Genomic DNA, 57,671 nt, shown 5'->3' with positions numbered 1-57,671 from the left:
CTCAGCGTTTAAAGATGGCTGCCGCCGCCGAGTCCGCATTATTCGTTTCCAGCTGCGGCACGAGACTGGGCCCGCGCAGCATTCAGTTAAGACTGGCGCAGTGGTGCCGGAAAAAAGGCATCGCCGAACACCTGCATCCGCATATGCTCCGGCATTCTTTTGCCAGCCATCTGCTCGAATCCAGCCAGGACCTGAGAGCCGTGCAGGAACTGCTCGGACACAGCAATATCAGTACGACACAGATCTATACGCATCTGGATTTCCAACATCTGGCTGAAGTCTACGATAAAGCCCATCCGAGAGCCAAAAAAAAATCATAACGGGCCATTGCTTGGTCAGCAAATATTTAAAAAATCTGCTACCATGTGGGCTAATTTTAGTAGACAAAGTAATCTGTTTTATCACGCAGACACTCTATCTTTACGGGACACCTGAAAAATGGCGGCAAGCGATACACTGCAAGATGTAAAATCTAAAGGAATACTCTGGGGCTTCGGCGTATTAGTCCTGGTGGTACTAGTTGTTCTATTCATCCTGGGTGCCTGGTGGGGAAGTGAACCGGATCAGTTCAATGTACAGGAAGAAGCGCTGGAAAGGGCAAAAGAAACCAATACTACTGAAATGCCTTTAGGCTATACCTATGCCAACACGTTGGCTCACATCGCTGATGTCCTGCTGCATAAATCCGGCGGCTATATCACCAATGACGTTGCGCCTCCCGGCGTATTGCTGGATAACATTTCCAGCTGGGAATTTGGCGCCCTGGTCATGCTGCGCGATGCCACATCGGCATTAAGAAACCATTTTGCCCGAGATCAATCGCAATCGGCCGAAGATGCCGATCTGGCGGTCGCGGAGCCTTACTTCTACTACGAACACAATTCGTGGGCTTTGCCGTCAACGGAAGCGGAATATGAAAAAGGCATCGAGGCGCTGCATAAGTATATGTTGCGCCTGCAAAAATACGGCGGCCCCGTGAAGCGTGGGCAGTTCTATGCCCGAGCCGACAACTTGGCGCAATACGTGGAAGTGGTGATCAAGCGTCTGGGTGGTTTGTCCACGCGCCTGAGCGCCAGCGTGGCTGGTGCGGAAATCATACCCGGCTTGGCAGTGCTTGAACCGGGCACTGCTGAAACCGGCGTTACAGGCGAGGCCCGTGAAACCAAAACTGTGCCGATAGTAGCCCAGACCCCATGGCTGGAGATCGATAACGTTTTCTACGAAGCCCGCGGCGCCAGCTGGGCCCTGCTGCATATCCTCCGGGCCATCAAGCATGATTTCCATGACATCCTGCTGGATAAACGCGCCATGAATACGGTCGACATCATGATCAAATCCTTTGAAAACGCACTGGCTCCAATCCTGAGCCCCATGGTTTTGAATGGCAGCGGCTATGGCCTGTTCGCGAACTATTCATTGTCCCTGGCAACCTATATCGCGCGCGCCAATGCGGCAGCATTGGACTTGCGTGACATCATGAACCGGGGGTAATGCCGATCATGCAAGAGCAAATCAACGAAAACCTGAAAAAGCTCGGCACTTGGAAACGGATTTTCTTTATACTGATTTTTGCAGCCATCATCACCCTGGTCAGAATGCTGCTGTGGGCGATTATCGCGCTGCAAGTCGCCTCCATGCTGTTGACCGGCAAAGTCAACAGCAACGTCCTCAATTTCGGACGCAGCCTTTCGGCTTACACCTACCATATCCTGCTGTTTCTGACTTTCAATACCGATACACTGCCTTTCCCTTTCTCGGACTGGCAGATGACTGAAGAGATGAACCTGCCCGAGCCGAGGGATTCAAAAAAATAACCCGCCATGGATCGTATCCGCAAAATCATTCATATCGATATGGATGCTTTTTTTGCGGCCATCGAGCAACGGGATTTTCCCAAATACCGGAACAAGCCGCTGATTGTCGGCGGCCCCCCCGACACACGAGGCGTCGTTGCCACCTGCAGCTATGAGGCCAGACAGTACGGCATCCATTCGGCCATGCCTTCATCGCAGGCTTACCGTTTGTGCCCGCAGGCTATTTTTGTCAAACCCCGCTTCGAAGCCTATCGGGAAGCGTCGCAAACCATTCGAAAAATATTTGCCGGCTATACCGAACTGGTCGAACCGCTGTCGCTTGACGAAGCTTATCTGGATGTCAGCGATACTCAATTGCACCAGGGGTCGGCCACGCTCATAGCCAAAGCCATCAAGGCCGCAATTAAACAGGAAACCGGCCTGATTGCCTCGGCCGGCATTTCTTACAATAAGTTTCTGGCCAAAATTGCTTCGGATATGGACAAGCCGGACGGGCTTTATCTGATCACGCCGGAACAGGGCGCGCGCTTCGTCGAACAGCTCACTATCGATAAATTCCACGGCATCGGCAAAGCGACAGCGCAGAAAATGCAGGCGTTGGGCATACAGACCGGCAAGGATTTAAGAAACTTGCCGCTGGCAGCGTTACAGCAGCATTTCGGCAAATCGGCCCGCCATTATTACAACATCTGCCGAGGCATTGACAACCGCCCCGTTAACAGCCATAGGATCAGTAAATCGGTGGGTGTAGAGACGACTTTTCAGCGGGACATTACCGCCAGACAGGAGGTCATCGCGCAACTGCATGGACTGCTGGAAAAAGCCCTGGTAAGAGCCGCCGAGAAACAGCTGGTCGCCTATACTTTAACCGTCAAAATCAAATACCACGACTTTGTCCAGATCACGCGCAGTCGAACCCTGCCCCACGCGGTGACAACCACATCGGGCACGCTTGCGATCCTGGAAGATTTATTGCGCAATACTGACATTGGCGCACGCAGAGTACGGCTGCTTGGCGTTACGCTGTCATCGCTGGAAAACCGGTCCAGGCTGACGCATTTCCAGCAAACGGACTTGTTTAACTGAGCCGCTACAAATCTGAATCCGGTTCATCGTCAACCGATTCGTCATCAGCTGATTTATAGTCTTCGAACTCAAACACTTCTTTCAGATAGCGGTACAGTAGGCGCGAAGATCTGGGAGGCTTGCCCGCTGCGGCTTCCTTCTGGGCATTGCGCAACAGCTGCCTTAACTGCTGCCGGTCCGCCTGCGGCTGCTCATCAAGCAGTTCGGCCAGCGCCTCGTTGCCTTCTGCAATCAATCTGTCCCGCCAGCGCTCGATGATATGATGCTCCCTGACCGCATGCGCACTTTTGCTCTTGATGCGGGCCAGTCCTTCCTGAATGGGTTCTATATCGATTTTATGCAGCTGGCCGGCAATAAATTTCAGCTGCCGTTTTCTCGCACCTTTTGGCGGCATGCCTGCAACCTGGACGATAGCTTTATGGAGATTTTCAGGCAGCTCAAAAGTTTTTAATTGCGCCTCAGGCAAACCCGACAATTCTTCACCCAAAGCGAAAAGAGCGGCCATATCGCGCTTTTGCTGCGACTTGTTGGGGCGGACCGCATAATACTCCACCTCCTCGTCTTCATCGTATTCGTACCCGTATTCTTCCTCGTATTCGTATTCTTCTTCACTCATCTGATCTAAACCACTACCATTAAAAAAACCACAAACAGCACGACAAAGCCCAAAGGCACCAGCACTGCCTTCCAGTCTGCCGGCGCTTTTCTGCTTTGCTCGAGTGATGCCTTAATCCCGGGCCGCATCCAGAAAATAATCAGCAGCGCCAGAATGCCCAACAATAGATTTTCCCAGCTTGAAAATGCTTCCATCTCTGCCTCGCCGTATAAATAACGCCTACTTTACCACAGGCTGCTTAATCACTTTCCATGCTTCTATTTTTTGTGCCAAATTCAAAGACGCATGGGCTGGACTTGTTGAAGGCAAACGCTGATATTCAAGATAGGTAAAACGTTGATCCAGGCTTGGCAGAATATATTTTTTATAGACCTTTTCGGCCATGCCGCCATTGAAGAATACGTGCCTGATAAACTTATGCTCGCTAAAAAAGCCGACAAAGTCATTGGTTTTTATCGATGCCCACGCTATATTCGAATCCAGGCTGCCCTGCCGCTGACAGCTTTGCAGCACATCCCAGACCGCTACCTTGTTCTCCATCAGAATAACCTTACGCCGCTCATAATCAAGATCAGGAGAAGCGCCGAACAATGCGCCCATGATCGGCCAGAATGCATTACTGGGATGGCCGTAATACTGTTGCTTAAGCAGTGAGATTTCGCTGGGCATGGACCCCAGAATCAACACCTGCGCACCCCTGGAAACAATCGGAGCGAATCCTCTAATATCAGTCATACTCATTCTATAAATTTTAATTTTAGCCCGGCAATTTTGCGCGATAATACGCTCTCGTCAATTTTATAGAGTATCTGTTACGCATGTGGTTTAAAAATCTTAGCATTTTTCGTCTCACCGAAGATTTCACCTTATCTCCAGCTGAACTGGAGCAAAAACTTGAGCAAATGGCATTTCGTCCTTGTGGCAATCATGAGGAATTCTCCTTTGGCTGGACCGCTCCTTTGGGCAATGCTTCAGCACAACTGGTGCACACTGCGAACGGTTTTATGATGCTGTGCGGGAAAAAAGAAGAAAAAGTGCTGCCGGCTGCCGTAGTCAATGACATGCTGCAGGAAAAAATCCTGGAAGCGGAGGACCAGCAGGGCCGAAAATTAGCCAAAAAGGAACGTACCGCCATCAAAGACGAATTGATCTTTGAGCTGTTGCCCAGGGCATTCAGCTTTTCGCGCAAAACCTACGCCTATATCGATCCCAAAGGCGGCTGGCTGATCATTGACGCCGCCTCGGCCAAAAAGGCAGAGGACCTGCTCAGCAACCTGCGTAAATGCCTGGGTTCATTGCCGGCCGTGCCGCCCAATACGGTGGAAAAACCGGTTTTTACCATGACTCAGTGGCTGATCAATCATCAAACACCGGCCGATATTACGATTGAAGACGAATGTGAGCTGCGCTCACCCGAAGAGGAAGGCGGCATCATCCGCTGCAAGCGCCATGATCTGACGCTTCCGGAGATCAAAAACCATCTCGATACCGGCAAGGAAGCGATTAAATTGGCCATTACTTGGGATGACCGGCTTTCCTTTGTTATTGATGAGCATCTGTCCATCAAGCGCCTGCGCTTTCTTGATTTGATCCAGGATCAGGTTGCCGATATCGAAGCCCACGACGAAGCCGAACAATTCGATGTGGACTTTTCGATTATGTCATTGGAACTGGCGAACTTTTTGCCCCGTCTTATGGAATTATTCGGCGGAGAAAATAAAGCATGACCCATCTAACGACCGTCCTGATTCCTAAAAGATATCTTATGCCGTCTTTTATCCGCAGGCTGGTCGTATTATTACTGCTGATATCCAGCTTCCCTGCTTCAGCCACAACGTATGAACTGCCCGATAGCCCGGGCGACAGCCTGATCGGCGATCCATCAGCCGGCGAACTTTACACCACGGCCAACCATGAAGATACACTGCTCGATATCGCCCGGCATTATGATATGGGACAGCTCGAAATCCTGCTGCTTAACCCGGACGTGGACAGATGGCTGCCGGGCCAGGACACCCGGGTGCAATTGTCCAATCAGCGCTTATTGCCCGACACGCCCAGGAAAGGCCTGACGCTGAACCTTCCTGAATACCGCATGTATTATTTTCCCAGAAACGCGGAAGGTGAGAGCGGAATCGTCAAAACCTTTCCGCACAGCATCGGCCGCGTGGATTGGCGAACACCGTTAGGCCGAACAACAATTGTCCGTAAAACTGAAAACCCGACCTGGACACCGCCGGCATCGATCAGAGCGGAACATGCCGCCAAGGGAGATATTCTGCCGGCATTCATACCGGCCGGGCCCGACAATCCTCTAGGACTGTTCGCGATGTATCTCGGCGTAAAGGGCTATTTAATCCACGGCACCAATAAACCTTTCGGCGTCGGCATGAGGGTCAGCCATGGCTGCATTCGCATGTATCCGGAAGATATTGAAGAACTGTACCCGGAAATAGAGATAGGCACGCCAATCTATATTGTCAACCAACCGGTTAAGGTCGGCTGGCATCAGGATACGCTGTATATAGAAGTTCATCCGACTTTGGCTGAAACTGAAGCGGAAGACGAAAATGGAACCACTCCCAAACAGACGGAAAAAAAATACCTGGCACGCCTGGAGCTGGCGCTAAAATTGATTGAACGCGCCAACAACAATCAAATGCCGGTCCTTGATGGTGCGACACTGAAAAAGGCTCTGCAAATGCATAATGGCATCCCTGTCGCCATTTATAAGCGTCCTTCCATGACGGAAGCCGGCCCCGCACCTTCTTTAATCCCATAAAAAAAGCCCGCTGGGAAAAAATCCCAGTGGGCTCTCTCTATGCATCAAAAAATGATGAATTATTTCATCATTGATTTTTTGAACATACGATCCAGTTTGCTGTTAGTGTCTTGAGCGTATTGAGCAGCGCGGTTAGCAGCTTGTTCTGCATCAGCAGCTTTTGCAGCCGCATCAGCAGCAGCACGTTGTGCGCTGGCAGCATCAGCTGAAGCTTGAGAAACTTTAGAATTCAAACCATCAATTTGTGATTGCAGGTTATCGATATCTGAGTTAGTGGCGCAACCAACAACCAGAGTAGCAGCCATAGCGATCATTGATAATTTAATTACTTTTTTCATATTATTTTTCCTTATTTCAAAGTTGTTACTACGTAAAGAGTACTTCCAAATTAGATTCTACACTATTTTCAAGCTTTTTTCCAGCTTTAAGTTAGTTTCTCCCATTATTCCCTTATCTATCCATTGACTATTTTATCCTGACCATTGTCCCTTTATCTATCCAATGACTCAAATGATCAATCTGACTGTTGGTCAAGGCGATGCAGCCATGTGTCCAATTCATCATTTTATGGATTTTTTCATCGGCCCGACCTAAGCCATGAATGCCTATCCGTCCGCCTAATGGGGTATTTTGCGGAGGCACTTGATTGTGCTTGTGAGCGTATACGATACTGTTATAGGTGACGCGATTTATCAATCCCTGCTCCAGCGCTTTCCCAGCATCTTCTACGGAAGGATAGGTTAAACCAAAAAATTTTTTAAAGGCGCTCTGCTCACCGACCCAGCCGATCCTGTAATCACCAAAAGGCGTGATATTATCGCCTCGATGATGCTTAAAGCCCGCGCCGCCCTGGCCGATCGCAATACCGTCGAGGGTTTCAAGCGTCTTCTCGCCTTTTTTGACTTCAATCTTTAGCGCGCTCGTATCCACCAGCAGCCATATATCCTCAGCGGCAGATACAACCGTAGCACAACAACTACAATAGAGTAATAAATAAATTCGCCACATAAATAATCTACACTAGAATAAAGGTTTCCATACTTAAGCTCATCAGGATAATTGTCGCACTAAGGCAAAAATATGCAAATAGAAACGATCACTACCCACCCCTATAACGATCAGAACCCGGGCACATCCGGACTTCGAAAAAAAGTTAAAGTATTTCAGCAGCCGGGCTATCTGGAAAATTTCATCCAGTCCATCTTCGATTCTTTGGACGACTTTGCCGGCAAAAAACTCGTGCTCGGCGGTGATGGTCGGTATTTTAATCGAACCGCCATACAAATCATCATTAAAATGGCGGCAGCCAATGGATTCGGCGAATTGATCATCGGCCAGGGCGGATTACTGTCCACACCTGCGGCATCGCATCTGATCAGAAAAAACAAGGCCTTCGGCGGCCTGATCCTTTCCGCCAGCCATAACCCGGGCGGTCCTGACGAAGATTTCGGCATTAAATACAATGCCGATAACGGCGGCCCCGCACCGGCAAAATATACACAGGCCTTTTTTCAGCGCAGCCAGTCTATCGACGATTACAGAATCGCAACCATGGCCGATGTAGACCTGGACAGCATCGGCACACAGCAGATCGGCGACATTAAAATCACGATTGTTGATCCGGTAAGCGATTATGCCGAACTGATGCAGTCGATTTTCGATTTTCCGCTGCTGAAGCAAAGCATCAGCTCCGGCTATATCAGCTTGTGCTTCGACGCCATGCACGCCATTACCGGCCCATATGCCCAAAGAATACTGGAAGACATGCTGAGCGCGCAACCCGGTTCGGTCATCAACGCCGAGCCGCTGGAGGATTTCGGCGGCCATCATCCCGATCCTAATCTGGCGCACGCGCAGGAACTGGCCGAGAAAATGTTCAGCCCTGCCGCGCCGACTTTTGGCGCCGCTTCCGACGGCGATGGCGACCGCAATATGATCATGGGCGACCATTTCTTTGTCACGCCCAGCGACAGCCTCGCCATTATGGCTGCCAATGCGCATCTGATTCCGGCCTATGCCAAAGGCCTGAGCGGCGTTGCGCGCTCGATGCCGACCAGCCAGGCCGTCGACCGTGTCGCGGCCAAATATGGCATTCCCTGCTATGAAACGCCGACCGGCTGGAAGTTCTTCGGCAATCTGCTCGATGCGGGCAAAATCACGATCTGCGGCGAAGAGAGCTTCGGCACCGGCTCCAATCATGTGCGAGAAAAAGACGGGGTATGGGCCGTGCTGTTCTGGCTGAACCTGATCGCCAGGAGACGCCAGCCGGTTGCCGATATTGTGCATGAGCACTGGCAGAAATTCGGCCGCGACATCTACAGCCGCCACGACTATGAAACCGTAGCCAGCGACATCGCCAACGATATTATTGAGCATCTCAGGTCTCTGTTGCCGACACTGGCAGGCCGGTCATTTGGCGAATATGTCGTCAAGTATGCGGATGAATTCAGCTACCAGGACCCGATAGATGACAGCATTACCGAGAACCAGGGTGTCCGCATCGGCTTTGAAAACGGTTCCCGCATTGTATTCCGCCTGTCGGGCACCGGCACGGTCGGCGCCACGTTGAGAATCTACCTGGAACGCTTCGAGGTCAATCCTGACAGGCACGATCAGGATGCGCAAGTCGCGCTGGCCGATTTGATCGATCTCGCCGAACAGCTTTGCGAGGTTAAAAAACGCACCGGCCGGACCGGACCGACGGTTATCACTTGAGCCAGTTCAAGGTGCAGGGTTCAGCCCCTGCGCCTACATCTCAATATCATGGGCAATGCCGTGCATGAGGCAAACCAGCAGCACGCCCGCCAGGATCAGGGCAATCTGCTGCAAGGATGCCTTCATGTCGGTTTTCCTGTGCAGCGACGGTATCAGGTCGGCAACGGCGATATAAATAAAACTTGAAGCCGCCAACGCCAGAAAATACGGCAGACTGTCATGCAGATCCTCCAGGCTGAAATAAGCCAGCACACCGCCCACAACCGTCGTCAAACTGGCCAGAATGTTATAGAACAGCGCCTTGCCTTTACCATAGCCGCTCTGCAATAAAATCGCGAAATCGCCGACTTCCTGCGGAATCTCGTGCGCAGCCACCGCCAGACTGGTCACGATGCCCAGTTTCACATCAGTTAAAAACGCGGCCGCGATCAACACGCCGTCGACAAAGTTGTGGATGCTATCGCCCAGAATGATCAAGGCTCCGGCGGACTTGCCGTGCCCATGGCTGTGCACATGCACATGCGCATGATCGTGAGCGTCTTCATCGCCGTGCGCTTCACAACCGCCACCGTAATGGCAATGGCGCCAGATCAGCAGTTTTTCCAGGACGAAAAAACCGAGTATGCCGGCCAGGATAGTTCCGGACAAGGGTTGGATCTGCTCCGGCCTGACGTCTTCGAACGCATGGGGAATCAAGCCCCAGAAAGCGACGGCCAGCAGCGCGCCGATCGCAAAACTGATCCCGTGCGGCAAAACCGCTTCCCTGTGATGATCCGGCATTAATAGAAAGACTGCGGCAGCCATAACGCTTAAAAGCCCGCCTACGGCAGTAAAAATAACAATAAATACCAATAAACTCACTACTTCAGTCTCTCCAGATTAATGTCGCCATGCGTCCTGTCTCTTTATCCCGGCGATAGGAATAAAAACGTTCATGATCCGTAACGGTGCATAAATTACCGCCATAAATTCTGTCTATGCCAAGAGCGGCCAAGTCCGACCGAGCCAGCTGATAAATATCGGCCAGCCATTTGCCATTGCCGCACTCTTTGAAAGCCGCAGCAAACCCTGCTGATTTTTCAATGAAAGCTTCGCGCACTTCGGCACCGACCTCAAAACACGCGGATCCGATCGCAGGCCCCAGCCAGACCAGCAGATCCTGATTGCCCATCGCCGTAACCGTATTGCCTATCACGCCGGACAACAAGCCCCGCCAGCCGGCATGAATAGCCGCTATCCGCGAACCTTCGGCATTGCAGACCAGCAGCGGCAAACAATCGGCCGTCAGCACCGCGCAGACAACCCCGGCCTCATCGGTAAAGCTGGCATCGGCCTGGACCAGTGATTGCGTTTTTCCTGCATCGACGGCTTTGTTGCTATGAACTTGCTCCAGCCAGACAGGCTCGGCGGGCAGCGCCAGCATCGCTTTGATGATCTGCCGATTCTGCCTGACCGTTTCGGCATCATCGCCGACATGCGTGGCCGGGTTTAAGCTGGCAAACGCACCTTTACTGACGCCGCCAGAACGCAATGTCGTCGCGGCATGTATGTGGCCGGGCGCGGGCCAGTCCGGCTCAAGCCAATGTTTGTTGCTGTTCATTTTCAGCTAATGCTTCAAGCAGATTGACCATGTCTTCAGGCAAGGGTTGTTCCCACTCCAAATATTCATCAGTGACCGGATGCCGCAGTCCCAATTTTGCCGCATGCAGCGCCTGCCGTTTGAAGTTGCGCAATGCCTGCTCCAGATGCTCGCTGCAATGAGGCGGCATTTGGAAACGCCCGCCGTACACTTGGTCGCCAACCAGAGGATAGCGGATATGCGCCATGTGCACGCGGATCTGGTGCGTACGTCCGGTTTCGAGCTTGACCCGAATCAATGTGTGCCCGGCAAAGCGCTGGATGACGCGGTAATGGGTCACGGCAAACTTGCCGGAGTTTTTGACCGCATAGCGTTTACGATCGGTAGGATGCCTGCCGATCGGCTCATCGACAGTGCCGCCGGCAGTCATGCGGCCGCGCGCGATAGCCAGATATTCCCGGGTAATCTCACGGTCCTGCAATTGCTGAGCCAGACTATTATGCGCCTGCAGCGTCTTGGCGATCATCAGCAGTCCGCTGGTATCCTTGTCGATGCGATGAATAATGCCGGCCCGCGGCAAGGTCTCCAGATTCGGCGCATGATGCAGCAAAGCATTCAGCAAGGTGCCGCTCCAGTTTCCGACAGCCGGATGCACGACCAGTCCGGCCGGCTTGTTGACGATCAGCAGGCTGTCGTCTTCGTAAATGATATCCAGAGGGATCTCTTCGGGCTCACAGGTAATCACCACCTCCGGCTCGGCATCCAGCGTGATTTCCTCGCCGCCTTCCAGCTTGTCTTTCGGCTTGAGCATTGAACCGTTGACTAGCACGCGACCTGACTTGATCCAGGTTTGCAACTTGCTGCGCGAATAATCGCCAAACAGCTCCGCAAGCGCCTGATCCAAACGCATACCGGCCAATTCTAAAGGCACTTCTGCCGTTAATCTCGTCATAACAAATTCTTCTGATTAACTCGATGTTAAGTTATACTCGCTGGCTATATAGCCATTTCAAGCGCCGCGGCTATATCCTGCGAGAAAACCTCTAATATTACAACGTGTCGTTAGCACTATGCGATTAATTTTAATAAAATTTTTATTCATCTGCTTTTTAAGCCTGTCGATTGGGGGGTGCGAAACGCTTAAAGAGCTCACGGCCGGCGACACCTCCGATACAACAGACGAATACGCGGACTGGAATGCCGATAAATTTCGCAAAGAAGCAAAAGCGGCCTCGGATTCCGGCAATTACGAAAAAGCGATTAAACTCTATGAAGCGCTGGAGGCGCGTTATCCGTTCGGTGAAGAAGCGGCGCAAACTCAATTGGATGTGGCTTATGCTTATTTCAAAAATGACGACCCTGAAGCCGCAATCGCCGCTGCCGACCGCTTTATCAAAATCAACCCAAGAAGCCCCGCCGTTGATTATGCTTATTATTTAAAAGGATTGGTCAATTACAATCGCGGCATTGGCTTTATTGATCGCTACCTGCCGACCGACACCTCTCAGCGCGATACCAGCAGTGCGCGTGAGGCTTATGATAATTTCGCCGAACTGTTGCGCAGATTTCCGGAAAGCAAATACGTGCCTGATGCCAAACAGCGCATGATTGCGCTTAACAACAACCTGGCCATGCATGAAGTCCACATTGCGCGCTTTTACATGAAGCGCAAGGCTTACATTGCCGCCGTCAACAGAGCGAACCATGTCGTCGAGAAATATCAGCGCACCCCTGCCGTTCCCTATGCGCTGCAAATTTTGCAGGAAGCCTATACAGAGCTTCAGATGCCGGATCTTGCCGCGGATGCGGCCAGAATTTACGAATTGAACTTCCCAGAGGGCCCGACTGTGCCCGAACATAAGGACTCTACCTTATCGCATAAAATCTGGGATTTTATCGGTCTGGAAGAGTAACGCCAAACTGGCGGTCCATGCATCAACCAGTTTTTCTGAAAAGGCGGGTATCTTGAGATACCCGCCTTTTCAGCATCTAGCCTTTGATCTTTTTCTCAAGTTCGGCCTGGGTCATATGGCGCACATCCTCGCCTTTGACCATGTAGATGATGTTTTCGCAGATGTTGACCGAATGGTCGCCGATTCTCTCGAGCGCTCTGGCTGTCCACAGCACATCCAGCGTACGCGTGATATTTCTCGGGTCCTCCATCATGCGCGTGATCAGTTGCCGGATGATGCTGCCGTATTCACGGTCAACATCTTCATCGCGCCCGGTAATGGTCGTCACATCCTCTATGCTCATCCTGGCGAATGCATCCAGGGCGCCATGCAGCATGTCCCGGACCAAATTGGCCATATGTTGCAGTTCATAATATTGATCATGCTTATTGGTGTCAGTATCCGTTAAACGCATCGCCATTTCAGCAATGCGTTCAGCCATGTCGCCGACTCTTTCAAGCTCGTTAATGGTTTTAATGACGGTGATCAGCAACCGCAGATCGAACGCGGCCGGCTGTCTCAGTGCCAGAATCTGCATGCATTCCTGGTCAATGAGCATTTCCAGCGCATCGACCTGATTATCCTGCTTGATAACCAGCTCGGCCATTTCTATATCGCCGGTCATGAAGGCTTCTACGGCCTGCTCTATCTGCTGCTCAACCAGCCCGCCCATCGTCAAGACATTATTGCGGATATCTTCCAGTTCCTTGTTGAACTGTCCCGAAATATGCTGCCCAATTTTGCTCTTATCCATTGTTCTCTCCCGATTTAACCATACCGTCCGGTAATGTAATCTTCTGTCTGTTTCTTTTTGGGATTGGTAAACAACTCGCTGGTATGACCCATCTCGATCAATTCGCCCATGTACATGAAGGCAGTATAGTCCGAAACGCGCGCCGCCTGTTGCATATTGTGCGTCACGATGACAATGGTGTATTTTTCCTTCAGCTCATTGATCAACTCTTCAATTTTCAAGGTTGAAATAGGGTCCAGCGCCGATGCGGGCTCATCCAGCAACAACACTTCCGGCTCAATGGCGATCGCTCTGGCGATGACCAACCGTTGCTGCTGCCCGCCCGACAACCCTAGGGCATTGTCATTCAGGCGGTCTTTTACCTCATCCCAGATGGCCGCACCGCGCAAGGCGTTCTCGACCGTTTCATCCAGGGTGCGCTTGTCGTTGATGCCCTGAATCCTGAGCCCATACGCGACATTTTCAAAGATGGACTTGGGGAAAGGATTGGGCTTTTGAAACACCATGCCCACGCGCCTGCGCAAAGCGGCCACATTCACCGATTTATTATAGATGTCTTCATTATCGAGCAGGATTTTGCCTTCAATTCGGACATTGTCGACCAGATCGTTCATGCGGTTGATACAGCGCAGCAGCGTTGATTTGCCGCAGCCGCTGGGGCCGATATAGGCCGTGACCTTTTTCTTGGGCATTTCCATATTGATGCCGTGCAGGGCCTGCTTCTCACCATAGAACAGTTTCAAGTCCTCTATTTTGATGCAGGTTTCCTGCGGGCCCCGCGGTTTTGTCTGTCCCCTTAAAATGGAGTCCATATCGATTGCGTGAGTTCGTACGTTTTCTGTTGCCATTCTTTGTTAACCTTCTAATGCTCGGTATTTTTCGCGCAGGTGATTTCTGATTTTAACCGCCGCCAAATTAAGCCCGACGATGACTATGACCAGCAGCAATGATGTAGCGTAAACCAAAGGTCTTGCCGCTTCTACGTTCGGGCTTTGAAAACCGACATCATAAATATGAAACCCCAAATGCATAAATTTTCTGTCCAAATGCAAAAACGGGAAATTGCCGTCCAACGGCAATGACGGCGCCAGCTTGACGACCCCGACCAGCATCAGCGGCGCCACTTCCCCGGCCGCCCGCGCGACCGCCAGAATCAGGCCGGTCATCATGGCCGGGCTCGCCATCGGCAGCACCGTGCGCCACAACGTTTCCAGTTTGGTAGCGCCCAACGCCAGACTGCCTTCGCGTATCGACTTGGGGATACGTGCCAAGCCTTCCTCGGTAGAAACGATGACCACCGGCAAGGTCAGCAGGGCCAGCGTGATTGAGGCCCACAGCAATCCCGGCGTGCCGAAAACCGGCGCAGGCGCCGCTTCCGGATAAAACAGCCGATCGATGTTGCCGCCCACGATATAGACAAAAAAGCCCAAACCGAATACGCCATAAACGACCGAAGGCACACCGGCCAAGTTATTTACCGCGATCCTGATCAACCGTGTCATAAAGCCCTGCCTGGCGTATTCGCGCAAATACACGGCGGCAATCACGCCGAACGGCGTTACTATAATCGACATAATGATCACCATCATGATGGTTCCGAAAATCGCCGGAAAAATACCGCCTTCAGTATTGGCTTCGCGCGGGCTGTCCGTTAAAAACTCCGCAAGCTTGCTGCCATAGTGAATGATTTTATCGCCTACGCTCATGGCATTCGGCTGGTATAACCTGACCACTTTAGCCAAAGGCACCTCAAGCTCGCTGCCTCCTGAAGTCTTTACCACCAGGCTATCACGCCGTATCTGCTGATACAGCTCGCCCAATTGATCCTGGTAGCGCTTGTAGTCGGCCTCATATTCGGCTTTTTCAGCCGCGATCTGCTGCTGCGCCTCCTGATTCCATTGGCCGTCCATCTGCAGGCGTTTCTGCTTCAGTCTTAAGCGTTCCAGACCATAGTTGACCGCGCCGATTTCTTTTTTCTCAATTCGCGTTATCTCGTCGAAAATAGCCGAAGCCGCCTCTATTCTTTCCCGCGCGACCGGCAAAGCCTGATCGCCTGTAGCAACAACGTTGCCGCTTTCTTTAACCGCGGCCAGATTACCATAAAGATTGCCCCATTCCCGACGTTCCAAAACGCTGATATCGACTGGAAACTGTCGGCTCTGGATATTGCGTTCCTGGATCCAGCGGAAATCGGCGCCAAGCACATCGCGATTGCCGGTCTTGATCAGATCTTGCACCAGTGTGTCTTCATTATCGGCCATTTTATAGCCGGCCGCCTTTGCCATGGCGGCGCCTGTGATACTGGTATCGACGATCTCGCCAATCACCGTCTCGGGCTGTCCGCCTTCTTCCTGGTAAACCATTTCCGCTACATCGGACGGCCAGAAATGCCCGGCCCCTTTTACAGTCACGAGGCCCAGCAGGCCGAGTACAAAAATAAGACAGATACTGACCGCCGCGGCATTGAGCCATACCCACGGCGAACCGCTTTTAAACCATTGTTTGATCATAATGAACTGTATTTTTCGCGTAGGCGCTGACGGATGACTTCGGCCAGCGTGTTAACAATAAAGGTGAACAAAAACAATACCAGTGCGGCTAAAAACAGAACCCGATAGTGCGTACCATCAACTTCCGATTCCGGCATTTCGACGGCGATATTGGCCGATAAGGTGCGCATGCCTTGGAAAATGCTTAAATCCATGACCGGCGTATTGCCTGTCGCCATCAATACAATCATGGTTTCGCCGACGGCGCGTCCCAGACCGATCATGATCGCCGAGAAAATCCCCGGACTGGCCGTCAACAGCACGACCCTGGTCATGGTCTGCCAAGGCGTAGCGCCCAATGCCAGCGAGCCGACCGTCAAATGTTTCGGCACACTGAAAATGGCATCCTCGGCAATCGAAAAAATCGTCGGAATCACGGCAAAGCCCATCGCTACGCCAACCACCAGCGCGTTGCGCTGGTCATAGCCAATACCCAGTTCGGCTTTAAACCATTCGCGCAGGCTGCCATTGAATAATGCGGCTTCCAGAGGCACGCTGACGGCAAAAGCAAACCAGCCGCTTAATAAAATGACCGGTATCAACAATGCCGCATCCCAGCCTTCCGGCACTTTTTGCCGCAGGTCTTCGGGTAGGTTTTGCCAGAGAAAGGCAAACAGCATCACGGCCAGCGGCACAATCATCAACAAGGCAAACAAACCCGCCAGATGCGCTTCTATAAACGGCGCCAGCCAGAGGCCGGCCAGAAAGCCCAGAATAACAGTCGGCAACGCGCCCATCATTTCAATGCTCGGTTTTACATAACGGCGCATGGCCGGCGTCATGAAGTAGGCTGTATAAATAGCGCCCATCAATGACAAAGGAACGGCAAACAACATCGAATAAAATGCCGCCTTCAAGGTGCCGAATACCAGAGGCACCAGGCTGTATTTAGGCTCAAAATCATTGCTTGCCGAAGACGATTGCCAGATATAGCTGGGCTTTGGATAGCTTTCATACCAGACTTCCTGCCAAAGCACCTTCATCGAGACTTCAGGATGCTCATTTTCAACATGCCAGAAATGCAGGGTGTTGTCGCCGGACTGCACCAGGAATGCATTGGCTTTGGGCGATAGCGTTCCGGCAATAGAGCCCGCATCGCCGACAGGCTTTTTAACCAGCTCTCTTTCAGCAGTTGAATGGTAAATGCCAACGACACCATTGGCGTCCAGTGTCATAAAACCTTTGCGGCGCTGCTCGGCGTATATGCCAATGACAGGGCTGTCAGAAACCTTGAACGATCTGATCTTCCGCAGTGCCGGCTGTCTCATATCGTCTCTGCCCAAATTCCATTGCGATACCAATCCGCTGGAATCGCCGACCAGCAGCGACAGATCGCCATTCAGAAATGCAATGCTGGCAATCTTCTCGCCCGCCGCCACCACATTCTGCTGTTGACGGATAGCCGGGCTGCTTTTATTGCTGATATCAAAAAAACTCAAACGTCCATCACTGCTGATCAGATACAGGCTGCGCTGTTCTCTGTCGATGATGATATCCGTGAGATTAAATGCTGCCGGCATGTTCAGAACGGCATCGGTGCGATTTAGTCCTGCTTCCTCATCAAATAAAGACTCCTTTTTCTCAAAGCTGACCAATCGGACCTTATCCGCAGCTTTGGCTACAATCGTGGTTGTATCATTGGTCTTAACAGCAACTTTTTCCAAAGCCGCGCCAGTGTCGTCCACCATCAGCGGCGCCTCGCCCAATGGATAACTCAGGGATGGCGTAATAACCCGTCTGTCGTCCGCATAAGATTCCTGGTATTGAGATTTTGCAACGATAGCTCGGCCATCGGACAATCCATAAATGACCTCGCCCTCGGCTGGACTGCCTTGGGCAAAACTGCTGATATGCGCGCCTGCCGGTATCGGAAGCGATTTTACGTCCACCGTTTTGCCTGTCGCGACTTCAAAAAACACGACCTGACCGCTATCGGTGAAACGAGAGGCCATCTGATTTTGCTCATCCATCGTCAGCAACAGCGTATGGCCCAGTGTTTTTTCGGGCACGTCGTAATGTGCAGCAGATTCCGCTGCTGCGGGTATAAACAAGGGAAAAACCGAATACAGCAGAAAGAAGAAAATCAGTGCGATAGCAACGATGATGCCCAGACCGCCTATCACGACGCCATAACGGGCCAACTGGTCTTTTATCAATCGCCACTGATGATAATGCCTGCCGGTATCGGTTTTCATACCCGCAGATTGGTAATTTAAATTGCTTTCAGACATGCCGACATTTTGTAAATTGTTAGGACAATGAAATACAAACGAAAAAAGGCCGAGATTCATACAAATCTCAGCCGCCTTTTGTCCGGATTAATCTCTGTTTATCATGAGAAGGGGAAGAGAGCGTTAATCCAGCTCAACATCCTTGTTTATGCATCCCTGCACAACAATCAAAGTCCTTTCATAGCTAATCCATAATCTGTACTGTTATTTAATGGAAGCCAATGCTTTTTCAACCACTTTGGCAGGCAGTGGAATATAGCCGTCTTTTATGACAGCCTGCTGACCTTCTTTCGATAATACCATTTTAAGGAACTCATTTTCTAAGGGTGCCAATGGCTGGTTAGGCTTTTTATTGACGTAAACGTACAGGTAACGCGCTAAAGGATACTTGCCAGCCAGTGTATTTTCAGGCGTGGGATCAACAAAAGCTTCGCCTGCCGCTTTTGCCAACGGCACTGCTCTGACGCCTGATGTCGTATAACCCATACCGGAATAACCGATACCGTTTACTGATGTCGTCACCGCCTGAACCACTGAGGCAGAGCCAGGCTGTTCATTGACGTTATCTTTGAAGTCGCCCTTGCATAAAGCTTCTTCCTTAAAAAACCCGTATGTGCCGGAAACTGAGTTACGTCCGTATAGCTGAACGCTTTTGCCTTGCCAGGCCCCGGTAATGCCTGTTTCACCCCAGGTAGTAATGTCTTTGTCGTATCCACACTTGCGTGTCGCCGAAAAAATCGCATCGACTTGAGGCAGCGTCAGACCTTTAATCGGATTGTCTTTATTGACGAAAACCGCCAAGGCATCGATGGCTACAGGCACGGCAGTAGGCTTGTAATTGAATTTGCTTTCAAACGCATCGATTTCGTCATCTTTCATTTTACGGCTCATGGGGCCGATATTGGCCGTGCCTTCGGTTAAGGCAGGAGGTGCGGTAGAAGAACCGGCCGCTTGAATCTGGATGTTGACGTTCGGATAGTTGCGGTTGAATTCTTCTGCCCACAGCGTCATCAGATTTGCCAATGAATCTGAACCTACGCTGGATAAATTACCCGATACGCCGCTGGCTTTTTGATAGCTGGGAATAGCCGCATCAACAGTCTGTGCAGCCATCGCATGACTGCTTGCTAATGAGACGGAAGCCATCCCGATTGCTGTAACCAACTGTTTCACATTGAAAAATAATTTCATAACCTGCCTTTACTGAAATAACTAACTTGAAACTATTATGCAAGCAATAGATGACAGTAATATGACAACCCTCATTTTTTGTAATATTACCTATTAACGATCTTTGGGTAAATTCCTGGCATAAGTAATGGACAATAGTTCTGCGCACCCTGTGTTCAGGCGACTCCAGTCACTAGATATGATCAATCTTGCCAGAGCCGCTGTCGGTAATAACTTATCTTTATCGGGCACGGCTGCTTTGCCTGCCAAGTCAATCAGCAGCGCTTCCAGTTCCGGATTATGACCAATCAATAAAACCCGCTCCGCCCGAACCGGACAATCGGCAAGCGTGTCTTTCAATCCCTCCAGATCCTGCTCATACAAGCGCTTGTCCCGATGGATGACCTGAGCCGGCAGTCCTAATGCAGCGCAGACTATCTCCGCCGTTGCCACGGCTCTTAATGCGGGCGAACTGACCACGAAATCTGGCAGCAACTGATGCTGCTTCATCCAGATCCCCATCTGTCGGGCTGCGCGTTTTCCTCTCCTGCTTAACGGTCGATCGAAATCATCGGCATCGACATGCCAATCCGATTTTGCGTGCCGCAGCAACCATAATTCTCTATTCATACCCAACCTTTGGTAGTTGAACGCCGGCCTGTCATTAAACGTTAATACTCTGTTGATAGGCTTGACAGTGTTTATATCAGACGCCCCCGAACCTATTACTATCCTGGCAAATATGCTCCTAGATTTTGAATTTCCCATCAATTTAACAACGGAAAAATTTATTGCTCAATTAAGCGACAAAGTGGATTTGCAACCGGTTAGCCGACAATACACGCTCAAGACTTATTACGACAGCTTTGACTGGCGGCTTTATGCTCACAGCATCACTTGCGAACTTAATCAATCCCTCTCTTCATCCACACTGGTATTAAGGCATCTTGAAACAGGACGAATCATCGCCAAGGAAGAGCTTGATAGCGTTCCTGCTTTCAGCAGACAATTCAGGCCGGGAGAGATACGCAGTCTGATCGAGCCGGTGCTGGAGATGCGCGCCTTATTGTCTGTCTGCAAGCTCAATTATCAATGCCATCGGCTCAACATAATCAATCAGCGCGGAGAAACCATGCTCAATCTCTTTATTGAAGAGCATGATTTGTACAATAATCGCGCTTCAATGCAGCTAATCGATGGCCATGAGCATGCAGTCTCGGAAATCAGCGAATTATTAACTGCAGAACTTAACCTGAAATTTTCAGACGAACCACTGCTGCTGACAGCCCTGAAACTGCAAGGCATCAAGCCTAAAACCTACACCTCGCGGCCGGCCATTAACCTGGACCCGGCCATGCGAGCCGATATTGCCGGCAAATTCATTTACAGCCACCTGCTGAAAACCATCAAGGATAATGAACAGGGAACCATTGCCCATACAGACAGCGAATTTCTGCATGATTTTCGCATCGCGGTCCGTAAAACCAGGACCGGCCTCAACCAAATCAAAGGCATACTGCCTGAGCCTATCAATTCATATTACGCCGAATTCTTCTCCTGGCTCGGACAGATTACCAGCCAGCCTCGTGATCTGGACGTTTTTCTATTGGATTTTGAACGCTACAAAGAGAGCCAGCCGGCTTCCACACAGGAGGACCTAAGTCCCTTGCATGAATTGATCCAGGCCAAACAAGAAAAAGCACATAAGGAACTGGTCAGGAAACTGAAGTCCGAAAAATACCTTTTTACATTATCCGAATGGGAGCAGTACCTGAAAGAACCGGCGTTAAGAAATCCGTTGGAGCCCAATGCCAAGCTGCCCATTAAAGAGCTGGCCGAGCGCAGACTCTGCAAGATTTATGGCCGGCTTATGCAGAAAGGCGAAGCCATCACCGAACAATCTCCGGCCGAAGCGCTGCATGAGGTAAGAAAAACCTGTAAGAAGCTGCATTATTTGCTGGAGTTTTTTCAATCTCTTTATCCTGAAGACCAGATCAAGCCTCTTGTTAAATCCCTGAAAGCCTTCCAGATCGTGTTGGGCGAATTTCAGGACGGTGAAGTACAGATGCACGCATTAAAACTATTCCGCGAGGAAATACTGGCCAACCCTATGCCGGCCAATACGGTTTCAGCGATGGACCGATTGATTCAGGAACTGGACGCCCGCCGGCACCGGGCGCGCCATGATTTCATCAAGCAATTCACCGTTTTTAGCCAATCTGAAAGTCACTCCGTGTTTAACTCGCTGCTCGCTCTTAAAGCTTAAGCGACTTTATCATCATGATGCCTGACCGAGCCTATTCCGCATCGCCGACCGGCGCGGCAAAAGCATCCGAAACCAGCTCCCGGACATTATCGCCGGTCAGTGTATTCAGAAAAGCCTCCAAATCATCCATGTCCTGGCTCGTCAAATTCAGCGGCTTGATCAAAGGGTCCAGGTTTTCATTAACAACGCCGCCTTTGTTATAGAACTCGATGACCTGCCTCAGTGTCCCAAGAGAGCCGTTGTGCATATACGGCGCAGTCAGGCTGATATTGCGCAGGGACGGGGTCTTGTATTTCCAGCGGTCATCCGGATTTTGGGTTATTTCATACCGGCCCAAGTCATTGGGTTTGATTTCGGAAACCGAATCGATCAACTGCGCCGCCACATCGACATAGACGCCCGGAGCGACCTGCACGCGTTGAGCGTCTTCCGTTTTACCCATCGCGGCCGCGTAGCCGATGCCGGTATTATGCAAACTATTATCCGTGAACAAGGCGTGTTCTGCAGTGACGACATGACAGCTTGAACAATTGGCCTTGCCGGTAAAAAGCTTGAAGCCGCGCTGCGCTTTAGCATCGAGCGCCTGCGGGTCTTTGGCGTAATACCAGCGGTCGAAAGCCGAATTGGCCGAATTCAAGGTCCGTTCATAACTGGCGATCGCCATCCCCAAGCTTTCCATGTCAGGTCCCTTGCCGAAGATTTTCTTGAACAGTTCGTTATAGCCGGCGCTGCTTTTTACTTTGTCGAGCACATAGCCGATGGAGGGATTGCCCATTTCATTATGCGCCAGCAGCGGCAGCCAGACCTGCTGCTCCAGTGCGTTTTCGCGGCCATCATGGAACAGTCTCTGCGCATAAGCGGCATTGTAGATCGTCGGCGTATTGCGCCTGACCGTCCGGCCTTCGATGCCGACGGCCGTGGCCATCTCGTTGCTGGTAAAACCCTGCTCCGGAACATGACACATGGCGCAGGAAAACGTGTTGTTGAGCGACAGGCGGCGGTCATAGAACAGTTTTCGGCCCAGGCTGACTTTGTCAGCAGTCAGCGGATTGTTGTCCGGCACAGGCACGGCAGGCAAGCCCAACGGCGGCTGCCTGATCGTTTTAAGCAGATCGGCCGGCTGGCCGGTGCGGTCGGTCAGGGCCATCGAGTGCGTTTCATAATCGCTGCGTTCGTAGTGGTTTTTATTGTCGCCGGCGGCATACAGCGCAGCGGTATCGGTTTTGGCCGCCTGGGTTTCAGATTTTTTCCCGGCCAGCAGCACAGTCTTGATGTCGTTGATCAGCGCCTCCGGCTGCAGGAATGAGACGCTGTAAATATTGCGCAGCTGTTTGTCTTTATCGATCAGGTAAACGCGCAGGATATGCGAGAACGTGCCGGTAAAGCGGCCCTGGTCGTCGTAAACTTTTTCCAGGGTTTGCTTGTAGCTGTCCAGTATCGGCTGCAACTGCCGCTCCGAGCGCGTGGTCAGGAACCGCCATTCGACGCCCGGCTCCTGAAATGACTGACCGTACTGCTTCATCATGGCCGGCGTGTCATGCTCAGGATTGAAGCTTAAAGTCAACAGCCGCAATTGCTTGGCCAGATCCGGCTCTTTTTTCAGGCGGTTCTTGATTTTGTGCAGCACCGAGGTCGCCAGCGGACAGCCGTTGACATCACTGCAGGTAGCATAAATAAAGCTCAGCAGGACGACTTTGTCGCCCATCAAGTCATGCAGCGTTGCCTCTTTGCCTTCCGTATTCAGCACGGCGCCATCGGCGGCAGTCCCCAAGGCCGGCAGGTGATAAGTGCCCGGTTCCGGAGCGATAAATTCAAGGCGTTCGGAGGAAGGCAAAGCGGCGGGGCTAGGGTCGGCATAGCCGTTAGCCGTGATTAAACTGATCGCGAGCAATGCTGTAGTCAAGAGGACGCTGTTCATGGAGAGACTTACTCCGGTAAAACTGGAAAAAGGGCGGCCGAAGCCGCCCCTGTCATGGATCACTTGGATGATGAGGTTTTGTAAAGCGAGTAAGCGCCGAACTTCATCTGGTGGGCGCGGCCCAGTTTTTCCTTGATGAAATCGATCGCGAATTGCTCTTTCAACTCCTTGCCGTCCCAGTGGTAGGCTTTAAAGAACTGCTCGTTATCGGCGCCTTTCTTGTCCCAATTGGCCAGCAATGAAGACGTGTAATACAGGCGCTTGCCGTCCCAGCTTGAAGACACCATGTTGACCTGGGCGCCGATTTTCTTCTCATAAACCTGTTTCGGCTTGAACGGGTCGCTTATGTCAAACAGACGGGTTTTGCCGTCCATGAAAGTATTGACCCAGAGCCGCTTGTCATCGCTGGAGATCGAAATGTCCACCGGCAGCGGCACTTTGGACGGCTCGCCGATATCGGCGACCTCTTTAGCGTGCCATTCGCCGGCTTTGTCTTCATGAATCAGCCAGATCTTTGAAGTCAGGGCGGTCGTGCTGAAGCAATAGTTGTGGGTTGGCTCCCAGGCACAGCGGATTTCCAGCGGCGCGCCCGGCACATCAAAGACTTTTTTCGGCTTCCGTGCGTGCAGATCCCACTGCACCATCGTGTTGCCGAAACGCTTCATGGCTTCCTTGTCGCCGAGCATCTTACCGAAATCCATCATGTAATTCGACCAGCCCGTAAACGAGGTTGTCAGCATCAGGTTGCGGCGAGGCAGTGCGCGCACATCATAGTTGTAACCGTCGGCATACTTGCCGGTTTTGATGGCGCCTTGCAGGTTGCTATCGGTCGGCAGCCAGTAGGTCGCCACATAGTCACCGTCATTGGTATATTCTACCAGTGCGGTGCGGCCGCCGTGGTCCTTATTGTTGGAAAGGCCCGTGATGACCATGCGGCCCGGCAATGCATAGGTCGAGTGCGGGCCGACCACGCCGCCGCTTTTGGCGACGAAATCGGTGATGGTCTTGACCAGTTTGGGCTTGGCCGGATCAGTGTGCACATCGAAGACAAAGATTTTATTGGTGTCGAGAGAGCCGGCCCATAGGAAGCGCCGATCGTCGGTGAAGTCGGAATGATGCGCCTCATTGCGCCCGCCCACGGACACGCTGTGGATGATTTTGCCGTAAGTTTTCGACTTCGGATTGACATCGACGGTCACCATCTTGTCCTGCTCATCGCCCACGCCTTCCATCCCCAAGGTCCAGACATAAACCACATCCTCCTGGCCGGTAATCTTCACCATGTAAGGCGATTGGCAGGTCTCATCGGCCTGCGCGGCGGTGATGCCGGCCAAACCGAGCGTGGACGCGGTAAAGGCGCACGCTGTCATGAAGCGGTTCAGCCGCAATTTATTAGATTTCATAGCTGCTCCTATTCAGCCGTTGTAGGGTCGATCACGGTTTTAACCTGAGAAATGCGATCGGCAGGGAATCCGCCTTTCTCGGCATGGGCTCTCAGCGTTGCCTCATCAGGCGCGATATAAACGCAATAGACTTTGTCATCGGTCACATAGCTTTCAAGCCATTGGATTTGCGGCCCCATTTCGCGCAGCACGCCGCAAGATTTTTGCGAAATGCCCTGCAGTTCCTGGGGGGTTAATGAGCCGGCGCCGGGGATGTTCCGTTCGATAACATATTTTGGCATATAAGTTCTCCTAGAATTGATATAGATGACTGGTCGTCTCTATTTTGGTTACAAAAAAATCAGGCTTTGAAAAAATCGCCCAATAGCTCCTGACAACATTGCTTCAGCGGTGCCGAAGATTTCTCGATCTTCATTCTCAACAGTGCGCCCTGCCAGGCATTGACCAGTAAATCGGCCATGTCGGCGGCCGATTTATCGGTTCTGGCCGTGCCTTGCCGCTGCGCTTGTTCCAACCCTGATTGCAATAAATTCCGGTAGCGCCCGACTGCGCTCTGTAGAGAAGCCCGGCAGATTTCGCTGGTATCGCCGATTTCCCCCATCAGGTTGCCGAGCAGGCAGCCGCCTTTGAATTCGGCTTTTTCGAGTTCGCCGATCAGTTCATCGAAATAACGCCGCAGCGCAGTCAGGGCATCCGTGTTCGGGTTGTCCAGATGCGCGCTTAACTGCTCGATGAACGGATTGATATAATGCTGAATGACAGCCGCGCCGAACGCTTCCTTGCTGCCGAAATAATTATAAAAAGACCCTTTGGGGATCTGCACGGCGTCGAGGATTTCTTTCAATCCGGTGCCGTGGTAACCCTGCTCCATCAGCAGCGCGACGCCCTGGCTGAGCAGATTCTCCCGATTGATCTGTTTTTGCGTGATTTTTGTCATGGCTCAATAATACGACCGGTTGTCTCAATCGTCAAAATATATTTTTTTCTAATGCGCGATATGCCCTATTTGCCTGTGCAATATGCCGCATAAAAAGCTGAAATGTGTCAAAACAATCGGCGCAAGCCCTGATTATCAATGACTTGGCATCGGGCAAATCCAACAATTATTGCAGATTCCATGCCAAATTGAGCGGCATATTGTCGCGCGGCAATTTGACTCACGACAAGACCAATTCAAGTCGTTAGACTTTTCCCGACTCTTACCTGTACTCAACAGTAGAGTTACTTATCCTTCCTCACAATAATGCGGGCAGCCTGGATCGTCCGCATTTTTTTTAATAAATGGAGGTTGTTATGAAACGCAGTGAAGTCTCTCACGCGATTGAGCACGTCAATTACAAAGAACTGATCCGGCAGACTGCCATCCATGAAGCAGGACACGCCGTGGCGATTCATTTAGGCAATCGGCAAAAATCGCTACCGCCGGTTTTTTTTCAGATTGTCATTAAAAAACCGACCGCTGATTTTCCCCGGCACGCATCAGAATCCTACGCCCATTGCACGGCCAAAGTTGAGGGAGGGCGCTTGATCCATATGCTGCCGTCTTCGATTGAAGAAGCCACAAACGATTTCTCTATAGAGCAAAAACAAGCCTATCAACAGGCTTTCGAAGCCGACATTGTCAATCTGCTGATTGGGCCGCTGGCCGAAGCCCGATACATCGCCTCGCGCGATGATGAAGTCATTAACGCCTATCTGGTGAATCTGAATGCGCTGCGCTATTACGGCGGCACATCCGACCTGGAACTGGCCGGCGAATATCTCGAATGCTTTATAGCGGACCAAGCGCTGCGCGAAAAGAAAATCGGCGAGCTTTTCATGAAAGCCTTCGCATTTGTCCATCATGCGCAAAACTGGCGGGCCATCATGGCTTTGGCGGACTATATTCTGGCCAGCCCGAAATCGATCATTGACTGCGAAGAAGTGATGGCATTGCTGGACAACTGCCTTATCCAAAATCGATATGCCTATGCTTGAGCATAGTCCCGGGCGCCGAACAATGCCGTACCGATCCTGACGATCGTCGCCCCTTCCGCAATCGCCGCTTCCAGATCACCGGTCATGCCGAACGAGAACGTATCCAGCTCAGGCCTGCCGAGTGCCGCCACGGCCTGATAAAGCGCTTTATAGGGCTGGCGCTGCCGCTCGAAATCGGCCTCGGGCGCAGGAATGGCCATGACGCCGCGCAACTTTAAATGCGGCAGTTGCGCCACTTGCTCGCACATATCCGGCAACTCGGCCAGAGTGATGCCAGACTTGCTAGCCTCGCCGCTGATGTTGACCTGCAGGCAAATATTGAGCGGCGGCAGATGAGCCGGACGCTGCTCGCTCAACCGCTGTGCGATTTTCAACTTATCAACGCTGTGGACCCAGTCGAAATGCGCCGCTATGGGTTTGGTTTTATTGGACTGGATGGGGCCGATAAAATGCCAGGTAATGTCAAAAGCGCCGAGTTCCTGCTGTTTCTTCAGCGCTTCCTGAAGATAACTTTCCCCAAAATGACGCTGGTCCGCCCTGTAGGCGCTAGCAATATCGCCGGCCGGCTTGGTCTTGCTGACCGCCAGCAATAAAACCGATCCCGGTTTGCGGTTGTAGGCCTGTTCAGCCTTGCTGATCTGGTCCCTTATCTGTTTGAGTCGCTCGGCTATCATAATCTGTGCAATATTTAAGCTACGTTGCCGATTATTAAACAATACGCCTTCAAAAAAGCAAAGACTTGAACTATGGTATAGAGATGATTTTTTAAACGCTTCAAGAGGATATTATGGATATTGCCGAGTTATTGGCCTTTTCAGTTAAAAACAACGCGTCGGATTTGCATTTGTCCGCCGGCCTGCCGCCCATGATCAGGGTCGATGGCGATATCCGCCGCATCAATATTCCCGCTCTGGAGCATAAGGAAGTGCATGCGCTGATGTATGACATCATGAACGACAAGCAGCGCCGCGATTATGAAGAATTCCTGGAAACCGACTTTTCCTTCGAATTGCCCGGTATTGCCAGGTTCCGTGTCAACGCATTCAATCAGGAGCGCGGCGCGGCCGGCGTTTTCAGAACGATTCCGTCCAAAGTCATGAGCCTTGAAGAGCTGAAGGCACCCAAATTTTTTGAGGAACTGACGCGCAAACCGCGCGGCCTGATTCTGGTGACGGGCCCTACCGGTTCGGGCAAATCGACGACGCTGGCGGCCATGATCAACCACATCAATATCAATGATTACGCGCATATCCTGACCGTTGAAGACCCGATCGAATTCGTGCACGAAAGCCAGAAATGCCTGATCAACCAGCGCGAAGTTCACCGCGACACCCACGGCTTCAATGAAGCATTGCGTTCGGCCCTGCGTGAAGACCCGGACGTTATCCTGGTGGGTGAGATGCGGGACCTGGAGACGATCCGGCTGGCCTTAACCGCAGCCGAAACCGGCCACCTGGTATTCGGAACGTTGCATACCTCCTCGGCCGCTAAAACCATCGACCGTATTATCGACGTCTTTCCGGCCGCCGAAAAAGACATGATCCGCTCGATGCTGTCCGAATCGCTGCAGGCGGTTATTTCGCAGACCCTGCTCAAGAAAGTCGGCGGCGGCCGTATTGCCGCACATGAAATTATGGTCGGCACGCCCGCGATCAGAAACCTGATCCGCGAAGCCAAGGTCGCGCAAATGTATTCGGCCATCCAGACGGGCCGCAAAGACGGCATGCAGACGCTTGATCAGAACCTGAAAGAACTGGTCGACAAGGGCCTGATCACAGCCAAGACCGCGATGGTCAAAGCCGTCAACAAAGATATGTTCCGCTAAGAGGTCAGCATGGATTTTAAAGCGCTACTTGCACTGATGGTGCAGAAAAAAGCATCCGATTTGTTTATTACGGCTGGCCGGGCGCCGACCATGAAAGTCGACGGCTCGCTTGTGGAAGTGTCCAAATCGCCGTTGACGGAAGAGCTGTCGTTAAGAATCGTCCTCAGCATCATGAATCAGAAACAGAGGGACGAGTTTGAAAACACCAAGGAATGCCAGTTCGCGATCAGCGTGCCGGGGCTGGCGCGTTTCAGGGTCAGCGCCTTCACGCAGCGCGACGCGGCCGGCATGGTGCTCCGGCGCATCGAAAACGACATTCCGGATTTCGAAAGCCTGCATTTGCCGCCCGTCTTGAAAGACCTGATCATGGAAAAACGCGGCCTGGTCATTTTCGTCGGCGCGACCGGCACCGGTAAATCCACCTCGCTGGCGTCACTGATCAAATACCGCAACCAGAACAGCAGCGGCCACATCATCACGATCGAAGACCCGATGGAGTACGAACATCAGCACCAGGGCTGCATCATCACCCAGCGCGAAGTCGGCGTCGATACCGAATCCTATGAAGTCGCGTTAAAAAATACTCTGCGGCAGGCGCCCGACGTCATCCTGATCGGCGAGATCAGAACGCGCGAAACCATGCAGAATGCGATCACTTTCGCCGAAACCGGGCATTTATGCCTGTCCACACTGCACGCCAACAACGCCAACCAGGCGCTGGACCGGATTCTGCATTTCTTTCCTGAAGAAATGCACGATCAATTGTTCATGGATTTGTCGCTGAACCTGCGCGGCGTCGTAGCCCAGCAGCTGATCAAGCGCGCGGACGGCAAGGGCCGCTATCCGGCCGTCGAGATCTTGATCAACACGCCGCTGGCCAAGGATTACATCCGCAAAGGCGAGATTAACAAGCTCAAGGAGCTCATGAAAGACTCGCGCGAGCAAGGCATGCAGACGTTTGACCAGGCATTGTACGACCTGTATGTTGCCGGCAAGATCAGCTACGACGATGCCCTCAACTCGGCCGATTCCAGAAACGAAGTCCGCCTGATGATCAAGCTGGGCGCTGACAGTTCCGGCACTTTCGATGATAACAGTATGGTATTGACAGAAACCGATGACGATAAGGGCACGATTTTTTAAGCCCGCGTTTTTGGCGAGGAGAAATCTGCCGGGTTGCTCTTTGCCGCTGTCAGATCTTTCTGCCCGATTTCTGAATCGTCTCGTAAGCCTTCCTGATCTGCTGGGTTTTTTCCTTGGCGATGGTCATCATTTCTTCCGGCAGGCCTTTGGCGACCAGTTTGTCGGGATGATGCTGGCTGATCAGACGCCGGTAGGCTCTTTTAACCTCGGCATCGCTGGCCGCCGGCGTCAAGCCCAGCACTTCATAAGCGTCCTGCAGGCTGGATTGCTGCCTGGCCTTTTGATGCTGCCGGCCCTGGCCGTAGAAACGGTACTGGACCTGCAGCTGTATTTTCATGCGCTCATAGTCAAAACGCGAAACGCGCAGCTGCGCACAGATATGCAGGAGCAGCCGCTCTTCGTAATCATTAAGCGCGCCATCGGCAACAGCCGCCTGCAACTGGATTTCGACAAATATGCGGATAAGATCGGTTCGCCAATGGCATTCCCTGCGAAATTGCGCCAGCACCTCATCGAGCGGAAAACCGGGCTGCTTGCCCTGCCGGAACAGATTGATCGCAGTCGTGCGCAGGTCGCCTGAAATCCCCATCTGATCCATGATGCGATTGGCCAGGGCTATTTCTTCCGGCGTGATGCGGCCATCGGACTTGGCGATATGGCCCATAACCGAAAAAGTCGTGGTAAAAAACGCCATTTGCACGCGTTGCTGGTCCCCGTCGCCGAACAGTTCGCTGCTTCCGATATCGGCAAAACCTTCATCAAACTGATGGCCGACGGAAGCGCCCAACATCGCCCCCAAAGGCCCGCCGAACAGGAATCCGAACGCACCGCCTAGAAATTTGCCTAACCAAGCCATTTATATCAATCCTGTTCAATACAAAACAATGATAAAATTACCATATTTTCCTTTTGAACGTTTAGCGAGGTCTTATGAATGCTCCGGCAGCTCTTTACGAATCATCACTGTCTTCTTTAAAACTGCGCGCGCGCGGCAAGGTCCGCGATATTTACGACATTGATGACAAGCACATGCTGATCGTAACGACAGACCGGCTATCCGCATTCGATGTGATCCTGCCCGATCCGATCCCCGGCAAAGGCCGCGTCCTGACGCGCGTTTCCAATTTCTGGTTTGCCAAATTGAGCCATATCCTGCCGAATCATCTGGCTGATATCCCGCTGGAACAGGTCATTGCCGATCCGGCCGAGCGCGCGCAAGTCGAAGGCCGCGCGGTGGTCGTGAAAAAGATGAAGCCGCTGCCGGTCGAGGCCATCGTGCGCGGCTATCTGATCGGCTCCGGCTGGAAGGATTACCAGAAATCGGGCGCGGTCTGCGGCATTCGGCTGCCGGAAGGCTTAAAGCAGGCCCAGCAATTGCCGGAAGCCATCTTTACGCCATCGACCAAAGCCGGCGTCCATGAACATGACGAGAACATTTCGTTTGAAAAAGCCGTGGAGCTGATGGGCCAGGACATAGCTGAAAAAGTGCGAGACGCCAGCTTGCAGCTATATACGGAAGCGGCCGCCTATGCCAAGGAACGCGGCATCATTATCGCCGATACCAAATTCGAATTCGGCCTCGACGAGAACGGCGTCCTGCATCTGATTGACGAAGCCTTGACGCCCGATTCATCGCGCTTCTGGCCTGCCGATGAATATCAGGTAGGCATCAGCCCGCCCAGCTTCGACAAGCAATATGTGCGCGATTACCTCGAGACGCTGGACTGGGATAAAACGGCGCCGGGCCCATCCCTGCCGGCCGAAGTGGCCGAGTTTTGCGCGGCCAAATACCGAGAAGCGGAAGCTCGGTTAACGCAAGGTTAATCCCTACAGCAGCCCGTGCTCGGCAAACGAGTACGGCTGCCCGTCCCCGATAATGAAGTGGTCCAGCACGCGGATATCAAACAAAGCCAAAGCCTGCTTGAGCTTCTCGGTAATCTGTCTGTCAGCCTGGCTGGGCTCGGAAATGCCGGAAGGATGGTTGTGAGCGAAGATGACTGCCGCGGCATTGTGATGCAGCGCCTGCTTGGCCACTTCCCTGGGATAAACGCTGGCACTGTCAATGGTGCCCCTGAACAGTTCGTCGAGCTTTATGACCCGGTGCTGATTATCCAGGAACAAACAAGCGAACACTTCATAGCTGTAGCCGCGCAAATGCGCACTCAGATAGGCTCGGGTAATATCCGGGCTGGTCAGCGCATTGCCACGCTGCAGGATTTCCTTGAAATGACGCCGGGCCATCTCCAGCACGGCCTGAAGCTGTGCGTATTTTGCGCTTCCCAGACCATTGCCCTGGCAGAAGCGCGATAAATCGGCATCCAGCAGCGCCTGCAGCGAACCGAAGTCGGTCAATAATTCCCGGGCCAGATCGACGGCCGATTTGCCCGGCGTGCCGGTACGCAAAAAAATGGCCAGCAGTTCCGCGTCGGTTAACGCTTCCGAACCGCGTTGCAACAGTTTTTCCCGGGGCCGCTCTTCGGCAGGCCAGTCCTTGATAGCCATAGGTATCTCCTTATGCTGATGAGAATTTAAGCATAGAAGAATTTTTCCAGACTTGCCATAATAATGCGTTTATTAATTTTCCAGGTGCTTCCCATTAACACGCATATTTTATTGGCTGTCTGCGGCGGCATCGCCGCTTATAAGTCGGCTGAACTGGTCAGATTGCTGCGTAAAAAAGGCGCCGATGTGCGTGTAGTCATGACGCGTTCCGCCATGCAGTTTATCAGCCCTTTGACGTTTCAGGCGCTGTCCGGCAATCCCGTGCATACCGAACTGCTCGACGCCGAAGCGGAAAATGCCATGGGTCATATCAATCTAGCGCGCTGGGCCGACAAGATCGTTATCGCTCCGGCAACGGCGGATACAATCGCCAAGTTGAGCCACGGTCTGGCTGACGACTTGCTGTCGACGCTCTGCCTTGCCGCCACCTGCCCCATTTATATCGCGCCGGCCATGAACCAGGCTATGTGGCACAAGCCCGTCACGCAGGAAAACATCCAAAGACTCATCGCCTATGGCGCAACGATAATTGGCCCCGGCCAGGGCGAACAGGCCTGCGGCGAAACCGGCTTCGGCCGCCTGTCCGAACCGGCTGAAATCTGTGAGCGTTTATGGGCCGAACCTACAGGTCAGCATTTGCATGGCAAGAAAATCCTGATCAGCGCCGGCCCCACGCGCGAGCCGCTTGACCCGGTGCGCTACATCACCAACCGCAGCTCCGGCAAGATGGGCTATGCGTTGGCCCGCGCGGCGCTCAAAGCCGGCGCTCGGGTGACGCTGGTCAGCGGACCGGTTGCCCTGACGCCGCCAGCCGACGCCGACGTGGTCAAGGTGGAAACGGCGGCGCAAATGTACGAGGCTGTCATTTCCAGAGCCGAGACGCATGATATTTACATTGGAGCAGCGGCCGTCGCCGATTACACGCCTGCCACAGTGCAGCCTGAAAAAATCAAGAAACAGGACGAGCAGACGATAATAACGCTGCAAAAAACCCGCGATATTCTGGCCGAAGTCGCACAGTTGCCTAACCGGCCGTTCACAGTCGGCTTTGCCGCCGAAACCCATGACCTTGAATCCTATGCGCTCGGCAAGCTGGCCGCCAAGAAACTCGACATGATCGCAGCAAACTGGGTGGGCCGCGATCAAGGCGGCTTCGACAGCGAACAGAACGCCTTACAGGTTTTCTGGGCAACGGGTCAGCAAACCCTGGCCATGACGGATAAAACTCATCTGGCGGAACAATTAATCAGCTTAATCGCAAAGAGATGTGATGAAAAAAATACAGCTTAAAATTCTGGATGATCGCCTGGGCAAAGAAATTCCTTTGCCGGACTATGCAACGGCAGGATCGGCCGGCCTGGACTTGCGCGCCTGCCTGGACGGGCCGGTCGAATTAAAGCCCGGCGAAACCGTGCTGATTCCGACCGGACTGGCCATCCATATCGATGATCATCAACTGGCGGCGGTTTTATTGCCGCGCTCTGGCCTGGGGCACAAACACGGCATTGTGCTGGGCAATCTGGTCGGGCTGATCGATTCCGACTACCAGGGCCAGGTTTTCATATCATGCTGGAACCGCGGCGATACGGCTTTCACCATCAACATCGGCGAGCGCATTGCGCAAATGGTTTTTGTGCCGGTCGCCCAGGTGTCGTTTGAACAGGTCGTTGAATTTGACGAAAGCGCCCGAGGCGCCGGCGGGTTTGGCCATACGGGCCGTCATTAGTCGCTTTTTAGTAGAGATCAAAAAATGGAACGCATCTTCGCGTGGCTATCGGCAGTAATTATCCTGATGATTTTGAGCGTTGGCGCCGGCGTTTACTGGATATCCGCATCGGAGGTCGCACAGGCAAAACAGGGCGCCGCGGCCGCGCAGGCGCAAGGAGCGGCTTTGGCGCTATCCGAACAGATTGCGGCCCGGCAACGCATTCTCGATAAAATGGCGCAAGATCCGGAGGTGCTGGCCGCCGTTTCCAGCACCGATCCTGCCCTGTTGGGCGCAGTGGCCGCAAAACTGGAAAAACAGGTTCCCGATGCCTTGAAAATCCGGGTGCTGTTGCCCGGCGCCAGCGAACTGGATGAAAAAAGCGTGCCGCGCATGGGGTATGCCGATCTGGATATGGTGCGCGAAACCTTCAACCGAAGCCAGCCGGTCGCCATACAGGGCGATCAGGGGCCCGACCGGCATTTGGCCATGACGAGCAGGATCATGCGCAATGATCAGGCCATCGGCGTTATTCTCGCCAGTCTGAGCTACGACTTTATCAATAAAAGCCTGCAAGCCATGCCGGCCAAGGGCAGCTACCTGGAATTAAGGCAAGCCGCCCTGGTACTGAGTTCTTCCGGCAGTCAGGCCGCTGGTGAGCTCGATGTCAACGAGAAAATAAACGTCGCGCATGCGGACTGGCAGCTTCATTATGGCTATCCGACTGGCGCGGATGTTCATGAATTGTCGATGATAGCCGGCTTTACCGTCATTATCGCGCTGTTTGCCGCGCTAGCCTTCTTTGTCGGCTACCGGAAGTTATCGGAATTGCTGAATCAGGATATCAGCATTGTGCTGAAAGCTTTCAAGGACATGATTACCCATAAATCTCTCGGCAATTATCCGGTCTATTTAACTCAAATGCAGGGCGTTATCCCAACACTGGCGCAATACAAACGGGTCATGGAAGGTCATGATGATCAAGCTATCACTATAGATCAAGATGAAGCATTCGAATTCGATGATGTTCTTGGCGGACCGGTGAATTCCGGTTTGCATTTGTCGGTCATTGAAGAAGACCTGCCTGATGCGCAGCCTGCCCAGGCCGCTGCCGTGGCGGCAAAAGCAATCGGGAAAGACCTGCCGAAACCAACTGAGATGCCCGACGCCCTGGCGGCCATTTTCAGGGCTTACGACATCCGCGGCATTGTCGGCAAAACGCTGACTGAAAAAGTGGTTTACGATATTGGCCGCGCGCTAGGGACTGAAGCTCGGCAGCACGGATGCAGAACGATTGTCGTAGCACGGGACGGCCGGACGTCAAGCCCTTCCTTGACCGAGGCGCTGGCTGACGGCATTCTTGCCACCGGCCAAAATGTGCTGGATATCGGCATGGTTCCTACGCCCACACTTTATTACGTGGCCAAGCATACCGAAGGCCAGTGCGGCGTCATGATCACGGGCAGCCATAACCCGGCCGATTATAACGGACTGAAGATGGTCATCAGTGGCGAAACGCTGGCCGAGGACAGAATCCAGCAGCTTAAACAGTGCATCATGAGCCAGGCCTACGCCACCGGCGAAGGCAGGATAGAGCGAAACACCCTGCTCGCCAATGAATATATCGGCGCGGTTGCCGAGGATATTCACATAGCCAGGCCAATGCGGATAGTGCTGGACTGCGGCAACGGCGTCGCTGGTGAGTTAGGCCCCGTACTGTTAAGAACCATCGGCTGCGAAGTCATCGAATTATTCTGCGATGTCGACGGCACGTTCCCTAACCATCATCCGGACCCCGGCAAACCGGACAATCTGGCCGACCTGATCGCATCGGTCAAGCATTACCAGGCGGACCTGGGCATTGCTTTCGACGGTGACGGCGACCGGCTGGGTGTAATCGATTCAAACGGCAAAATCATCTGGCCGGACCGGCAAATGATGCTGTACGCCAAAGATGTATTGGCCTCGAACCCGGGCGCTGAAATTATTTATGATGTCAAATGCTCGCGGCATCTGCCGGCACAGATCGTACAATCCGGCGGCAGGCCCGTGATGTGGAAAACGGGCCATTCGCTGATGAAGGCAAAGCTAAAAGAAACCGGCGCGAAGCTGGCCGGCGAAATGAGCGGCCATATTTTCTTCAATGACCGCTGGTTCGGTTTCGATGACGCCTTATACTCGGCCGCGCGCCTGATAGAGATACTGTCGGCCGATACACGCACCAGCGCCGAGGTGTTCGCCGATTTCCCGGACAGCGTCAATACGCCGGAACTGAATATCGAGCTGGCGGAAGGCGAAAACTTCAAATTCATAGAAAGTATGTTCTCGGCGGCCAACTTTACCGGCGGCAAAATTACCAATATCGACGGCATGCGCGTGGATTTCGTCAACGGCTGGGGACTGGTGCGGTCGTCCAACACGACCCCGTCGCTGGTCGTCCGCTTCGAGGCGGACAGCAAATCCGCCCTAAGTGATATTCAGGCGCAATTCAGACAGCTCATGCAGAAAATCAAGCCGGATATTGTGTTACCTTTTTAATAGTGGAAAATCAAAAACTATGCAGAAAAAAACAGCTCACCAAATAGCGGATGTCCTGATCGAGGCATTGCCCTACATCCAGCGCTTCAAAGGCAAAACCGTCGTGGTCAAATTCGGCGGCAATGCCATGGTCGATGAGGCGCTGAAGCACAGCTTTGCCCGCGATATCGTGCTGATGAAACTAGTCGGCATCAATCCCATCGTCGTTCATGGCGGCGGTCCGCAAATCGGACGCTTGCTGGAAAAAATCGGCAAAACCTCGAACTTCATCGACGGCATGCGCGTCACCGACAGCGAGACCATGGATGTGGTGGAAATGGTGCTGGGGGGGCTGGTCAACAAGGAAATCGTCAATCTGATCAATATGCACGGCGGCAAAGCGGTCGGCCTGACCGGCAAGGACGGCAATTTTATCCGCGCCAAAAAAATCGCGCTGAAAAAATCGGCGCAGGAGGCACAAGCGCCGGAAATCATTGATCTCGGCCATGTCGGCGAAGTCAGCAGCATCGATCCGAGCGTGGTCGACATGCTCGGCAACAGCAATTTTATTCCGGTCATTGCCCCGATCGGGGTCGGCGAAGACGGCTTTTCCTATAACATCAATGCCGATCTGGTGGCGGGAAAAGTAGCCGAAGTTCTGAAAGCCGAGAAACTGATCCTGTTGACCAATACCGCCGGCATTCTCGACAAGCAGGGCGAACTGCTGACCGGCCTGTCGATAAAAGACATAGACGACCTGATCGCCGACGGCACCATTTCCGGCGGCATGATCCCTAAAACCCGCTGCGCCACCGATGCGCTCGAAGGCGGCGTGACCAGCGTACATATCATCGACGGCCGCGTCGATCACGCCGTGCTGCTGGAACTATTCACCGACCAGGGCGTCGGCACATTACTGATCAGTCACTAGCAACGCGGATTCGATATAAGGTCTGAATGCAGACCTTATATCCCAAACCTTCTGGCTGGCGCACAGCTCCACGCCCAGCGATGTGTCCCGGCAATGGACGTCCAGAAAAAGCTGCTGCCTACCGTTGCCATCGTCCGTTCTTGAAACAGACAAGCTCAGATCGCCGTCCTTGGCAGGCGCCTTGCTCATGATCAGCTTGTCGTTATCGATATCGGCGTCGGTTGAGGCGTGCGTATTGATAAAGTGATGGGCGCTGGTCCAGGCTTTCGCGCATTGTGCCTCGCTGTCGCAGATGAAAAGCCCCAGTTCCGGCATCTTGTTTTGCGCTGTTTCGGCATTTGCGGCCGGCGTGCCATCGCCTGATTCGATTAAGAATTTATAGCGCTCGACGTCTGCTGCATTTTGCGCTTGGGCCTGTTGCATCTTCTCCGACTGCTTGTCTATTTCTGCCTGCGCGAGCTGAATTTGCGCCTCGGCGGACTTGATGCGGTCCAGCAGAGTTGCCGGGGATTTCTCGCCGTTGCGCTCATGCGCCGCGGCCAGCTTTTGCTGGGCCTCCAGCTGGCTTTCGAGGCGCTGCAGATTGCTCTGCAGTAAGCTTTTCTGGATCTCCAGCGTTTTCATATTGTTTTCCAGCATCGCCTGCATATCGTCGAGGCTGCGGAAAGTGCTGAGCAAAACCTGATCGTGCGATTTTTGCTTGGCGATCATTTTCTCCTGCGCTTTCCTGAGCGCTTCCAACTGCCGGTCCTGCGCCTGCTGCTCTTTTGTTCTGGCTTGTGGCGTAACATCAACCACTCTGCCCTTTTCATTGAGCGACTCACGGCGGTATCCCGCATGTTCCGGCGGCACCTGATCGGAAAAGAAAACATTGCCGTGCTCATCCACCCATCGGTACATTTTTTTGGCCAGCGCGATCTGGCTACTGAGCAAACAGATCAGACCGGCTAAACAAAGGCTTACTGTAGAAATGCGCATTGACATAGATTCATCGACGATCTTTACGGAGTTGAAACACAAAGTAAAGATAGCAGATATCCATGGCTTTGCCCGAGCCGGGCTTTAGCTTAACGAGATATCAAACCGCAACGGTTCGGGCAAATCAGGCAATTTACGCGGCGAGTCAATGGCAACGCGCTTTTCCCGGCCCGATTCGCCCGATATGAGCGTGCAGGCGGATTTGCTGACGCCAAATTCGCCTGCTATGAATTTGAGCAAATGCTGATTGGCCCTGCCGTCAATCGGCGGGGCCTTGATTCGCAGCTTTAGCCGGTCACCGTGCAACCCCGCCCATTCGTCCTTGCTGGCTTTAGGTTGAACATGGAGATTCAGGGTCAAAACGCCCTGTTCATAGAAATACCAGTTCATCCGATCAAACTGGCCAATTCCTGCAACGGCGGCAAAATAAGCATTTTTGCCAGTTGTAGCAACAGCAGCGCGACCAGCGGCGACAGATCGATACCGCCCAGGTCGGGAATAAAGCGGCGGCAGACATTGAGCAAAGGCTCAGTCAGACTGTACAGGATGGAGGCAGCTGCATTGAACGTGCCCGGATTCAGCCAGCTGAGCAGGGCTCTGGCAAACACGGCGAAGATGAAGATATTGATCAGTAGCGAAACCAACTGCGTCATCGACAATATCGTCAATGCGCCGATGCCGATCGATACGCCTTTCAGCATCAATATGGAGAAATCGGCCAGCATCTGCAGCGCCAGCACCAGCACCAGCGACGAGGTATCGATTTTGCCGATAGGCGGCACAAAGCGGCGCAATATCCTCAGAGGCGGATGCGTCGCCTTGACCAGAAACTGGGAGATCGGGTTGTAAAATTCGGCGCCGCACCACTGCAGCAGAAAACGCAGCATGACCGCCAGGATATACAGGGAAAACAGCGTATCGATGATAAAAATAGCCGGGTTGGTTACATAAGTAGAGTCCATCAACTGTTCTCCATTGGTTTAGACATTTCGATAGAGCGGTCCCTTGCGGCATGCATGGCCTTTGAAACCAGTTCGGTGAATCCGCCCTGCTCAAACGTTTCTATGGCACGCTGCGTAGTGCCGCCCGGCGACGTCACGCGCTTGCGCAACTGTTCCGGCGATTCGGACGATTCCAGGGCTATTTTGGCGGCGCCCAATGCCGTTTGCTGAACCAGCAGGCGCGCGGTGTGTTTATCCAGCCCCAATTCCACGGCGGCTTTTTCCATAGCCTCCATAAGCAGAAAGTAATAGGCGGGACCGCTGCCTGAAACGGCAGTTACGGCATCCAAATCGCTTTCATCGTCAACCCATAGCGAAATGCCGACCGAACGCATGATGTTTTCGGCCAGATCCCGCTGCGCCGCAGTGACATTACGGTTGGCATGCAGCCCTGTAGCGCCGGTCAAGACCAGAGCCGGCGTATTGGGCATGCAGCGGACGATGGCCGTATCGGCGCCCAGCCATGAACTGAGGCTAGCCTGAGTGATGCCGGCCGCAATGGATACGACCAGAGGTTTCTTGTGCTGAATCAGGGCAGCCACGCTTTCGGCCACCTGGCGCAGCACCTGCGGCTTGACGGCCAGCACAACGACTTCCGCTTCCTGAATGACGGTCTCGTTGTCTGGCGCTATATTGACTTGCAGGTTGGCCGCCAGAGAAGCCAATTGGTCCTTGTTGATATCCGACACCCAAAGCTGCTGCGGGGAATGGCCGCTGGCAATCAGTCCACTCATCAGACTGGACGCCATATTGCCGCCGCCGATAAAACCTATTTTTTGTGTTTTCATGTGTACAGTGTATTTGGTTAGGGTTAAAAGTATTTTAACCTATATAGGGTCTGTGCAATCAATCACAAGTCTTTTAATATATGCGCCGCTGTGCTGCCTTAAGCGCTCGCCATTACCACAGAGCCCATGATTGAAACCATTTATATTGAAGAAAACATCCGCAAGCACGCCCGCGTTATCGATATTACCGCCCGTTTTCCGCACGCCCGGATCATTACCTGCGAGCGTTATGCCCAGGTCTTTAATCCCAAGTCCCAGAATTTCCGGCTGCAAAAACAGAAACCGGCCCTGATTCTGGCCGAGAAATACAAAAATTTCGTGCTCGAGGCGCCCGCCGGCTACGGCATCGGGGCGGCGAGAAACTATTATTTCTCGCACATGCTGAACTGCTTGTATGACTGCCGTTACTGTTTTCTGCAAGGCATGTACCAATCGGCCAATTATGTGCTGTTCGTCAATTACGAGGATTTTCAGCAGGAAATCAGGCAAGTCTGCCATGCTGCGCCGGCCGATCCGATCCATTTTTTCTCGGGCTACGACTGCGACAGCCTGGCGCTGGAGCCGGTCACGCGCTTTGCCGAGCAGTTTCTGCCGGTTTTCGAGACCATTCCGAATGCCTGGCTGGAGTTAAGAACCAAAAGCACGCAGGTCAGAAGTCTGCTGGCCCGCGAACCGGTTCCGCGCTGCATCGTCGCCTTCAGCCTGTCGCCCGATGAGATAGCGGCCAAGGTCGAGGCCAAAGCGCCGCCTGTGCAGCGCCGTCTCGAAGCTTTGCGCCGGCTGCAGGCGCAGGGCTGGCTGGTGGGCCTGCGTTTCGATCCGCTGATTTATCAGGCGGGCTACCGGCAACAGTACCGGCAACTGTTCGAACAGGTCTTCGCCAGCCTGGATTTAAACCGGCTGCATTCGGTCAGCCTGGGCGTTTTCCGGCTGCCGGAGGACTATTTCAAAAAAGTGCACAATCTTTATCCCGAAGAGAAACTGTTCTCTAGCCCGATGGTCACTCAGAGAGGCATGGTTTCTTATCGCCAGGATCTGGAGCAGGAAATGATGCAATACTGTACGGAGCAATTGTTAACTTATATTCCTGAAAGCAAATTTTTTCCATGCACACTGTAAAACGCACCGTGCTGGTTACAGGCGCCAGTTCGGGCATAGGCCGCGCCATCGCCAGAAACCTGCTGAACCAGGGCCATCATGTGATCGGCCTGTCGCGCGACCGTACGCGCTTTACTCGGTCTATGACAAACTTCAGTTCCGTCCAGCTAGATTTGAGCCAGTTGCATGAACTGCCGCAAAAGCTGCGCGAACTGGCACAGGCTTTCCCCGATATCGATACGGTAGTCTTTTCGGCCGGCCGCGGACAATTCGGTTCGGTCGAAGAGTTCTCTTACGAGCAGATCGAAGCGCTGATGACCATAAACTTTACCAGCCAGGCTTTTCTGACGCGCGCCCTGCTGCCTTCGCTGAAACGCAAAGCGCGCAGTGATCTGATTTTTATCGGCTCGGAAGCGGCGCTAAAGGGCAGCCGCAAGGGAGCGGTCTATTGCGCCAGCAAGTTCGCCGTGCGCGGCTTTACTCAGGCTCTGCGCGAAGAGTGCGGCCGAAGCAACGTGCGCATCTGCCTGATCAATCCGGGTATGGTTAAAACAGAGTTTTTTGAACAGCTGTCCTTCGAGCCGGGCGATGAGGCCAGCAATTATCTGGTACCGGAAGACATAGCGGAAACGGTCGCCTACGTACTCAATTCCCGCACCCAGATCGTCATCGACGAGATCAATCTGAATCCTTTGAACAAAGTCGTCAAGTTTAAAAAATGCTGACGCGGCTGATTGTCTACTTTGCTTATTTGCTAAGGGCATCGCCACATTACGGGCATACCAAACAGTTTTTCTATAACTTGCTGGAAAACCCGCACAGCCGGCTGAAAACCTATTTTGATGTATTCATGATAGGGGTAGTCGTGCTGAGCGTTTTACTGCTGCTTTATGAAGCTGAAAAAGCACCCGATGCGGCAGCCCTGCTGATCGAACAGTCAATAGTCGCACTGTTTATTGTCGAATATCTGCTGCGCGTCTGGCTTTGCAACGATAGCCATAAAATCATTCTGGACCAGTATGAAAGAGCCGAATATTTAAACATTCCGTTTCGCCTTGGCGCGGCTTTCAAGCTGATTCTTGCCAAGAAAATCGAGTATATGCTCACGCCTCTGGCCCTGATCGATTTGCTGGCCATCCTCCCCAGTTACAGAGCCGTACGACTGCTGCGCCTGTTCATTATTTTCAGGCTGTTCAAGCTGTTCCGCTATTTCAACAGTGTTAAATTATTCGCTTCGGTCCTGACCAGCAAGCGTTTTGAGCTTTATACACTGGCCATCTTCCTGGGCTTTTTGATCTTTATCGGCAGCACCGGCATTTACTTATTCGAGAACCCGACCGATGGCGGTAACATCCAGAACCTGTTTGACGCCTTTTACTGGTCTATTGTCACGCTCTCGACGGTCGGTTATGGCGATATCACGCCGCAAACGCCGGGTGGACGGCTGATCGCGATGGCGCTGATTTTCACCGGGCTGGGTGTCATATCTTTTTTTACCTCGATCATCGTGTCGGCATTCAGCGACAAAATGCATGTCATGCGCGAGAACAGAACTTACACCGAGCTGAGCCGATATGACAGTTTTGTTATAATCTGCGGCTTTGGCCGGGTCGGACAGCATATCGCCAGACAGCTCGAAAAAGACAAACTGCATTTTGTCGTTATTGATAAACAGGAAGCCAATGCGTTAAAAGCCAATGAACTGGGGTATCTGACCATTCACAGTGATGCCAGCGAGAATGGCGTGCTGGAGCACGCCGGCATCAATAAAAAGGCCACGGCGATTTTATGTACGACCGGCGATGACGTCACAAATGTTTACATCACTTTGACCAGCCGCCATTTAAATGCAAACATCCGGATTATCTCCCGGGTCAACAATCCGCAAAATGTGAAAAAATTCTATCAAGCCGGAGCAACCAGTGTCATTCAGCCTTTTGAAATAGCCGGCATGGCAGCTGCCGAATATGTCGGCCAATCGGTCGCTTTTGAGGCTATTTTGGGTATCATCCATGAAGAAAAACCTATCGTCATAGAAACGGTGCCTGTACATGCCGGCTCTTTTATTGAGAATCTGAAAATTTCTGAAATTGACTTTGAGCAAAGAAAATTGATGCTGGTCGGTATCATCAGTACAAATCCGATGCATCTTATACACAAGAGCAGCTATCCGATAAAAAACCAGTGTTTTTATTTCAATCCGGCCCCCCATTTTGAAGTACAGGCAGGAGATCTTCTGGTGGTTATAGGCAGGCGCTACGGCATTGACTATTTTCGCAATCAGATAGAAAGAAGCCGCTTGAAAATAGGCCGAAGACTATGAAGCGCATTGCCGTATTCGGTTACAGCATCATGTCGCTGGAAACCATGCGCCGTTTGAATCAATCACTATACCGCATTATTTTTATCGGCAATAATGATACGGAAGCAAGACTGATTTCAGAGCAGGGTTTTGAAGCGGCCGTCATTGATTTTCGCGACGATGATGCGCTCAAAGCCATCGGCATCGGCGAGAATATCGATGTCATCTTCTGCTTTTATCCCGATGATGCCGACAATGTGTTCCTGACGATTTCGGCGCGCGCCCTTGCCAAGAATCTGACTATTATTGCCAGTGTCGATGCACCGGAATCGGCGGAAAAATTACTGTCTGCAGGCGCCGACAAGATTATCGACCCCTACGAAATCTGTGGCAGAAAAACGCATGAAATGCTGACTAAACCCGATATCACAACATTGCTTGATGATACCGTGTTCGGACGGCATGATTTGAATATGGCGCAGGTAGAGATCGTGAAAGGGTCCTGTCTGGAAAATACCAGGCTCAGTGATTTAAAACTTCATACGAAATACAACCTGATCCTTATCGGCGTAGTCGATAAGGCAGTAGGCAAGGCATTGCATTTTGCAATCGGAGAGAAAGAACATAGTCTGGATGCGGGCGATGTTCTGGTGGTCATGGGCCCGGCACGGGAAATTCGATTATTTAAAGAAGAAGTTGAAGCATGTACAAATTACTAAAATTTAATTCGAGAATCTGGTTTTTATTAGGTTTCCTTGGCTGCGCTACATTGCTGGCGATAGGCGCTTACCTGCAGTTTATTGAAGAACAGGAACCCTGCCCGCTGTGTATCTCGCAGCGTATCGCCATTCTAATGACCGGTATCGTATTTTTAATCGCCGCGGTGCACAACCCTGGCCGGACCGGCATAATGGTTTATTCGATTATAGGCGCACTGACCGCATTGGCCGGCGCGTCCATTTCAACGCGTCACGTCTGGCTGCAGCATTTGCCGCCTGAGGAAGTGCCGGAATGCGGCCCTGGACTCGAATATGTTTTCGATAATTTCCCTTTGTCCGAAACCATCAAGTTAATGCTGAGCGGCACTGGTGATTGCGCTCAAGTATCGTGGACATTGCTGGGTTTAAGCATTCCCGAGTGGACATTGATCGCTTTCTTAATGCTGGCATTGTTGAGTCTGCTGCAAATCTGGAATTCTGAGAACCGATAGCCAGATCAAAAAATCAGCAGGCATGAACAATCCAAGGGAAGCGCTTCGGTAACCCTATGCGCTGCTGAATTCCCGCTACAATTATGCTCAATAACTACATTAAAATTTATTATTGGCCATGGCCAATAAGCGAGATCAAAATAATGAAAAAAATTTTACTGGCGCTATTGCTGGCTGGCAGCTTCTCGTCTTCGCAAGCCGCCGACGAGAACAGCACGTTGCCTAAAGCCGTTGCCGGCGCTCATCGGTCCGCCGAGCACAAAGCCAGGGATAAATACCGGCATCCGCAGGAAACGCTGGAATTCTTTGAAGTCAAAGACAATATGACCGTCGTCGAAATCTGGCCCGGCAGCGGCTGGTATACGGAAATCCTGGCGCCTTATCTGAAAAAACACGGCAAACTGTATGCGGCGCATTTTTCAGCCGATGCCGAGGAACCTTATTTCAAGAAAAGCCTGAATGAGTATAAGGCCAAACTGAAGAAACATCCGGATCTGTACGGCAAAGTCGAGTTAACGGAGTTGCAGCCGCCCGAAAAAGTGAAAATAGCGCCGGACGGCTCGGCCGATCGGATTTTAACGTTCCGCAATGTCCACAACTGGATGAAGGACGGTCAGGCATCAACGGTATTCAATGCCATGTATAAAGCCCTGAAGCCCGGCGGTATCCTGGGCGTCGTAGAGCATAGGAACTCCCCTAAAAAACTGCAGGACCCGAGCGCCGCCTCCGGTTATGTCAGCGAGGATTATGTCATTGCACTGGCCAGAAAAGCGGGATTTGAATTTCTGGGCAAATCCGAAATCAACGCCAACAGTAAAGATACCAAAGATTATCCCGAAGGCGTCTGGACCTTGCCGCCAGCTTTGAAACTGAAACAACAGGACCGCGAGAAGTACCTGGAGATCGGCGAGAGCGACAGGATGACGATTAAATTCATCAAGCCCAGATAACAGGACAGACGGCCGGACTCAGCCGGCCATAATTTGACAGGCCGAGCCATGATTTCTGTTAATTACACACATCAAGCCGGCCTCAAATAAATTCAGCAAGCAATATCTGATCACTGCCAGATATTTCTTTACAAGACTTTGAAATATAACAGAATAATATTTTTGACTTAAAATTATGCAGGCCAAAAAACTGTATTAAAAACGGTCATTAAGCTGATTTAGAAACCGGTTACCCACAGAGTTATCCACAGCTTTTGTGGATAACTCATTGGCTGAACCATAGGCCTGATTGCAATAGAGACCGGAAATGGTTGCATGGGCGGCTATTTGCCCTTCTGCGAACAATAACTATAAACCCCATTTAACCACTATGGCCAAACCGCCCGGCGGGAGCGAACTGATTTTTAGAGTCGCCATTCCCGCGCCTTTCTATCGATTGTTTGATTACCTTGCCCCGGCCGAAACGGGTCCCGGCCCCGTCCTGCCCGGCATGCGCCTGGAGGTGCCTTTCGGCAAAGGCAGCAAAGTCGCTTTTCTGATTGCAATAACGCAGCACAGCGAGTTCGACAACAGCAAATTAAAACGCGTTACGCGCATTCTGGACGCCGAGCCGCTGCTGTCGTCCAAAGACTTGCGCCTGCTGCACTGGGCCAGCAGCTATTACCATCACCCTTTGGGCGAAGTTTTCAGTGCCGCCTTTCCAGTCTCGCTGCGCCAGGGCAAGCCGGCCGAACTGCATGTAGAAAAGTGCTATACCTTGACAGAGCAAGGCATAGCTATCGACAGCAACCGGTTGATTCGTGCGCCCAAACAAAAAAGCGTCCTGGAAAAATTTCAATGCCATGCCGGCAGCCTGTCCGAAACCGACTTGTCGTTATGGAATGAAAACTGGCGGCCGGCCGTGAAAGCCTTGGTCGACAAGCAACTGCTTGAAATCAGTCAGCCTGATGCTGCGCCCGGCAATGGCTTACTGGTTCGCGACAGCGCGCTGCAGTGTAATGCGCAGCAGCAAGCAGCCATTGATGCCGTCTGCGAATCGCTGGGGCAGTTCGCTGTTTTTCTACTGGAGGGCGTGACCGGCAGCGGCAAGACCGAAGTATACATGCAGATTATCCGGCACGTGCTCGAGCGCGGCCAGCAGGTGCTGGTCCTGCTTCCGGAAATTACGCTTACGCCGCAGCTTGAAGAACGGTTCCGGCAGCGTTTTGCCGTCACCATTGCCGTGTCGCATTCCAAGTTGACCGACGGACAGCGGCAAAACGCCTGGCTCCAGATGCAGCAAGGCGTCTGTTCAATTTTGCTGGGTACCCGCTCGGCATTATTCACGCCGCTGAAAAATCCCGGCCTGATCATTCTCGATGAAGAGCATGATGCCTCGTTCAAACAACAGGAAGGCTTTCGTTTCTCGGCGCGCGACGTCGCGGTCGTGCGCGGCAAGCTGCTGAATATTCCGGTTTTGCTCGGCTCCGCAACGCCGTCGCTGGAAAGCCTGCATAATGTCGATCGACGCCGTTACCACCTGCTGCATCTGCCTGAAAGAGCCGGCAATGCCACGGCGCCGATCCTGCAACTGCTCGATATCCGCAACAAGCGCATGCAGGAAGGTCTGTCCGAAGCATTGATTGAGGATATCCGGAAAACCTTGTCGAGAAAAGAACAGGTTCTGCTGTTCCTGAACCGGCGCGGCTATGCGCCGACCTTGATCTGCCATGGCTGCGGCTGGGTTGCTCGCTGCCGGCGCTGCGACGCCAATCTGGTCATCCATTATGACGAAAGTTTGCTGCGCTGCCATCATTGCGCCCAGGAACAACCATTGATCCAGAGATGTGTGGCCTGCGAAACCGGCGAACTGACGCCGCTAGGCCTGGGTACCGAGCGCGTCGAAAAAGTACTGGCCACACTGTTTCCGGATAGAATGATCGTGCGCCTGGATCGCGATTCGACTCAGCGCAAAGGCACACTGGAAAACTATCTGCAACAAATCAACCAGGGTCTTGTGGATATCATACTGGGCACGCAGATGCTGGCTAAAGGCCATCATTTTCCGAATGTAACGCTGGTGGCGATCCTCGATGTCGACAGCGGCCTGTTCAGTATCGATTTCCATGCGGCCGAAAAACTGGCGCAGATGATCGTGCAGGTTTCAGGGCGGGCCGGACGCGCCGAAAAGCCCGGCAAAGTGATCATGCAGACCCGCAAACCCGAGCATCCCTTGCTGACGACATTGATCAGGCAAGGCTATAGCGACTTCGCCAGAACGGCTTTGGCAGAGCGCAAAGAGGCTGCCTTGCCGCCTTTCAGCTATCAGGCGCTGCTGAGGGCGCAGGCCCTAGACGGTAAAATGCCGCCTTTGTTTCTGGAAGCGGTGGGCAAGCTGGCCCGGCAATACAGCCAGGGCCATATCCAGATCCTGGGCCCGGTTGCGGCGCCCATGACCAGGCGCGCCGGACTTTACCGCTACCAATTGCTGTTTCAGAGCACAAGGCGACAAGCTTTGCATGCCTTGCTCGATGGCTTGATGCCGGAAATTGAAAAACTCAAGCAGGCCAAAAAAGTGCGCTGGTCGCTGGATATCGATCCGGTGGATCTATATTGATGTTGTTTGAATGGATAATCAGATGATTTTCATGGATAATGTGGCACTTATTTGATCTACTTACCGCAATGAAGCAATGAAACAAAAGATAGAGGCACTTATCCTGCAAGCCGTTGAAACACTTAAAAATCAAGGTGTTCTGAGTCAGGAAATTACCCCGAGCATTAACATTGAACGCACCCGTGATCCGCAGCATGGCGATTTTGCTTCAAACCTGGCATTGACCCTGGCTAAGCCGGCAAAATCAAATCCCCGACAACTGGCCGAGCAAATTATGGCCGCACTGCCCCAGCATGAGGCGATTACCAAGGTTGAACTGGCCGGCCCGGGGTTTATCAATTTCTTTATCAATGCCAACGCCCAGTATCAGATTATCAAACAGATTCATGATGAAGGCCGTAGTTTCGGTTTGAGCACTATCGGCGCCGGCCAAAAGGTTCAGGTTGAGTTTGTTTCCGCCAATCCGACCGGGCCGCTGCACGTAGGCCATGGCCGTGGCGCCGCTTATGGCTCGGTCGTTGCCGATTTGCTGGAAGCAGCCGGTTTTGATGTGCACCGCGAATATTACGTCAACGATGCGGGCCGCCAGATGGATATTCTTGCTACCAGTATCTGGCTCAGGTATTTGGAAGAATGCGGCGAAGTGGTCAATTTCCCAAGCAATGGCTATCGCGGCGAGTATGTGCGTGATATCGCCTGGGACATTCATAAAAACGCCGGCAATGACTATCGCAGGCCTGCAGAGCTGGTGTTTGAAAATATACCGGCAGACGAACCGCATGGCGGCGATAAGGAAGAGCATATTGATGCGCTGATTGCCAGAACCAAAACCCTGCTCGGGCCGTCGCTGTATCGGGACCTTTTTCAAAACGGTCTGGACACGATTCTTGACGACATCAGGCTTGATCTGCAAGAGTTTGGTGTCGACTATCAGGAATGGTTCTCGGAGCGTCAGTTAATGGATGACGGTTCGGTGCAGCAAGCACTGGAGCGCTTGCTCGCCGGTGAGCATCTTTATGAAAAGGATGGCGCGACCTGGTTTGCATCGGCCAAGCTGGGCGATGAAAAAGACCGGGTTGTGGTCAGGGAAAACGGCCAGACCACCTATTTCGCTTCCGACATCGCCTACCACATGAACAAGCTGGACCGCGGCTTCGATCGCATCGTCAATATCTGGGGCGCCGATCATCACGGCTATATTCCCAGAGTCAGAGCGGCTATGACCGCGCTGGGCGCTGATGAATCCAAACTGAAGGTTCTGCTGGTGCAGTTCGCGGTGCTCTACCGCGGCGAGGAAAAAGTCCAGATGTCCACGCGTTCCGGCGAATTTGTCACATTGCGGCAACTGCGCAACGAAGTCGGCAAGGATGCGGCACGTTTCTTTTATGTCATGCGCCGGTCGGAACAACATATGGACTTCGACCTGAAGCTGGCGACCTCAAGGTCTAACGAAAACCCCGTGTTTTATGTGCAGTATGCTTATGCCAGGGTGTGCAGCGTATTCCGGCAACTTGACGAAAAGGATTGGGACAGAAATCTGTTGCTGGGCATGGATAATCTGGATCGGCTGACCGAAGAGCACGAAACCGATCTGGTCGCCACGCTGGCGCGCTATCCTGAAGTGCTGGAGCGCGCGGCGCTTCAGTATGAGCCGCATCAGTTGATCCAGTATCTGCGCGAGCTGGCGACCGAGTTTCATACGTACTACAATGCCCATCAATTCCTCGTTGAGGATGCCGCGCTTCGCGACGCCAGATTGAATTTGATCAGCGCCGTGAGACAAGTCCTGGCAAACGGATTGGGACTGCTGAAGATCAACGCTCCTGAAGCAATGTGATATATGGCCATAGACTACAAACATAGAGCAACCCAGGGAAGAACAGCGCCGCGCGGGCAAAAACCCAGTCGTCATGACAGTGCCGGAGTTTTTAAATGGATGCTTATCACGGCGCTGATTATTGCTTTTGTAGTCTTTTTGGCTTATTTGCGCAGCACGGGCTCTAAGCAAAGCGACATCCCGCAGATTGCGCTATCGGCAGCAAAACCCGACAAAACTGAGCCGGCCAAAAAAGAACAGGCTCAGCCAAAGAAAGCAGCCGAGCCCGTTCATCAGCCGCCGCAGTTTGATTTCTACACGATCCTGCCGCAAAAGGAAGTGGTTGTGCCTGATTATGAAATCAAGACGCGCGCGCGCGAAGAGCTCATCGGCAAAATCAAGGAACCTCAAGATAAGGCACAGGCTATGGAGAGCCAAAATAAAGATGCCCAGCATCAGGATAAAGGCGCTCAATATATGGTACAGGCGGGCTCTTTCAGGGAGTTTCAGGAAGCCGATAAATTAAAGGCCAAACTGGCCTTGATGGGCATTGAATCGCGCGTCGAGAAGGCGAAAGTCGGCGGCAATACCATCTGGTATCGCGTTAAAATGGGACCTTATGGCCATATGACCAGCGTCAATACGATCAGGACCCGCTTGAGGCAGAACGGCATCGATGTCATAGTAACCGAGTCCGGCCGTTAATCCGTGGCGCAGCTATTAAACGCAGTAGCTGCGCCTGACAGTCTCAGGTTGCCCCTTCCTCTTTATCCTCATCAAGCGCCATATCGGAGATCTCTTTTAATCTGAAAATGGCTTTGTAGTTAATACTGTTTTCTGGATAGTTGCCTTCACTATCCGGTGAACCGGCTAACTGATCAGTCAGTAACTCCAAGGTTTCATTGACATTGGATACCGCGTAAACGGCAAACAAACCTTGAGCAACCGCATCCACGACTTCCTGCTTTAGCATTAGGTTACGTTTATTGGCGGCCGGAATGATAACGGCATGCTGGCCATTGAGGCCGCGCCCTTGGCAAAGCCGGAAGAACCCTTCTATTTTTTCATTGACGCCGCCTACGGCCTGGACTTCCCCATATTGGTTAATCGAACCGGTCACGGCAAACGTTTGCTTGATCGGCGTGCGAGTCAGCGCCGAGATAAGACAGCAAAGTTCAGCCAGCGCCGCGCTGTCCCCATCGATATAGCCGTAGGATTGCTCGATCGCGATGCTGGCCGAGATGGCTAATGGAAATTGCTGGGCGTAACAGTCGCCCAGATAACCGGTCAAAATCATCACGCCTTTCGAGTGTATGGACTGGCCAAGCTCGGCTTCGCGCTCAATGTCGACGATGCCCCGGGAGCCCGGATAAACGGTCGCAGTGATGCGTGCAGGTGCGCCAAAACTGCTGCCGCCCACTTCCAGCACCGTCAGACCGTTGATCTTGCCAATCGCCGAGCCTTCGGTATCGATCAGTATCGTACCGACGAGCATTTCTTCGAGGACATCCTGGGACAGTTTACCGTTACGCTGCTCTCTTGCCGCCAAAGCCTGTTCGACATGCACTCTGTCAATCTGATCGGCCTGGGCTTTATAGCAGAACAGATTGGCTTCGCCGATGATGTCCAGCGAGTCATTGATACGTGCAGAAAGATGGTACTGATTTTCGGAAAGCCGGCAGCTATGTTCGATCAGGCCCTCAATAGCGGCACGCGACAGCGGCTTTGCCCCCGAGTCCGCGGCATGTTTGATCATCAGGATGGCAAAGCGCTGTATCGATTCATCAGTCAATTGAATATAGCTGTCAAAATCGGCCAGCACTCTGAACATTTCGTTAAATTCGCTATCCAGCTCTTCCAGCAGATAATAGATCTCGGGAGAACCGACCAGGATGACCTTGACATTCAATGGGATCACCTCGGGCTTCAAGGTAATCGTATTAATGCCCAGTTCCGAATAGGGCGACTCGATTTCAATGCGGCCCGACTTCAGGGCTCGTTTAAGCCCTTCCCAGACGAAAGGATAAGTCAGCAGTTTTTCGGCATCCAGAATCAGATAACCGCCATTTGCCCGATGCAGGGAACCGGCGCAAATCCTGCGATAGTTAGTAACCAGCGTGCCTTGATCGCTGACATATTCAATACGCCCGAACAGGTTTTGATAAATCGGATGAGATTCAAAAACAACGGGGGCGCCACTGTCCTGCTTGTAATCGACCAGAATATTGGGCATATAAAGCTCGGTCAGCATGAGCCGCTTGGCGGAAATATCTTTCTGTTCCAATGATCGGCCCGGCATCAGATAATCGGTAATTGTGATAACCAGGTTTTTTTTGATTTCGTCTAAAAACGTAACAGCGTCGTCAATATTCTGGTATTTATCGTCCAGCTCTGAAAACAGCGGCTCTATAGCCAAGCTGATCGTATCATTGTCGAGTTGCCTGATTTTTTCCACTGTAGCTCGGCGCCACTGGGGCAGTTCTATCAATACATCGCCCAGATAGTCTTCCAGCTCTTCCACGTGTTTATGAAAAACTTCGCGCTCCGATTGCGGCAGCTGCATAAACAGATCTTCATCCAGCGACTTATCGTCCTTGATAGGTGCAAATGTAATGGAATCGTTTTCTCTGAACAGAGCAATATTCAGAGACAGGGCCTTTTTTTCGACCAGATCAATGGTGCTGTTATAGCGCTGATTAAATTGACGCTCAATCGCGCTCTTCTTTTGCTGATAAGCAGGGCTTTCAAAGACAGCCGGAAAAGTGACCAGCAAATTGTCGATCAATCGCTCTATATCCTTGCAAAGTTCTTGTCCATGCCCGGCCGGCAATTCAACTTTGACTGGCTCCCTGGGATTCTCGAAATTTTCCACATACGCATAGGTTGGCGGCGCGGGTAAACTTTGCACAGTCGTATCAAGATGATTGGTGATCATGGTCAGCCGACCGCTGCCATGGTCGCCCATGACAAAAATATTGTAGCCGGGATTGCGCATCGTAACGCCGAATTCCAATGCCGACTGGGCGCGGGCTTGACCTAAAATAGTAGCTTGCTGCCTGGGAGCTTCCGGCAAGTCGATATGAGACAAATCAACATTTAATTTCAATGATTCAAGTGGAAGCTTTAGCGTAGTAGACATGGATAAAAATAACATCCCAAGGTTGCAAGGTGATCGGCGATTTTAGCATGTTGCATAGGAATTCCGGCAACACCGAAACAGTTAGACATGCAACGTATCCTGAAAATATGCTGCAACCGGCAGCCAGTAAATAATTTGCCGATGCAGTTTTAATAATCTTGTATAAAAATTCTTAGATAATAGACCACTTTGCAGGATAATCCCCGCCATCGACAACATCTGCTCTCGCGCTTGTGTACAATAAGATTTTTCATTAAAAACTGATATGAACGATTTTTCAGCTAGCAAAACCCGCCTCTGGTTGCTGCCGGTCCTATCCGGCATTTTTATCGGCACCAGTTATATTCCTTTTCCGCCTTGGGCGTCTTTATTCTGTTTCGTGCCGCTGTGGATTTTCTGGAACCGGCAAACCAGCCTGAAAGGTGTTTTCTTGGGTGGATTGGTTACGTCCTTCATTTTTACACTGATCGGTTTTAACTGGGTCACTTATCTTTTGCATGAATTTGCGCATCTGGATTGGCCCGTAGCAGTCCTCGGCATGTTGCTCTATGCACTGATTGCGCACTTGTTTGTCCCTGTGGCGGGCATGTTGTGGTTTTGGGGGCGGCGCAAGTTCGCTTGGCCGGAACGGCTTTCGCTAGCGTTAATGGCATTGATCACCATTATATGCGAAGCTTACTCGCTGACCTTGTTTGACTGGAATTTCGGTTATTCCTGGTATGGTGCCGGCGTGCCTGTTTACCAATGGGCTGAAGTGATAGGCTTCAGCGGCCTCAGCGCTCTTACATTATTGTGCAATCTGCCGCTTTATATCGCCTGGCAAAAACGCCGACAGGCCGCCGGTAAAAGAATTCTGATGGCCGTAGTCTGGGGTTTTGTCTTGCTGAACGCCGGCGGTTTTTGGCTTAAAAACAGATTGCCTGAACCGGATGCTTCTTTTAAAGCGTTATTGGTCCAAGCCAACATCGGCAATTCGGAAAAACTCGCCGCCGAATTAGGCAGAGGCTATAGCCAGGAAATACTTAAACGATATACTGATCTGACCGATCAAGCGCTTAAAACAACAGAAACAAAAGTCGACTTTGTACTGTGGCCGGAAACGGCTTTTCCGGCACTGTTGGGTGAAGACTTCAAACTCGATCCACATCCGGCTCAATTGAGCCAATTTATCAGCGAGCGCGAACTGCCGCTGATTACCGGAGCCTATAGCGTCGACAGAGCCTCTCGGCTAATTACGAACTCGCTGTTCGTGCTCGATAAAAACGGTGAAATAGTGTCGCCTCATTACAGCAAATCCATCTTGCTGGCTTTCGGCGAATATATTCCCGGTGAACAATTCTTCCCGCAGATTCGCAACTGGTTGCCGCCGACCGGTCATTTTGCACGCGGTCAGGGTCCGACTGCCTTATTGCATTGGAATGGTTACAAGATGGGGCCGCAAATATGCTATGAAAGTCTTTTTCCCGGATTCGCGCGCTCCCTGGCTGAGCTGGGGGCTCAGTTCATTGTCAACGTCACGAATGATGCCTGGTACGGCGCCTGGCAGGAACCCTATCAGCATATGTATATGACGCTGGCGCGAGGTGTCGAATTCCGAAGACCTGTGCTCAGAGCGACCAATACCGGCATTTCTACCGTATCTCTGGCATCCGGAGATATTCTGGAGCGTTCTCCATTACACCAAGCTTGGGCCGGCGTTTATGAAGTCCCTTACCTGACAAATCCGCCAGTCACTTTTTATCAAGAATGGTTCTGGTTGATGCCTTCTCTGCTTTGGACTGCGCTGATTGTGCTCATCGGCATAGGAGTCCGTAATCGTTATCAAAAGCAATGAGATTTTGGTCGGTTTGCCCAACTATTTCTTGCTCTTCAGCATGAGTAAGGTGTAATGTTCGGAACGGTGGGAAAACATCCGATTCCGGTATCAGTTTTTTATCAGGGAATCGGAAGCAAAATGAGGTTCTTCGTGCCGCTGCTACGAACACTAGCTGAGAATTTCCAGACAGAAAAGTAAAATTTTCACAGTCTGCGGAAAAATGTCGTATCACAACTTTTTGGTAGCACATGGCATTTTATTAATGGGGTAAGGGGCTAAAACCTCATACGGAAATTAATATTGGACTAAAAGGTACAATGCATGAAGACGGCAAATCCAAAGGCATATAGAAACTACTTCCGTCAAAGAACGGCAAACCAATGGCATAAAATCGAAGCCGAAGCCGGAATTCCCGGAGCGATCAGGCCGTTTCTGGCTGGTAACTGGAAAATGAATATGATTCCCCTATCAGGTGTCGCCCTTACGGCAAGAATCCTGGATATCTGCCGCGGAATAAGAGATGTCGATATAGGCCTTGCACCTCCTTACACAGGACTTTCTACCCTGGCCGATTATATTAAACCGGATTTTCTCAGGACAGAATATGGTTTAGGCAGAAATGTATTTCTGCTGGCGCAAGATACGTTTTTTGAATCCAAAGGCGCATTTACCGGAGAAATTTCGCCCGAAATGCTGGGAGCCATCGGGGTCGATCGTGTCATAATTGGCCATTCGGACCGCAGAGCCAATCTAGGGAAATATTATGGTTTTGCCTCTAGTGTGGCCAGGCGTCTGACAGACAGCTTTCTTTCCGACAAGTTGAAGAAACTGAAAGCAAAAGACGGTGCCGATGCTCAAGTTATAGCAACTTTGGAATACCTAGTCGCCAAAGAGAATCGTAACCTCCTGACTGGATTGTCCCGATTTTTGGAAGAAGAATTAAGAGAGCGAGCCGGAGAAAGCGATCAATCCATTCAGCTAAAAATCCAGGCTGCTCTGGGCCAAGGGCTACAGGTCATTCTTTGCTGTGGTGAGAACAGAGAAGCCAGACTCGCAAATGAAACGTTCAGCTTGCTGGACCGGCAATTGCGAATGGCGTTTGAAGCCGTCTCGCCCAGAGCTGTCAGCGAAGTAATTATCGCTTACGAGCCGGTATGGGCTATCGGTGAAGGAGCAAAACCCGCCACATTAGAGCAGATAAAAGAAGTACATGATTTCATTAGAAATCTCATTATGGACCTGTACGGCGAGCAAATCGCTTCATCCATAAGGATCCTGTACGGTGGAAATGTGAAGCCCGACAATATTGTCGATATCATGAATATTTCAGGTGTTGATGGAGCCTTGGTCGGCGGGGCGAGTTTGAAGGCCAATGATTTTGCCTCAATAATAAGATTTGGCCTGGATTCTTAAAACCTTGGCCTAGCCAGACTATAGAGCTTATGCCTTTAAGGCTAAGCATCGGATATTTCTTTGTAGAACCCTCTTTAATTTCTCATTGAAGAGGGTATTTCTCCTCATAAGCAAAAAGCAATTCCTCCAACCAACTGTTGTGCATAAATATCAGGCTTTAACGTGCGTTGCAAAACCAACAGACATCAATGCTTAGCAGTCAAATTAACAAAGATGCCTGTTTCTGTGATGTTTTGGCTAATCCATAAAATGATTGAACAATTGAATTATGGAAGCATCTTAAAAAAGAAGTCAGGAATTTTAATTTAGCATTCGATATATTCTTTCTTAGTACGTGCGAAAGAGGTTATAAATATTTTTGATTAGGAGAGAGCTTAATGCCAAAAGAAAGCCGACCAAATTCTGAGGATAAACTAACTCCAAACGAAAAATATCCTAAAAGCCCAATGCCCGCCCAGCACCAGGAACGCCCCGGTGTTGAAGCGCAAATAACGCCACGACCACAATATCTTGCACCTGATTACAAAGGCTCGAACAAATTAAAAGATAGAGTCGCCTTGATTACCGGCGGCGATTCGGGTATTGGTCGTGCCGTTGCTGTACTTTTCGCTCGTGAAGGTGCGGATTCCGCAATAACCTTTCTTCCATCTGAACAGATCGATGCTGAAGAAACTCAGCGGCAAGTCGAAAAAGAAGGTCGCCAATGCCTGTTAATTTCGGGCGATGTAACCAGTCTGGAGTTTTGTCAAAATGCTGTTGAAAAAACAGTCCATGAATTCGGCAAATTGAATATTTTAATCAACAATGCAGCTTATCAGCATAATCAGGAATCAATCGAAGATATTTCTGATGAACAATTTGATACCACTTTTAAAACCAATATTTACGGCTACTTTCGCATGGCAAAGGCAGCGCTCAAACATCTGCAAGATGGCGATGCCATTATCAATTGCGGATCAATTACCGGTCTGGAAGGGAATAAACACCTAATTGACTATGCCTCTACCAAAGGTGCCATTCATGCTTTTACTAAATCACTGGCGCTGAATTTGGTCGAGAAAGGTATTCGCGTCAATTGCGTTGCTCCAGGCCCCGTCTGGACGCCGCTCAATGTCGCCGATAAACCGGC

Annotated in this window: 55 protein-coding genes (1 of these 55 running past the window's edge); 29 read left to right on the top strand and 26 right to left on the bottom strand. The window is 51.9% G+C overall.

Annotated elements, in window-relative coordinates; genetic code table 11:
- From xerC to dinB, 4 genes are all read left to right on the top strand, one after another.
- On the top strand, positions 1-320 hold the end of the coding sequence (gene xerC / locus IT781_RS07255; RefSeq protein ID WP_194969476.1) for a tyrosine recombinase XerC. Its footprint begins 586 nt before the window's first position; only the last 320 of its 906 coding nucleotides appear in the window; its start codon lies beyond the left edge, outside the window; its stop codon occupies positions 318-320.
- 118 nt (positions 321-438) lie between these two features.
- The gene (locus tag IT781_RS07250) at positions 439-1,491 is read left to right on the top strand and encodes a DUF2333 family protein (RefSeq protein ID WP_194969475.1); all 1,053 of its coding nucleotides are present in this window, start codon (positions 439-441) and stop codon (positions 1,489-1,491) included.
- Between the two features lie 8 nt (positions 1,492-1,499).
- Positions 1,500-1,814, top strand: coding sequence for a DUF4389 domain-containing protein (locus IT781_RS07245; protein WP_194969474.1), 315 nt, complete (start codon positions 1,500-1,502; stop codon positions 1,812-1,814).
- A 6-nt stretch (positions 1,815-1,820) separates the two neighbouring features.
- Positions 1,821-2,900 carry a DNA polymerase IV gene (dinB, locus tag IT781_RS07240; RefSeq protein ID WP_194969473.1) on the top strand — a complete coding sequence of 360 codons (1,080 nt, stop codon included), beginning with the start codon at positions 1,821-1,823 and terminating at the stop codon, positions 2,898-2,900.
- Positions 2,901-2,904: 4 nt separating this feature from the next.
- Here dinB and yjgA read toward each other — a convergent pair whose 3' ends face one another.
- Genes yjgA through IT781_RS07225 form a run of 3 tightly spaced genes read right to left on the bottom strand, consistent with a single transcriptional unit; the run spans position 2,905 to position 4,251 of the window.
- Positions 2,905-3,516 carry a ribosome biogenesis factor YjgA gene (gene yjgA, locus IT781_RS07235; RefSeq protein WP_194969472.1) on the bottom strand — a complete coding sequence of 204 codons (612 nt, stop codon included), beginning with the start codon at positions 3,514-3,516 and terminating at the stop codon, positions 2,905-2,907.
- A 5-nt stretch (positions 3,517-3,521) separates the two neighbouring features.
- Complete coding sequence (locus IT781_RS07230; protein ID WP_194969471.1) at positions 3,522-3,710, bottom strand: hypothetical protein; 189 nt, start codon at positions 3,708-3,710, stop codon at positions 3,522-3,524.
- A gap of 25 nt (positions 3,711-3,735) precedes the next feature.
- Positions 3,736-4,251: a DNA-deoxyinosine glycosylase gene (locus IT781_RS07225; RefSeq protein WP_194969470.1), complete on the bottom strand. Its 516-nt coding sequence runs from the start codon at positions 4,249-4,251 to the stop codon at positions 3,736-3,738.
- 83 nt (positions 4,252-4,334) lie between these two features.
- Between IT781_RS07225 and rdgC the strand changes: the two genes are divergently transcribed.
- Positions 4,335-5,243 carry a recombination-associated protein RdgC gene (rdgC, locus tag IT781_RS07220; protein ID WP_194969469.1) on the top strand — a complete coding sequence of 303 codons (909 nt, stop codon included), beginning with the start codon at positions 4,335-4,337 and terminating at the stop codon, positions 5,241-5,243.
- Complete coding sequence (locus IT781_RS07215) at positions 5,240-6,298, top strand: L,D-transpeptidase family protein (RefSeq protein WP_228778986.1); 1,059 nt, start codon at positions 5,240-5,242, stop codon at positions 6,296-6,298. Before rdgC ends, IT781_RS07215 begins: the two co-directional genes overlap by 4 nt.
- A 59-nt stretch (positions 6,299-6,357) precedes the next feature.
- On the opposite strand, the gene IT781_RS07210 is transcribed toward IT781_RS07215, so the two are convergent.
- Entirely contained in the window at positions 6,358-6,636 is a 279-nt protein-coding gene (locus IT781_RS07210) for an Lpp/OprI family alanine-zipper lipoprotein (RefSeq protein ID WP_194969468.1), read from the bottom strand.
- A 127-nt stretch (positions 6,637-6,763) separates the two neighbouring features.
- Positions 6,764-7,306, bottom strand: coding sequence for a L,D-transpeptidase (locus tag IT781_RS07205; RefSeq protein ID WP_194969467.1), 543 nt, complete (start codon positions 7,304-7,306; stop codon positions 6,764-6,766).
- 72 nt (positions 7,307-7,378) lie between these two features.
- Between IT781_RS07205 and IT781_RS07200 the strand changes: the two genes are divergently transcribed.
- Complete coding sequence (locus IT781_RS07200) at positions 7,379-9,013, top strand: alpha-D-glucose phosphate-specific phosphoglucomutase (RefSeq protein ID WP_194969466.1); 1,635 nt, start codon at positions 7,379-7,381, stop codon at positions 9,011-9,013.
- 33 nt (positions 9,014-9,046) lie between these two features.
- On the opposite strand, the gene IT781_RS07195 is transcribed toward IT781_RS07200, so the two are convergent.
- The 3 genes from IT781_RS07195 to rluD are packed head-to-tail and all read right to left on the bottom strand — an operon-like array spanning position 9,047 to position 11,544.
- Complete coding sequence (locus tag IT781_RS07195; protein WP_194969465.1) at positions 9,047-9,874, bottom strand: ZIP family metal transporter; 828 nt, start codon at positions 9,872-9,874, stop codon at positions 9,047-9,049.
- Between the two features lie 4 nt (positions 9,875-9,878).
- Positions 9,879-10,613 (bottom strand): peptidoglycan editing factor PgeF, encoded by a 735-nt coding sequence (pgeF, locus tag IT781_RS07190; RefSeq protein WP_194969464.1) that lies wholly within the window; start codon positions 10,611-10,613, stop codon positions 9,879-9,881.
- Complete coding sequence (rluD, locus tag IT781_RS07185) at positions 10,588-11,544, bottom strand: 23S rRNA pseudouridine(1911/1915/1917) synthase RluD (RefSeq protein ID WP_194969463.1); 957 nt, start codon at positions 11,542-11,544, stop codon at positions 10,588-10,590. Before rluD ends, pgeF begins: the two co-directional genes overlap by 26 nt.
- Before the next feature lie 118 nt (positions 11,545-11,662).
- Between rluD and IT781_RS07180 the strand changes: the two genes are divergently transcribed.
- Positions 11,663-12,505: an outer membrane protein assembly factor BamD gene (locus IT781_RS07180; RefSeq protein WP_194969462.1), complete on the top strand. Its 843-nt coding sequence runs from the start codon at positions 11,663-11,665 to the stop codon at positions 12,503-12,505.
- A gap of 76 nt (positions 12,506-12,581) precedes the next feature.
- Here IT781_RS07180 and phoU read toward each other — a convergent pair whose 3' ends face one another.
- The 6 genes from phoU to IT781_RS07150 all read right to left on the bottom strand — a co-directional run bounded on the left by phoU (position 12,582) and on the right by IT781_RS07150 (position 19,878).
- Positions 12,582-13,298, bottom strand: a complete 717-nt coding sequence (gene phoU, locus IT781_RS07175; protein ID WP_194969461.1) for a phosphate signaling complex protein PhoU — start codon at positions 13,296-13,298, stop codon at positions 12,582-12,584.
- Positions 13,299-13,312: 14 nt separating this feature from the next.
- Positions 13,313-14,110 carry a phosphate ABC transporter ATP-binding protein PstB gene (gene pstB, locus IT781_RS07170; protein ID WP_370526958.1) on the bottom strand — a complete coding sequence of 266 codons (798 nt, stop codon included), beginning with the start codon at positions 14,108-14,110 and terminating at the stop codon, positions 13,313-13,315.
- Positions 14,111-14,152: 42 nt separating this feature from the next.
- Positions 14,153-15,808 carry a phosphate ABC transporter permease PstA gene (pstA, locus tag IT781_RS07165; protein ID WP_194969459.1) on the bottom strand — a complete coding sequence of 552 codons (1,656 nt, stop codon included), beginning with the start codon at positions 15,806-15,808 and terminating at the stop codon, positions 14,153-14,155.
- A complete protein-coding gene (locus IT781_RS07160) occupies positions 15,805-18,078 on the bottom strand; it encodes an ABC transporter permease subunit (RefSeq protein ID WP_194969458.1) in 2,274 nt (757 codons plus the stop codon). The genes pstA and IT781_RS07160 overlap by 4 nt, the downstream gene beginning before the upstream one ends.
- Positions 18,079-18,282: 204 nt before the next feature.
- Positions 18,283-19,269 (bottom strand): PstS family phosphate ABC transporter substrate-binding protein, encoded by a 987-nt coding sequence (locus tag IT781_RS07155; protein WP_194969457.1) that lies wholly within the window; start codon positions 19,267-19,269, stop codon positions 18,283-18,285.
- Between the two features lie 93 nt (positions 19,270-19,362).
- A complete protein-coding gene (locus IT781_RS07150; RefSeq protein WP_194969456.1) occupies positions 19,363-19,878 on the bottom strand; it encodes a histidine phosphatase family protein in 516 nt (171 codons plus the stop codon).
- Positions 19,879-20,059: 181 nt separating this feature from the next.
- On the opposite strand from IT781_RS07150, the gene IT781_RS07145 reads away from it, so the two are divergent.
- Positions 20,060-21,514, top strand: a complete 1,455-nt coding sequence (locus IT781_RS07145) for a CHAD domain-containing protein (protein ID WP_370526956.1) — start codon at positions 20,060-20,062, stop codon at positions 21,512-21,514.
- 31 nt (positions 21,515-21,545) lie between these two features.
- On the opposite strand, the gene IT781_RS07140 is transcribed toward IT781_RS07145, so the two are convergent.
- From IT781_RS07140 to IT781_RS07125, 4 genes are read right to left on the bottom strand one after another with little or no spacing between them, the layout of a single operon-like run.
- Complete coding sequence (locus IT781_RS07140) at positions 21,546-23,432, bottom strand: cytochrome c peroxidase (RefSeq protein ID WP_194969454.1); 1,887 nt, start codon at positions 23,430-23,432, stop codon at positions 21,546-21,548.
- Between the two features lie 59 nt (positions 23,433-23,491).
- Positions 23,492-24,835 carry a selenium-binding protein SBP56-related protein gene (locus IT781_RS07135; RefSeq protein WP_194969453.1) on the bottom strand — a complete coding sequence of 448 codons (1,344 nt, stop codon included), beginning with the start codon at positions 24,833-24,835 and terminating at the stop codon, positions 23,492-23,494.
- Positions 24,836-24,843: 8 nt separating this feature from the next.
- Positions 24,844-25,116: a DUF4242 domain-containing protein gene (locus IT781_RS07130; RefSeq protein ID WP_194969452.1), complete on the bottom strand. Its 273-nt coding sequence runs from the start codon at positions 25,114-25,116 to the stop codon at positions 24,844-24,846.
- Between the two features lie 59 nt (positions 25,117-25,175).
- The gene (locus IT781_RS07125; protein WP_194969451.1) at positions 25,176-25,772 is read right to left on the bottom strand and encodes a TetR/AcrR family transcriptional regulator; all 597 of its coding nucleotides are present in this window, start codon (positions 25,770-25,772) and stop codon (positions 25,176-25,178) included.
- A 356-nt stretch (positions 25,773-26,128) separates the two neighbouring features.
- On the opposite strand from IT781_RS07125, the gene IT781_RS07120 reads away from it, so the two are divergent.
- Positions 26,129-26,812, top strand: coding sequence for a hypothetical protein (locus IT781_RS07120; protein WP_194969450.1), 684 nt, complete (start codon positions 26,129-26,131; stop codon positions 26,810-26,812).
- On the opposite strand, the gene IT781_RS07115 is transcribed toward IT781_RS07120, so the two are convergent.
- Complete coding sequence (locus tag IT781_RS07115; protein ID WP_194969449.1) at positions 26,803-27,486, bottom strand: YggS family pyridoxal phosphate-dependent enzyme; 684 nt, start codon at positions 27,484-27,486, stop codon at positions 26,803-26,805. The genes IT781_RS07120 and IT781_RS07115 overlap by 10 nt on opposite strands.
- Before the next feature lie 113 nt (positions 27,487-27,599).
- Between IT781_RS07115 and IT781_RS07110 the strand changes: the two genes are divergently transcribed.
- Complete coding sequence (locus IT781_RS07110; protein WP_194969448.1) at positions 27,600-28,637, top strand: type IV pilus twitching motility protein PilT; 1,038 nt, start codon at positions 27,600-27,602, stop codon at positions 28,635-28,637.
- 9 nt (positions 28,638-28,646) lie between these two features.
- A complete protein-coding gene (locus IT781_RS07105) occupies positions 28,647-29,780 on the top strand; it encodes a PilT/PilU family type 4a pilus ATPase (protein ID WP_194969447.1) in 1,134 nt (377 codons plus the stop codon).
- A 49-nt stretch (positions 29,781-29,829) separates the two neighbouring features.
- On the opposite strand, the gene djlA is transcribed toward IT781_RS07105, so the two are convergent.
- Positions 29,830-30,636, bottom strand: coding sequence for a co-chaperone DjlA (gene djlA / locus IT781_RS07100; RefSeq protein ID WP_194969446.1), 807 nt, complete (start codon positions 30,634-30,636; stop codon positions 29,830-29,832).
- 74 nt (positions 30,637-30,710) lie between these two features.
- On the opposite strand from djlA, the gene IT781_RS07095 reads away from it, so the two are divergent.
- On the top strand, positions 30,711-31,604 hold the full coding sequence (locus tag IT781_RS07095; protein ID WP_194969445.1) for a phosphoribosylaminoimidazolesuccinocarboxamide synthase: 894 nt from the start codon (positions 30,711-30,713) through the stop codon (positions 31,602-31,604).
- 3 nt (positions 31,605-31,607) lie between these two features.
- On the opposite strand, the gene radC is transcribed toward IT781_RS07095, so the two are convergent.
- Complete coding sequence (radC, locus tag IT781_RS07090; protein WP_194969444.1) at positions 31,608-32,282, bottom strand: DNA repair protein RadC; 675 nt, start codon at positions 32,280-32,282, stop codon at positions 31,608-31,610.
- Between the two features lie 63 nt (positions 32,283-32,345).
- Here radC and coaBC point away from each other — a divergent pair, with 63 nt between their 5' ends.
- From coaBC to argB, 4 genes are read left to right on the top strand one after another with little or no spacing between them, the layout of a single operon-like run.
- Positions 32,346-33,572, top strand: coding sequence for a bifunctional phosphopantothenoylcysteine decarboxylase/phosphopantothenate--cysteine ligase CoaBC (gene coaBC, locus IT781_RS07085; protein WP_194969443.1), 1,227 nt, complete (start codon positions 32,346-32,348; stop codon positions 33,570-33,572).
- Positions 33,553-34,008, top strand: coding sequence for a dUTP diphosphatase (gene dut, locus IT781_RS07080; RefSeq protein ID WP_194969442.1), 456 nt, complete (start codon positions 33,553-33,555; stop codon positions 34,006-34,008). The genes coaBC and dut overlap by 20 nt, the downstream gene beginning before the upstream one ends.
- Positions 34,009-34,032: 24 nt before the next feature.
- Positions 34,033-36,525, top strand: a complete 2,493-nt coding sequence (locus IT781_RS07075; RefSeq protein WP_194969441.1) for a phosphomannomutase/phosphoglucomutase — start codon at positions 34,033-34,035, stop codon at positions 36,523-36,525.
- Positions 36,526-36,544: 19 nt separating this feature from the next.
- A complete protein-coding gene (gene argB, locus IT781_RS07070) occupies positions 36,545-37,435 on the top strand; it encodes an acetylglutamate kinase (protein ID WP_194969440.1) in 891 nt (296 codons plus the stop codon).
- Here the strand turns inward: argB and IT781_RS07065 are convergent.
- The 4 genes from IT781_RS07065 to proC form a co-directional block, all read right to left on the bottom strand.
- On the bottom strand, positions 37,418-38,413 hold the full coding sequence (locus IT781_RS07065; RefSeq protein ID WP_194969439.1) for a DUF4124 domain-containing protein: 996 nt from the start codon (positions 38,411-38,413) through the stop codon (positions 37,418-37,420). The two genes, argB and IT781_RS07065, sit on opposite strands and share 18 nt — an antisense overlap.
- Before the next feature lie 84 nt (positions 38,414-38,497).
- The gene (locus IT781_RS07060; protein WP_194969438.1) at positions 38,498-38,803 is read right to left on the bottom strand and encodes a DUF167 family protein; all 306 of its coding nucleotides are present in this window, start codon (positions 38,801-38,803) and stop codon (positions 38,498-38,500) included.
- Entirely contained in the window at positions 38,800-39,375 is a 576-nt protein-coding gene (locus IT781_RS07055; protein ID WP_194969437.1) for a YggT family protein, read from the bottom strand. The genes IT781_RS07060 and IT781_RS07055 overlap by 4 nt, the downstream gene beginning before the upstream one ends.
- A complete protein-coding gene (gene proC, locus IT781_RS07050; protein ID WP_194969436.1) occupies positions 39,375-40,202 on the bottom strand; it encodes a pyrroline-5-carboxylate reductase in 828 nt (275 codons plus the stop codon). The genes IT781_RS07055 and proC overlap by 1 nt, the downstream gene beginning before the upstream one ends.
- A 126-nt stretch (positions 40,203-40,328) precedes the next feature.
- On the opposite strand from proC, the gene IT781_RS07045 reads away from it, so the two are divergent.
- The 9 genes from IT781_RS07045 (at position 40,329) to IT781_RS07005 (ending at position 50,879) form a co-directional block, all read left to right on the top strand.
- Entirely contained in the window at positions 40,329-41,321 is a 993-nt protein-coding gene (locus IT781_RS07045) for a spore photoproduct lyase family protein (protein ID WP_194969435.1), read from the top strand.
- The gene (locus tag IT781_RS07040; RefSeq protein WP_194969434.1) at positions 41,309-42,025 is read left to right on the top strand and encodes an SDR family oxidoreductase; all 717 of its coding nucleotides are present in this window, start codon (positions 41,309-41,311) and stop codon (positions 42,023-42,025) included. Before IT781_RS07045 ends, IT781_RS07040 begins: the two co-directional genes overlap by 13 nt.
- On the top strand, positions 42,019-43,623 hold the full coding sequence (locus tag IT781_RS07035) for a TrkA family potassium uptake protein (RefSeq protein ID WP_194969433.1): 1,605 nt from the start codon (positions 42,019-42,021) through the stop codon (positions 43,621-43,623). The genes IT781_RS07040 and IT781_RS07035 overlap by 7 nt, the downstream gene beginning before the upstream one ends.
- A complete protein-coding gene (locus IT781_RS07030; protein ID WP_194969432.1) occupies positions 43,620-44,321 on the top strand; it encodes a TrkA family potassium uptake protein in 702 nt (233 codons plus the stop codon). Before IT781_RS07035 ends, IT781_RS07030 begins: the two co-directional genes overlap by 4 nt.
- Positions 44,306-44,812 carry a disulfide bond formation protein B gene (locus IT781_RS07025; RefSeq protein WP_194969431.1) on the top strand — a complete coding sequence of 169 codons (507 nt, stop codon included), beginning with the start codon at positions 44,306-44,308 and terminating at the stop codon, positions 44,810-44,812. Before IT781_RS07030 ends, IT781_RS07025 begins: the two co-directional genes overlap by 16 nt.
- Positions 44,813-44,955: 143 nt before the next feature.
- The gene (locus IT781_RS07020) at positions 44,956-45,762 is read left to right on the top strand and encodes a class I SAM-dependent methyltransferase (protein ID WP_194969430.1); all 807 of its coding nucleotides are present in this window, start codon (positions 44,956-44,958) and stop codon (positions 45,760-45,762) included.
- A 370-nt stretch (positions 45,763-46,132) separates the two neighbouring features.
- Positions 46,133-48,358, top strand: a complete 2,226-nt coding sequence (locus tag IT781_RS07015) for a primosomal protein N' (protein ID WP_194969513.1) — start codon at positions 46,133-46,135, stop codon at positions 48,356-48,358.
- Between the two features lie 76 nt (positions 48,359-48,434).
- Positions 48,435-50,195, top strand: coding sequence for an arginine--tRNA ligase (gene argS, locus IT781_RS07010; protein WP_194969429.1), 1,761 nt, complete (start codon positions 48,435-48,437; stop codon positions 50,193-50,195).
- Between the two features lie 3 nt (positions 50,196-50,198).
- The gene (locus tag IT781_RS07005) at positions 50,199-50,879 is read left to right on the top strand and encodes an SPOR domain-containing protein (RefSeq protein ID WP_194969428.1); all 681 of its coding nucleotides are present in this window, start codon (positions 50,199-50,201) and stop codon (positions 50,877-50,879) included.
- 43 nt (positions 50,880-50,922) lie between these two features.
- Here IT781_RS07005 and IT781_RS07000 read toward each other — a convergent pair whose 3' ends face one another.
- Positions 50,923-53,313, bottom strand: a complete 2,391-nt coding sequence (locus IT781_RS07000; protein ID WP_194969427.1) for a Lon protease family protein — start codon at positions 53,311-53,313, stop codon at positions 50,923-50,925.
- Positions 53,314-53,578: 265 nt separating this feature from the next.
- Between IT781_RS07000 and lnt the strand changes: the two genes are divergently transcribed.
- The 3 genes from lnt to IT781_RS06985 all read left to right on the top strand — a co-directional run.
- Entirely contained in the window at positions 53,579-55,147 is a 1,569-nt protein-coding gene (gene lnt, locus IT781_RS06995) for an apolipoprotein N-acyltransferase (RefSeq protein WP_194969426.1), read from the top strand.
- Between the two features lie 303 nt (positions 55,148-55,450).
- The gene (locus IT781_RS22710; protein ID WP_194969425.1) at positions 55,451-56,542 is read left to right on the top strand and encodes a triose-phosphate isomerase; all 1,092 of its coding nucleotides are present in this window, start codon (positions 55,451-55,453) and stop codon (positions 56,540-56,542) included.
- A gap of 377 nt (positions 56,543-56,919) precedes the next feature.
- A partial coding sequence (locus IT781_RS06985) for an SDR family NAD(P)-dependent oxidoreductase (RefSeq protein ID WP_194969424.1) occupies positions 56,920-57,671 on the top strand: 752 nt, incomplete at its 3' end.

It is taken from the genome of Methylobacter sp. BlB1, assembly GCF_015476545.1.
Lineage (GTDB): Bacteria > Pseudomonadota > Gammaproteobacteria > Methylococcales > Methylomonadaceae > Methylobacter.
Note: the sequence above shows the minus strand (reverse complement) of the source record. Positions and strands in the feature narration are given on the sequence as shown.

Bases quoted from the DNA above. Each gene is read 5' to 3' on its own strand.
- proC (WP_194969436.1), bottom strand. From the start codon at position 40,202: ATGAAAACACAAAAAATAGGTTTTATCGGCGGCGGCAATATGGCGTCC.
- IT781_RS07250 (WP_194969475.1), top strand. From the start codon at position 439: ATGGCGGCAAGCGATACACTGCAAGATGTAAAATCTAAAGGAATACTC.
- IT781_RS07125 (WP_194969451.1), bottom strand. From the start codon at position 25,772: ATGACAAAAATCACGCAAAAACAGATCAATCGGGAGAATCTGCTCAGC.
- IT781_RS07110 (WP_194969448.1), top strand. From the start codon at position 27,600: ATGGATATTGCCGAGTTATTGGCCTTTTCAGTTAAAAACAACGCGTCG.
- IT781_RS07105 (WP_194969447.1), top strand. From the start codon at position 28,647: ATGGATTTTAAAGCGCTACTTGCACTGATGGTGCAGAAAAAAGCATCC.
- argB (WP_194969440.1), top strand. From the start codon at position 36,545: ATGCAGAAAAAAACAGCTCACCAAATAGCGGATGTCCTGATCGAGGCA.
- rluD (WP_194969463.1), bottom strand. From the start codon at position 11,544: ATGACGAGATTAACGGCAGAAGTGCCTTTAGAATTGGCCGGTATGCGT.
- IT781_RS22710 (WP_194969425.1), top strand. From the start codon at position 55,451: ATGAAGACGGCAAATCCAAAGGCATATAGAAACTACTTCCGTCAAAGA.
- IT781_RS07060 (WP_194969438.1), bottom strand. From the start codon at position 38,803: ATGAACTGGTATTTCTATGAACAGGGCGTTTTGACCCTGAATCTCCAT.
- IT781_RS07045 (WP_194969435.1), top strand. From the start codon at position 40,329: ATGATTGAAACCATTTATATTGAAGAAAACATCCGCAAGCACGCCCGC.
- IT781_RS07200 (WP_194969466.1), top strand. From the start codon at position 7,379: ATGCAAATAGAAACGATCACTACCCACCCCTATAACGATCAGAACCCG.
- lnt (WP_194969426.1), top strand. From the start codon at position 53,579: ATGAACGATTTTTCAGCTAGCAAAACCCGCCTCTGGTTGCTGCCGGTC.
- rdgC (WP_194969469.1), top strand. From the start codon at position 4,335: ATGTGGTTTAAAAATCTTAGCATTTTTCGTCTCACCGAAGATTTCACC.
- dut (WP_194969442.1), top strand. From the start codon at position 33,553: ATGAAAAAAATACAGCTTAAAATTCTGGATGATCGCCTGGGCAAAGAA.
- IT781_RS07055 (WP_194969437.1), bottom strand. From the start codon at position 39,375: ATGGACTCTACTTATGTAACCAACCCGGCTATTTTTATCATCGATACG.
- radC (WP_194969444.1), bottom strand. From the start codon at position 32,282: ATGGCTATCAAGGACTGGCCTGCCGAAGAGCGGCCCCGGGAAAAACTG.
- IT781_RS07035 (WP_194969433.1), top strand. From the start codon at position 42,019: ATGCTGACGCGGCTGATTGTCTACTTTGCTTATTTGCTAAGGGCATCG.
- IT781_RS07215 (WP_228778986.1), top strand. From the start codon at position 5,240: ATGACCCATCTAACGACCGTCCTGATTCCTAAAAGATATCTTATGCCG.
- pgeF (WP_194969464.1), bottom strand. From the start codon at position 10,613: ATGAACAGCAACAAACATTGGCTTGAGCCGGACTGGCCCGCGCCCGGC.
- IT781_RS07140 (WP_194969454.1), bottom strand. From the start codon at position 23,432: ATGAACAGCGTCCTCTTGACTACAGCATTGCTCGCGATCAGTTTAATC.
- pstB (WP_370526958.1), bottom strand. From the start codon at position 14,110: ATGGACTCCATTTTAAGGGGACAGACAAAACCGCGGGGCCCGCAGGAA.
- yjgA (WP_194969472.1), bottom strand. From the start codon at position 3,516: ATGAGTGAAGAAGAATACGAATACGAGGAAGAATACGGGTACGAATAC.
- IT781_RS07040 (WP_194969434.1), top strand. From the start codon at position 41,309: ATGCACACTGTAAAACGCACCGTGCTGGTTACAGGCGCCAGTTCGGGC.
- IT781_RS07000 (WP_194969427.1), bottom strand. From the start codon at position 53,313: ATGTCTACTACGCTAAAGCTTCCACTTGAATCATTGAAATTAAATGTT.
- pstA (WP_194969459.1), bottom strand. From the start codon at position 15,808: ATGATCAAACAATGGTTTAAAAGCGGTTCGCCGTGGGTATGGCTCAAT.
- djlA (WP_194969446.1), bottom strand. From the start codon at position 30,636: ATGGCTTGGTTAGGCAAATTTCTAGGCGGTGCGTTCGGATTCCTGTTC.
- IT781_RS07025 (WP_194969431.1), top strand. From the start codon at position 44,306: ATGTACAAATTACTAAAATTTAATTCGAGAATCTGGTTTTTATTAGGT.
- IT781_RS07065 (WP_194969439.1), bottom strand. From the start codon at position 38,413: ATGCGCATTTCTACAGTAAGCCTTTGTTTAGCCGGTCTGATCTGTTTG.
- IT781_RS07030 (WP_194969432.1), top strand. From the start codon at position 43,620: ATGAAGCGCATTGCCGTATTCGGTTACAGCATCATGTCGCTGGAAACC.
- IT781_RS07155 (WP_194969457.1), bottom strand. From the start codon at position 19,269: ATGAAATTATTTTTCAATGTGAAACAGTTGGTTACAGCAATCGGGATG.
- coaBC (WP_194969443.1), top strand. From the start codon at position 32,346: ATGCGTTTATTAATTTTCCAGGTGCTTCCCATTAACACGCATATTTTA.
- IT781_RS07135 (WP_194969453.1), bottom strand. From the start codon at position 24,835: ATGAAATCTAATAAATTGCGGCTGAACCGCTTCATGACAGCGTGCGCC.
- IT781_RS07120 (WP_194969450.1), top strand. From the start codon at position 26,129: ATGAAACGCAGTGAAGTCTCTCACGCGATTGAGCACGTCAATTACAAA.
- IT781_RS07020 (WP_194969430.1), top strand. From the start codon at position 44,956: ATGAAAAAAATTTTACTGGCGCTATTGCTGGCTGGCAGCTTCTCGTCT.
- IT781_RS07245 (WP_194969474.1), top strand. From the start codon at position 1,500: ATGCAAGAGCAAATCAACGAAAACCTGAAAAAGCTCGGCACTTGGAAA.
- IT781_RS07015 (WP_194969513.1), top strand. From the start codon at position 46,133: ATGGCCAAACCGCCCGGCGGGAGCGAACTGATTTTTAGAGTCGCCATT.
- IT781_RS07160 (WP_194969458.1), bottom strand. From the start codon at position 18,078: ATGTCTGAAAGCAATTTAAATTACCAATCTGCGGGTATGAAAACCGAT.
- IT781_RS07075 (WP_194969441.1), top strand. From the start codon at position 34,033: ATGGAACGCATCTTCGCGTGGCTATCGGCAGTAATTATCCTGATGATT.
- dinB (WP_194969473.1), top strand. From the start codon at position 1,821: ATGGATCGTATCCGCAAAATCATTCATATCGATATGGATGCTTTTTTT.
- IT781_RS07210 (WP_194969468.1), bottom strand. From the start codon at position 6,636: ATGAAAAAAGTAATTAAATTATCAATGATCGCTATGGCTGCTACTCTG.
- IT781_RS07115 (WP_194969449.1), bottom strand. From the start codon at position 27,486: ATGATAGCCGAGCGACTCAAACAGATAAGGGACCAGATCAGCAAGGCT.
- IT781_RS07095 (WP_194969445.1), top strand. From the start codon at position 30,711: ATGAATGCTCCGGCAGCTCTTTACGAATCATCACTGTCTTCTTTAAAA.
- phoU (WP_194969461.1), bottom strand. From the start codon at position 13,298: ATGGATAAGAGCAAAATTGGGCAGCATATTTCGGGACAGTTCAACAAG.
- IT781_RS07230 (WP_194969471.1), bottom strand. From the start codon at position 3,710: ATGGAAGCATTTTCAAGCTGGGAAAATCTATTGTTGGGCATTCTGGCG.
- IT781_RS07130 (WP_194969452.1), bottom strand. From the start codon at position 25,116: ATGCCAAAATATGTTATCGAACGGAACATCCCCGGCGCCGGCTCATTA.
- IT781_RS07205 (WP_194969467.1), bottom strand. From the start codon at position 7,306: ATGTGGCGAATTTATTTATTACTCTATTGTAGTTGTTGTGCTACGGTT.
- IT781_RS07180 (WP_194969462.1), top strand. From the start codon at position 11,663: ATGCGATTAATTTTAATAAAATTTTTATTCATCTGCTTTTTAAGCCTG.
- IT781_RS07150 (WP_194969456.1), bottom strand. From the start codon at position 19,878: ATGAATAGAGAATTATGGTTGCTGCGGCACGCAAAATCGGATTGGCAT.
- IT781_RS07225 (WP_194969470.1), bottom strand. From the start codon at position 4,251: ATGACTGATATTAGAGGATTCGCTCCGATTGTTTCCAGGGGTGCGCAG.
- IT781_RS07005 (WP_194969428.1), top strand. From the start codon at position 50,199: ATGGCCATAGACTACAAACATAGAGCAACCCAGGGAAGAACAGCGCCG.
- argS (WP_194969429.1), top strand. From the start codon at position 48,435: ATGAAACAAAAGATAGAGGCACTTATCCTGCAAGCCGTTGAAACACTT.